This is a genomic window from Enterobacter sp. 198, assembly GCF_009025585.1.
Lineage (GTDB): Bacteria > Pseudomonadota > Gammaproteobacteria > Enterobacterales > Enterobacteriaceae > Enterobacter > Enterobacter ludwigii.
Map to the genome: position 1 here is coordinate 57,111 of NZ_WCIM01000017.1, position 57,671 is coordinate 114,781.

Consider the following 57,671-nt stretch of genomic DNA (forward strand, 5'->3'; position numbering starts at 1 on the left):
CTGTTGATGGTATATTTTTTTCCATTCTATATGTGTCTATGGCGAAAGGTATTTGCCCAACGGCATCAGTCCAGTATGGAATTTTATTTATCATTACGAGGAGATAGCTGGCACCACCCACACTATTATTTTTCCAGTCGCCCTCACCTTTTGGACGAAAAGCCAAAGGCGTTCTATCGATAACTGAAAATTCTGCAATATCATCCCAAGTGAATATTTTGTAAGCTTCTTTTGCGTAATCAGCTTCGTTAACATACAACAATTTCCGATAGTTATCTGCCAATGGTTCAAACCATTGATACTGGAATTTATCATACAACTCTTGAGCTGTCATGATTTTAAAAGAATCCTTTTCACCCCCTCTCAAAACGAACAAAACATCAGCGTTTTTTCTTGTGATTATCAAAATGTTTGGCACTTCAATTTTATGGACTTCTTTATCTTTTTCAGGCGTGGTATTACCTTTTACTCCTAATTCCGTTTTTTCATTTTTTGTAACGATAAAATAGGGTGTACCATCGACTTCAATATTTATTTTTTTCATTGAATTATTACTCAGCTTAAAAATACCCAATACTCAGATTCACTGTCTTTCTTGTCGATATATCCATCTGCGCCAGAGCCTGAAGTATTTCCTCTCCCTCCATTGTTTCAACACGATAATTGACATTTGAAGAGAAATTTAACTTTCTGTCGTAATACTGAGTGATCATTACCATCTGCTTCAATGACTCAATTGGTAGATTGGTTGCACCAGCAAACATCGTCCGCTTCACCTTCCGCAAATAAGACGCCGTCGTACCATACTCGACCTTCCCGGCCTCAAGTCGCAGATAGCTTCCGCCGCCGATCAGCGTGATACGTTTTTTTCCGGCCAGGGAGATGTCATTCGCCGAGCTCAGCGTCAGCTTCTTCTCTGCAAACAACCGCAGGCTGGCGTTTTGCGCCTGGATATCTATTGGCCCTTCTCCGGATTTGACGCTCAGTTGGCCGGTGCGGGCAAAGAGCCCCAGTTTTTCTCCGGCCAGCGCGGTCAGATTGCCCATTGTTCCGATGCTGATATCACCCCCGGCGTTGAGGGCCACGTTTCGTGCTGCGGCCAGTTGCATATCTTCACCACTGGTCAGGGCCATGCCTTCCGGGGCTGTGAAATGCACAGCTTCATTGAGCGGTTTCAGCCGCTGCTCAAACATCTGTATCTGGCTGTCGACATCCGCCTTCAGCGCCTGCGCCTGTTCTGCCGCCATTTCCAGCTGCTGCAGTTGCTGGTTAAGCCGGTCCATTTCCTGGAGGGCGGCGCTCATGTCCAGTACCTCGCCCTGCGCCTTCGCCTGCGCATCGGCACTGACAAACAGCCCCTTTCCGGCGCGGATAACCCCGTGTTCATCAGTGCGCAGTTCGCTACCGGTGCCGCGGGATTTGCCCTGATTGTCCACCAGGTGCCCGCTGTTGAGCTGCGTCTTGCCGTACCAAGGCCGACCAGCCCCAGCAGACACTGTGATATGGCATCGCGGCCACCTGCCTCAAAGGTCGCCGGATACACGCGGCATAACCAGACCGATATAGCGGGAATCATCCGTCTCGCGGAAGGATTTCCACTTGATGTACTCAGCGCGGTCAAAGTAATTACCGATATCTTTAATGGCCGCCACGTCCTCCATATTGTCTTTCAGGAAGAATTTCGGGCCGGCAGAACCGATAAACGGCATATGTGCAGCAGCAGACACTTTAGAGATGTTGCGCAGCAGGGCTACATCCTGCGCAGACGCATCAAATTCGTAAGCAGAAATCAGCGCAGCAATCGGCTCGCCACCCGGGGTATCATACTCATCAATATATGTATGTTTATACAGCCCACTTTGGACGATTTCCGGGCAGTCTTCAAAGTCCTGACGCAGGTCTTCTTTAGACATATCCAGGAGTTCAACTTTCACGTTCTGGCGAAAATCGGTTTTGTCGACAAGAGATTTCACACCGCGCCACAGACTTTCTATCGCCTGAAAGTCTTCATGATGCATAACAGCATCAAGCTGACGGCTGATCTGGTAATCCAGTTCCGCGATATGGTGGTCAATCAGGTTTTTGTCGAGTTTCTCAACTTTTGAGCCCGCTTTTGTCAGACATTCCAGGAACACCTTCATGCCGGCAGTTAAACGTTCGTCTGCTGTTGCATCCGACATCGCCTGTGCATCCTGCCAGATATCAAGCGCACTTAGCTCAGAGACAGGGTTAAGATTGATTTTTTCAAACAGGGACGCATATACCCCGCCTGCTGCAGGACGTTCAAGCACTACACTCTCGTTACCCGCGGCATTCTCATTTTTTACAGACATCAACATATTCCTTATTAATCCGTTAAAAGCATATGGCCGTTATGGCTGTTTCGGAGCCAGGGCTGAGAGTTCGGCTCTAAGTTCTGCACTTAATGCAGGATCGAGAAGAATTTTTTCCAGCTCTTTCCGGAAAGCCTGGTTATCAAGCAGGTTTGCTTTTAAATCGCGAAGCAAATTGCGCATGGAGAGCATGGCCTTCAGCTGAGGTATTTGCCGCGAAACCTGCTCCGGAGAGAAATCATTAATACTCTGGAATGTCAGATTGATGTTGTCTTCACTGCCATCACCAGCAAGCGTGTTTTTAACGGTAATATTTACGATTGGGGAATATTCGGAAAGTACAGAGTCAAAGTTGTTTTTATTCAGATTAACTTTTTTGCGCTCCGATAGTGGTGCAGTCTCCTGACCATTACTGAAGTCTCCCGCCACCAGTAATTTCAGGGGGAGCTCAGTTTTCTTGCTCGCTCCGCCCGTATGCAAATCAAGCTTTAAATTAATACGTGCCTTGGGTATTTCGGACTGAAAAGAAGAGTTAGACATGGCTATCCCTGTTTTATGGAGTTATAAAAACGGTCAATGCCAGTGAGAAATTAATAAGAAAGGCAAACCCAGCCAGAACAACTTCCAGGCTCACGTCATCGGACGAAAATCAAAACCCCGGAATTAAAAGCGGGCACATTCCATTCACCAGCATATCGACATTGTGTTTTTGAGTATTTGTCTGAAATGAAAAAATTTCGGATAAGACCCAATGGCCGGAGTGTAGGAACGTTCCCCACCCGATCGGAAATCAAAAAATGTAACAAAATGCTTCCAATAGAAATCCTGACAGCCAAAGATCATCTTTCTGATTTATAAGAATTTTCTTGCATACCCCTTTAACCCTTATGAAATAAGGGTGTACAGTAAGTGATCAATTTAATTTAGGGACAACTTTGTATAAAATCTCATCAATAACATGAAATATCTGATTTTGTACTTTTATCAAAAAATGAAAGGCAGAACGTGCCTGCCTGTATGAAAAATTGGCGACATTTACTGGCCTGCACCATTTTTATTATTTATTTAAATGGGTCTTATTATTTTCATCAGAAAAACAAATATCACAGGGGATTTTTGCATGCCTCGCCCCAGTACTCGTGATATGTACATCTCAGGTATCGTTCGAGGTCTGGGTACGACCTTGAACAACAACCTGTTCTGTGTAGTTTGAAAAAATTCGGAAGGGTGTCGATCGTTCCGTAAGTTATATGCATAAGGGCGTACCTGTGAAGCTGATTCCCTTAGATCGTGTGGCTACATCCGATAACCATGAAAATGTAACCAGACGACTGAATGCTCTCATTGATGAAAACAGGCACTGCAATCGTGATGAAGATGAGATGTTTGCTATTAACTATTTTGAGAAGGGAACGACTCACGTCATTAAACGACCAGAACGGGTGGATAACCCCAATGACATCATCGCTGGCATTATCCTGGAACACCAGGAGCAAGATGTAACAGATGCCGGTTACTAATCCGTCCGATGAATTCTTAGCCCCACCGATACAAGCCAGACGGCAATGGCATACTGAAAACCGACAAAAACAAAAAACCCAGGTCGCATAACGACCTGGGTTTCAAATTTGGCGGAAGCGTAGAGATTCGAACTCTAGAACCCTTTCGGGTCGCCGGTTTTCAAGACCGGTGCCTTCAACCGCTCGGCCACGCTTCCAAAGTGAGGCGCACTATAAACATCTATTAGCGCCTTGTAAAGCAGGAATTTTTCTATTTTTTTCTGCGGGTGCTATCCATGCCCCTTAAAAGCAAAAAGCCCCGCGATATGACTATCGCAGGGCTTTTATGTCTGGCGGAAGCGCAGAGATTCGAACTCTGGAACCCTTTCGGGTCGCCGGTTTTCAAGACCGGTGCCTTCAACCGCTCGGCCACACTTCCTAAGTGAGGCGAACTATAAACACCTCTCCGCATGCTGTAAAGAGTGACCGCATTCGTTCGCTTTAAAAATAGCCAAAACGCGTTTAATCGGTTGAATAGACAACGTATCGGCCATTTTATCAGCACAAAATTCAGCGTTCATGCTCAGTGTTTTTTGATATACATGTCCCTGGTGAAATAATACCCCAGCTTGTCCGGCGTGAATCCTCCCACCCACGGTTTGACCAGGTGCGTGCGGACATAGTGATAAACCGGAATGGCAGGCACATCGCGGGCCAGCAAATCTTCCGCCTGCTGATAGAACTTACCGCGCTCTGCCGGTGTTTTGGCTTTCGCGGCGTTCACCAGCGCCTGGTCATACTCCGGATTGCTGTACTGGCTGGTGTTTTCGCTGTCACCGGTACGGAAGTTGTTCAGGAAAGTGGCAGCATCGTCGTAATCGGCAATCCAGGCGTAGCGCACTGCGTCAAAGTCGTGGGTATGCATCGTATCGAGCATCGTTTTCCATTCCTGATTTTGCAGCTTCGCCTCCACCCCAAGGTTTTTCTTCCACATCGAACTGGCGGCAATCGCGATGCGCTGGTGCGATTCAGAGGTGTTATAGAGCAGGTTAAAACGCAGCGGATGGCTGGCGTTAAAGCCGGCTTCGGCCAGCAGCTTTTTCGCTTCTTCGATACGTTTATCCATCGGCCAGTTGGCATAGTCCGGGTTCTGGAGCGTCACACCGCCAATATCTGGCTGGCTGATAAGCCACGCCGGACGCTGCCCCTGCCCTAATACCTTCCCGGCAATGATCTCTTTATCCAGCGCCATGTTCAGCGCCTTACGTACACGCGCGTCGTTGAACGGCGGCCGGGTGGTGTTGAATTCATAGTAATAGGTGGCAAGCTGCGGGGAAACATCCAGCTGGCTACCCAGGGTTTTCTTGAGCTGGGCAAACTGGTTGATTGGCACCGTATAAACAATATCGATTTCACCTGCTTTAAAACGGTTTACATCCGAGGCCTCGGAGGTGATCGGCAGATAGGTCACCTTATTGATAACGGTATGTGCGTTATCCCAGTAGCGCGGGTTACGCTCCGCCACGATGCGCTCGTTAACCACCCACTGCGACAGTTTATACGCTCCGCTGGTGACGATATGCTCGGGTTTGGTCCACTTATCACCAAACCGGCCAATCAGCACCTTATCCACCGGCACCAGCGACGGGTGGGCCAGCATGGCAAGGAATGCGGCATTAGGTTGAGTCAGCGTGACCTCAAGCGTGGTATCGTTAATGGCTTTTACACCCAGCATATCCGGTGCTTTTTTCCCCTGAGCGATATCAGCGGCGTTAACAATATGCATGTTGCCCGGATAGCTGGCATACGGCGAGGCGGTTTTGGGGTCTGTCAGACGCTGCCAGCTCCAGACCACATCCTGCGCGGTAATCGCGGTGCCGTCACTCCATGTGATGCCTGGACGCAGATGAAAAGTCCAGACGGTGTTGTCTTTGTTCTCCCATTTTTCTGCCAGCCGTGGCTGTATTTCACCAGTTGGAGAAACGCTAACCAGCCCTTCGAAGATATCGCTGATAATATTGAATTCGACATCGCTTTCGACTTTATGCGGGTCAAGTGAGGCCGGTTCATTACCGTTGTTTCTGACCAGTTCCTGTTTATCGGCCAGCTGTGTTCCTGCTGGCACGTTAGCCGCCCAGGTCGCCGTGCTGGCGCACAGGATCCCTGCCGTTAACAAAGAGAGTGTAAAGCGCGTGCGTGCTTGTGGTTTCATTTCCTTCGCCTTATTGTCTGTTTTTTGACGATCCGGAAATAACACTTAGCGCTCAAAGTGTAATAACGCAATATTTTTCAGTAACCTATAAGAGCTTGATCTGAATAAATGAAGCAAACCGTTGTTCATTCTGCTGAAAAGGTTTTCTGAAGAATAAACAACCAGCAGTAACGCTAACGTCCTGAGTAAAGATGGGTAAAACCACTTTGAGACTGGCGCGCCGTTTCCTATTCTTTCCGCTAATTACATCTGTCATAAGAGAGTGACTCATGGATCGTATAATTACTTCTTCACGCGACCGCACATCGCTACTCAGTACCCACAAGGTGCTGCGCAATACCTATTTCATGCTCAGCCTGACGCTGGCATTCTCGGCGATGACCGCAACGGCCAGCACCGTGCTGATGCTGCCGTCACCGGGTCTGATCCTGACGCTGGTGGGGATGTATGGTCTGATGTTCCTGACCTACAAAACTGCTGACAAACCGGTGGGTATTCTGTCCGCGTTCGCCTTTACGGGTTTCCTGGGCTATATCCTGGGGCCCATCCTTAACGCCTATCTGTCCGCCGGTATGGGCGACGTGATTGGAATGGCGCTGGGCGGTACCGCGCTGGTGTTCTTCTGCTGTTCGGCCTACGTGCTGACCACCCGTAAGGACATGTCCTTCCTCGGCGGTATGCTGATGGCAGGTATTGTGGTGGTGCTGGTAGGTATGGTGGCAAACATCTTCCTGCAGCTGCCTGCCCTGCACCTGGCGATCAGCGCCGTGTTTATTCTGATTTCTTCTGGCGCAATCCTGTATGAAACCAGCAACATCATTCACGGCGGTGAGACGAACTATATCCGCGCCACCGTGAGCCTGTATGTATCGCTGTACAACATCTTTGTCAGCCTGTTGAGCATCCTGGGCTTCGCCAGCCGCGATTAATCAACAATGCTGTGAACCAGAGCCCCGCTTATGCGGGGCTTTGTTTTTTGGTACACTGCTGCGGTTTTTGACTGACGCGTGAATGACTATGTTGAGTTTTGAAGGTAAAGAGATTGAAACTGATAACGACGGTTATCTGAAAGAGAGCAGCCAGTGGAGCGAGCCGCTGGCGGAAAAAATCGCCGAGAACGAAGGTATCGCCCTCTCCCCGGAACACTGGGAAGTGGTGCGTTTTGTGCGCGAATTCTATCTCGAATTCAACACCTCCCCGGCGATCCGCATGCTGGTCAAGGCGATGGCCAATAAATTCGGTGAAGAGAAAGGCAACAGCCGTTACCTGTATCGCCTGTTCCCGAAAGGCCCGGCAAAACAGGCCACCAAAATTGCCGGCCTGCCAAAACCGGTGAAATGCATTTAGTAGCGAATACCGAAGTTAACGTATTCCCGGCCAGGTTGATGGGGTTCGGTTAAAACCTTATCAACCCGCGCGCTGCGCGGCCCACCAGCTTTCAGCCATGCCACCAGCTTTTCAACCTGCTCCGCTTCACCACAGGCAACGACCTCAACGCTGCCATCATCCCTGTTTCGCGCGTATCCCGTGAGCCCCAGCTGCATAGCTTCGCGCTGCGTGCTGTAACGGAATCCGACGCCCTGAACCATGCCGTGTACCCAGGCAATTGTGCAGATTTTTGACATTTTTCTACTCCTTAACGTAGCGTTTTCGGCAAACAGCCATAATGTTGCCGGAAACGAGCAGTAAAACGAGAGCTGGAAAGATAACCACATTGTAATGCGATTTCGCCAATAGGTAACCGGGTTGACTGTAAGTGTGACAGCGCAACGGCCATCCTCACCTCCTCAACAATCTGGCGAAAACTCTGCGACTCTTCGCGTAACCGTCTGCGTAGTGTCGGCACGCTCAATGCCAGGCGGCTGGCAACATCCTGTGCAGTCCAGGCCCTGGCGGGCGACAGCATGATGAACTGCCGCACCTGCTCGGACAGGTGGCTATTACGCTCTATAAGCAACGGTCCTGCGACGCCGTCATGAAGCAATGCCAGCAAAAGGCCGAAAGCCTGATGCTTTTGTAACGCCTCCGGTAAATCCTGACGCACGGCATGCAGCAGGCTACTCCACATAAATGCCAGCCCCTCACTCAGGGGAGCACAGAGGGAATGTAATTCTGTGCGCGGCCAGGATTTCAGGTAATGCGTTTTAAACTCCGCCAGAAGCTCCGGTGACAACATCAATAAGTCAGAACGAAAGAGACCATTCGCGGGTTGATTTATGATCTCCAGCGGCGTATTGGCGGGAATAATGATCAGCGACGCTTTCGTCGCTACCAGGCGGTTATCGTCCTGAACAATCACTTTACTGCCGTGAGTGATATGGCAAATGGCAGGAAGAAAGAGTTTAACCTGGTGCAGGTGATGCATTTTACTGGCGCTCACTTCACCGGCCGTCAAATGTTTATGTTGAAACTGGACTCCCTGCACCATGCCATCCTTATCTGCTGTAGGTAACGGTTAAGCTGGCCTTCGCCAGGACGTGACTGTTAAGCATAAAACCCACCAGCGCGCCGCTGGCATTCCTGTCGACAGGCAATTTATCCACATCCAGCGCCCAGACGGTAAACTGATAACGGTGCGGCTTATCCCCTTTGGGCGGACATGCGCCGCCGAAACCAGAATAACCGAAATCATTACGCCCCTGCACAACCCCGGCCGGTAATGTCTCACCCTTCGGGTTTCCGGCATCGGCGGGAAGCGTCAGCGTCTGGAGGGGAATATTGACCACCGTCCAGTGCCACCATCCACTTCCGGTAGGGGCATCAGGGTCAAATACCGTGACTGCGAAACTTTTCGTCCCGACAGGCGGATTTTTCCACGCCAGTTGTGGAGAGTGATTCCCACCGTGACACCCAAACCCATCAAACACCTGCTGTTGCGACAACGGCCGTTCACTGGCCAGATCCTGACTGCTGATGGTGAAAGACGATGCCGCTAAAACATGAAAACTGACCACCGCCAGGGTGGTTACTGCTATCGCACGGCGCTTTTTCATTTGTGTTTCCCTTTGCTATACCGGAAACCCTACTGTAAAGCCCACTGCAGCGCAGTACTGTGCCTAAGCGATTTGATTTTGTGCCGAAACGCTCAAAGGCATCCGCAGATGATTGCGACTTGCTGAATGTGCTACTCTACGCGCCATTTCCCTGGAATCGACAGAATAGCAAATTATGAGTGTACGTTTAGTGTTAGCCAAAGGGCGCGAGAAGTCATTATTGCGCCGCCATCCCTGGGTCTTTTCCGGTGCAGTAGCCCGTATGGAAGGCAAAGCCAGCCTCGGAGAGACCATCGATATCGTTGACCATCAGGGGAAATGGTTAGCGCGAGGCGCATATTCGCCAGCGTCCCAAATCCGCGCTCGCGTCTGGACCTTTGATAAAGATGAAACGATCGATATTGATTTCTTCGTTCGTCGTTTACAGCAGGCGCAGCAGTGGCGTGATTGGCTGGCAAAGCGTGACGGTCTGGACAGCTACCGTGTGATTGCCGGTGAGTCCGATGGTCTGCCTGGCGTGACGATCGACCGCTTCGGTAACTTCCTGGTACTGCAACTGTTAAGCGCAGGGGCTGAATATCAACGTGCCGCGCTGATCAGCGCGTTGCAATCGGTTTTCCCGGAATGCGCCATTTATGACCGCAGCGATGTGGCAGTGCGCAAAAAAGAGGGCATGGAGCTGACGCAAGGTCCGGTCACCGGTGAACTGCCGCCTGCCCTGCTGCCAATCGAAGAGCACGGTATGAAGCTGCTGGTGGATATCCAGGGCGGCCATAAAACGGGTTACTACCTGGACCAGCGTGACAGCCGCCTGGCCACTCGCCAGTATGTTGCCGACAAACGCGTACTGAACTGCTTCTCCTATACCGGTGGTTTCGCCGTCTCGGCGCTGATGGGCGGCTGTGCCCAGGTTGTCAGCGTTGATACCTCTCAGGAAGCGCTGGACGTGGCGAAACAAAACGTCGAGCTGAACAAGCTGGATCTGAGCAAAGCCGAGTTTGTTCGCGATGACGTCTTCAAGCTGCTGCGTAAGTATCGCGATCAGGGCGAGAAATTCGACGTCATCGTGATGGATCCACCGAAGTTTGTGGAGAACAAAAGTCAGCTGATGGGTGCCTGCCGCGGCTATAAGGATATCAACATGCTGGCCATCCAGCTGCTGAACCCGGGTGGAGTGCTTCTCACCTTCTCCTGCTCCGGCCTGATGACCACAGATTTATTTCAGAAAATCATCGCTGATGCCGCAATAGATGCTGGTCGTGATGTACAATTTATAGAACAGTTCCGTCAGGCAGCCGATCACCCGGTGATCGCTACCTACCCGGAAGGGCTGTATCTGAAAGGGTTTGCCTGTCGCGTCATGTAACTTGAAAAGAGAAATATTGCCCGCACATAACGTGTAAGTAGTGTTTCCCGGGAGGTGACTATGATTGCCAGCAAATTCGGTATCGGCCAGCAGGTCCGCCACACTTTGCTAGGGTATTTGGGTGTGGTCGTGGATATCGACCCGGAGTATTCCCTTGATGAACCGTCAGCGGATGAGCTGGCGGTTAATGCAGAGCTTCGCGCCGCGCCCTGGTATCATGTGGTGATGGAGGGGGATGATGGACAACCCGTTCACACCTACCTTGCTGAAGCGCAGCTGAGTAGCGAACTGCAGGATGAGCATCCAGAGCAACCCACGATGGATGAACTTGCTCAGACTATCCGCAAACAGTTACAGGCCCCGCGCCTGCGGAACTAAGCGTGTAAAAAAAGCCCGATAAACGGGCTTTTTTTTATGACTTCGCCAGCCCCAGACGGGGAATTTCAATCGCCGGACATCGGTCCATTACCACCGTCAGACCGGCTTCTCGCGCCAGCACCGCCGCCTGCTCGTTAATGACACCCAACTGCATCCACAGCGTTTTCGCGCCGATGGCGATGGCCTCTTGTGCCACTCCCCACGCTGCCTCGGAATTGCGGAAAACATCCACCATGTCGACTTTTTCAGGTACCTCGTTCAGCGTGGCGTATCCCTGCTGACCCAGTAAGGTTTTACCGGCCACTTTCGGCGACACAGGGATGACGTGATAGCCCTGATCGAGAAGGTACTTCATCACCCGGTAGCTTGGGCGATCCGGTTTATCGCTTGCCCCTACCAGTGCAATCGTGCGCGTCGATGTCAGAATCTCGGCAATTTCGTTCTCTTTCATGGTTTTCCTCCAGGCTTTTTTATGAGTGTACGTCAAAGCGCACATCTCAACCATGCATCCCATGCAGATGCATGAGGGCAAAACGGCAGAATATGTCTATATGTTAGTAAACGTGATTATCGAAATATTTGGATACATTACCGCGGCCGAGTCATTTCAACAGGAGCCCTCTATGAAAACCGGCATTGCCACTGCTGTGATTGCGTTAGTGATGCCAGTTTGCGTCTTTGCGACCACGCTACGGCTTTCAACCGATATTGATTTACTGGTGCTGGACGGAAAAAAAGTGTCCAGTTCCTTGTTGCGCGGTGCGGACAGCATCGAACTTGATAATGGGCCACACCAGCTGGTATTGCGGGTAGAAAAAACCATCGGCCTCGCTAATCATGAACAACGCATGTATATCTCTGCGCCGCTGATTGTCAGCTTTAATACCCAGCGGGTCAGTCAGGTGAACATTACCCTCCCGCGTCTTGAAACCGAAAAAGAGTCGGCGGCCTTTGACGCCTCTCCGCGCCTTGAACTGCTGGACGGGGATTCAATGCCGATTCCGGTAAAACTCGATATTCTGGCGTTAACCTCGTCCCCGAAAGGCACCGATTACGAGGCCGCGACCGAAATTTATAACAAGGCGGGCAAACGCGCTTCCCTTCCACAGTTTGCCACCAGGATGGCCGACGACAGTTCGCTGCTGTCCGGTGTCTCAGAGCTGGATGTTATTCCGCCACAGTCCCAGACGTTAACGGAACAGCGTCTTAAATTCTGGTTCCAGCAGGCCGATCCTGAGACCCGGGCCCGTTTTTTACAGTGGGTGAAGCAACAACCTTCATCATAAGCCACATTTTTTTCGCCTTTCTCTTGCAGCGTCAGGCGGTTCCCGTCATCGTGTAGTCAGTTAACCTGATGGATAAGATTATGGAACTGACAACACGCACGCTACCGGAACGCAAACACATTGCTCTGGTTGCGCACGATCACTGTAAACAAATGCTGCTTAACTGGGTTCGCCGCCATCAGCCATTGCTGGAAAAGCATGCTCTCTCAGCGACCGGGACAACCGGTAACCTGATCCACCGCGAAACGGGTCTGGAGGTCAATGCCATGCTGAGCGGCCCGATGGGCGGCGACCAGCAGGTCGGCGCTCAGATCTCTGAAGGGAAAATTGATGTACTGATTTTCTTCTGGGATCCGCTGAATGCGGTTCCGCACGACCCGGATGTCAAAGCCCTGCTGCGTCTGGCAACGGTATGGAATATTCCGGTGGCGACGAACCTGTCGACGGCAGATTTCATCATTGAATCACCACACTTCAACTCACCGGTTGAGATCCTGATCCCGGATTATCAGCGCTATCTTTCCGAAAGACTGAAGTAGTTTTTTGCCCGGTGGCGACATGCTTACCGGGCCTGCAATATTACCGCTCCGCTATCCCGTTAAGGCTTCCTCACCACTGGCACATCAATACTCTTCAGAATATCGACAAACACCGACGGCTCCTCTTTGTTGAACAGCAGCCACACGCGATGACGCGCGCGGGTCATCGCCACGTACAGCAAACGCCGCTCTTCGGCGTCCGGAAAATCTTCCGGGACCGGCAGTAATGCCTGTTCCATTACCGACTCTCGTGCCGGAGCCGGGAAACCATCGCTCCCCTCTTTAAGCCCCATCACTATCACATAGTCGGCCTGCTGTCCTTTGCTGGCGTGGATGGTCATAAAATCGAGCTGCAGCTTCGGCCAGCGGGTCGCGGCTTTTTCCAGCGCCGCAGGCTTAAGATGGTGATAGCGTGCCAGCACCAGAATACGTTCATCCGGCTTCGCATAGCCGCTCAGTTTGTCCAGCAGCGGCTCCAGCTGATCGTCCGCCAGCAGGGTAACGGCTTTTTTGTCCCCGGCCCGGAGGCTATTTAGCGGTTTTGCCAGCTGATGCGGGTTCTGCTGGATAAAGCGGTTAGCAACTTCACCAATCCGGGAATTAAAGCGGTAGGTGGTATCCAGATCGCTGCGATCGCCTTCGCCAAAATAGTGATGGAATGCAGTCGTCAGGGAGAGCTGTGCCCCGCTGAAGCGATAGATAGCCTGCCAGTCATCGCCCACCGCAAACAGCGAGGTATGTTTATTTTGCGCCCTTAACGCCGAGAGCAGCGCGGCACGTTGCGGCGAGATATCCTGGAATTCATCCACCAGGATATGCTTCCACGGGCTGACAAAACGGCCCTTCTCAAGAATGATAATGGCCTGATGGATCAAACCGGAGAAATCGACGGCATTTTCCTCTTTCAGCGCGGTTTTCCAGGCTTTCAGCATCGGGGCCATCAGCTTAACCCGCTTCGAAAACAGGGCGCGGATCGTCTCCGGCGCGCTTTCAATCATCTCGGCTTGCGATCCGCCGTGCATCCGCATCAGGCTAACCCAGCGGTCGAGGCGAGAGCCCAGGCGACGAGCCAGTTTTTCATCCTGCCAGAAATTGCCTTCCGGTACGTCCCAGTTGAGTTCTTCTTCCAGCCACTGACGCCACCCTTTAGCCTGCGCCTTTTTCTCACTGCACTGCTGACGCCACGTTTTAATGAACAACGCCTGACGCGCCTGCGTGTCGTTTTCCAGCTTGCTGATGGCAGGCACTTTTTTACTGCCCTGCTGAATGATATGCAGCGCCAGGGCATGGAAGGTTCTGGCGGTAATATCCCGGGTATGCAGGCGTTCCTGTATGCGTTCGTCCATCTCCTCGGCTGCCTTACGGCCAAACGCCAGCAACAGTATCTGGTCGGCAACAGCCTCACCCGTTGTCAGTAGCCAACCCGCACGGGCCACCAGCACCGACGTTTTGCCGCTTCCGGCACCCGCCAGCACCAGCAGGGAGTGCTCGCCGTTAACCACGGCGCGCGCCTGTGCAGGGTTAAGCGGTGAAGATTCAACCGTGCTGAAAAAGTCGGCATAACGGGTCAGCATGGCATCTGTCCACGCCTGGTTGTGCGCCAGCCGGCTCTTGTCTGTATCGCCAAGCCAGGCCTGACACTGACGCCAGGCGTCACGGCAATTGTCGAACTCGTCAAGACGCGTCACGGATAACGGCAGTGCCGCCAGCGCCTGCCTGATCTTTTGCTGCAACCCGGCCGTCTGCTGGCGGGTGAGCCACGTTTGTTGCTCGTTACTTTGTGCAATATCGTTCAGTACCTGCTGCAGTACCTGAGCGGCAATCACGCTCATATCCTGGCTCCACTGCTGCCAGAGCATATTCAGGTGATGATGGAAGCGCTGGGTCTCAGCCCACTCGGTACCGTGAAGGCGCACGACTTTATCGTCAGGCAGGACAAACTCCAGTTCTCCCCAGACCAACCCGCGTTTACAGTGGATAGCCAGCAGTTGATTAAACGGAATGAGGTATTCGTGGCGTTCTCCGGAGACTTTCACTCCGGCATTAAGGAGGACAACCCTGTCGTAGGGGTGTTGCGCCAGGCGTTTGCCTAATGATGTTGCTTTCAGTTCCATGTCCAGCCGAATCCACGAAGAGATAATTTACCTGACAGTTTAACTGCCAGTTTTAAGGTGCTCCAGCCTAAAAAAACGTTACAATCACTGGGCGTTAATCATATCGAAAGGAACTGAGGGTTTATGCGTACTGTTCTGAATGTTTTGAATTTTGTGTTAGGCGGTTTTGCCACCACTCTTGCCTGGCTTTTTGCCACGCTGGTGAGCATCGTCCTTATTTTTACGCTCCCCCTGACCCGCTCCTGCTGGGAAATCACCAAACTCTCTTTCATCCCGTACGGGAATGAAGCCGTCCACGTTGACGAACTGAACCCGGAAAGCAAAAACGCACTGCTGAACACGGGAGGCACGGTTCTCAATATTCTGTGGCTGGTTTTCTTCGGCTGGTGGCTGTGTGTGATGCATATTTTTGCCGGTATTGCCCAGTGCATATCCATTATTGGTATTCCGGTGGGGATCGCGAACTTTAAGATTGCCGCCATCGCGCTTTGGCCAGTCGGGCGCAGGGTCGTTCCGGTAGAAGTGGCACAGGCGGCACGTGAAGCAAACGCGCGTCGTCGTTTTCAGTAAATAAGGACTGGCCGTGCTTATGCTAAGCCCACTGCTTCGCCGTTATACCTGGAACAGCATCTGGCTTTATAACGTCAGAATATTTATCGCACTGTGCGGCACGGTTGCTCTGCCGTGGTGGCTGAATGACGTAAAACTCACCATCCCGCTCACGCTGGGAGTGGTTGCGGGGGCGCTGGCGGATCTGGACGATCGCCTTGCCGGGCGCCTGCGTAATCTTGTGATTACGCTGGTCTGTTTTTTTATCGCGTCAGCCTCCGTGGAGTTGCTCTTCCCCTGGCCCTGGCTGTTTGCCATTGGCCTTACGCTCTCTACCAGCGGGTTTATTTTGCTTGGCGGCCTTGGGCAGCGCTATGCCACTATCGCCTTTGGTGCCCTGCTGATCGCCATTTACACCATGCTGGGTGTTTCCCTTTACGATCAATGGTACCAGCAACCCATACTGCTGTTGCTGGGGGCCGTCTGGTATAACCTGCTGACGTTAACCGGGCATCTTATTTTTCCGGTTCGCCCTCTTCAGGACAACCTTGCCCGCAGCTTTGAGCAACTGGCCCACTATCTTGAGCTAAAATCCCGGCTCTTCGATCCGGATATCGAGGAGGAGAGCCAGTCTCCGCTCTACGATTTGGCTCTGGCCAACGGTCAACTGGTCGCCACACTTAACCAGACGAAAGCCTCACTGCTTACCCGTCTGCGGGGCGATCGCGGTCAGCGCGGAACGCGAAGAACCTTGCACTACTATTTCGCGGCTCAGGATATACATGAGCGTGCCAGCTCCTCGCACGTTCAGTATGCTGCCCTGCGCGAGAAGTTCCGCTACAGCGACGTGATGTTCCGCTTCCAGCGCCTGCTGTCGATGCAGTCTCAGGCGTGCCAGCAGCTGGCACGCTCCATTTTGCTGCGTACGCCCTATCAACATGACCCGCGCTTCGAACGCGTATTTAGCCATCTTGATGCGGCGCTCGATCGCGTTCAGGCCAGTGGAACGTCGCCGGAACATATTAAAGCACTGGGATTTTTGCTGAATAACCTGCGGGCGATAGATGCTCAGCTGGCTACCATTGAATCCGAGCAGGCGATGGCGCTCCCCGATAAAGATGTGGAGAATCAGCTTGCTGATGACAGCGTGCATAGCCTCAGCGATATGTGGCTGCGACTGAGCCGCAACTTTACGCCGGAATCGGCACTGTTTCGCCATGCGGTGAGGATGTCACTGGTGCTGTGCGTGGGTTATGCCATCATTCAGATAACCGGGTTACATCACGGTTACTGGATCCTGCTGACCAGCCTGTTTGTTTGCCAGCCAAACTATAACGCCACCCGCCACCGCCTTGCGCTACGTATTATCGGTACGCTGGTGGGCGTCGCTATTGGGCTGCCGGTGCTCTATTTCGTGCCCTCTGTCGAAGGCCAGCTGATCCTGATCGTGATCACCGGTGTGTTGTTCTTCGCCTTCCGTAATGTGCAGTATGCGCATGCCACAATGTTCATCACGCTGCTGGTGCTACTCTGCTTTAACCTGCTGGGTGAAGGATTTGAAGTGGCCCTGCCCCGCGTGATAGATACGCTGATTGGCTGCGCTATCGCCTGGGCGGCGGTCAGTTTTATCTGGCCGGACTGGCGGTTCCGTAATTTACCGCGTGTGGTAGACAGGGCGATGAACGCGAACTGTCGATACCTTGATGCCATCCTTGAGCAGTATCATCAGGGTCGCGATAACCGTCTGGCTTATCGTATCGCGCGTCGCGATGCGCATAACTGTGATGCTGAACTGGCTTCGGTAGTCTCTAACATGTCCACGGAGCCTCGCGCCACGGCAGAAATTCGGGAAACGGCTTTCCGCCTGCTCTGTCTGAACCATACCTTCACCAGCTATATTTCGACGCTGGGTGCCCACCGTGAGAAATTGACTCACCCGGCCATCCTCGCCCTGCTGGATGATGCCGTATGCTATGTCGATGACGCGCTTCATCACCGACCAGCCGATGAGCCTCGCGTCCAACACGCGCTGGATGAACTGGCTCAGCGTATTAAGCATATTGACCCGGGAAGCGACAGCAAAGCACCGCTGGTTCTTCAGCAGATTGGCCTCCTTATCGCTCTGCTGCCAGAAATTTGCCGACTGCAACTGCAGATCGCTACCTGGAGGAGTGATTCTCCTGTGGCTCAGGCAGCGCATTAAACCACTCCGTTAACTCCCGGCGAATTCCCGCCGGGAGTGCCGCTTCATGAAGTCCGGCGATGGCCCCTTCCAACGCGAAGAGCACTTTAATGCTGAGCGCTTTATTCTTCGCCCGCATCTTCAGCCAGCTCGCACGGGCACCCAGCTCCCGCAGCGTCTCTTCATCAGTGATTCCGGCTTCAAAGAGCAGCACTTCAAGCTGAAAGGTGAGATTGGGCAAGTCCTTGAGGCGGTTTCGCCGATCACGCTGCGAACGCTCTTTTCGTGCCGCATTGAGCGCGAACGAGGAGAGCTGAAGCAGTCGTTCTCTGTCCTGCCACAGTCCGTCATCGACACGATAATAATTGAGCAGCACCGGACGACCCCGTTTCATCAGGGTTAAGAATGACGAGGCATTTTTTACACAGTATTTTGCACTTTCCTCACAGGCCCGGAGATACAGTTCCCCATCGGAGACCATAGCGAAGACGGCATCATCTACGGCCAGGGTATACCCCCCGAACAGCGCACGATGGTGGATTTCACCTAAGGGTGAAAGGTATTCCTGGGATTTATAAATCCGTTCATAAGATATCTTTTTCATGATATTTCCCTTCAAAATCATAAAGTAACAACGAAATTTCTTACTAGCGGATCCGTTAGCAGGAAAATAGGCAACTTATCGTCGTTGAGCAAGATGATTTTTCCAGGCGCATCAATAATGAATGAATTTTGCGAGTCGCTTTCCGAAAATGAGGTTGATCTTTATGCATACAGGGGTTACTGTATATCCATACAGTAACTACAGGGCTGGAATGAATATGTACACTTCAGGCTATGCAAATCGCTCAACCTCTCTCTCTTCTTCCGCTGGCAATGTCACGCAGAATTCCACCGGGCGTGTTTCGACAGGGCTTATCAGTGAAGTGGTTTATCGTGAAGACCAGCCCCTGCTCACTCAACTTCTGCTGTTGCCGTTATTACAACAGCTTGGTCAGCAGTCGCGCTGGCAGCTTTGGCTGACGCCTCAACAAAAACTGAGCCGTGAATGGGTGCAGTCCGCAGGCCTGCCGCTGACAAAGGTCATGCAAATTAACCAACTCTCTCCCTGCGATACTGTGGAATCGATGATCCGGGCGTTACGTACGGGGAATTACAGCGTGGTGATTGGATGGTTATCCGACGAATTGACCGATGAGGATCATTTTCGACTGACTGAAGCGGCTGAAGAAGGTAGTGCGATCGGGTTGATCATGCGTCCGGTTCGACCAGATTCTTATCGCAGAGGACAACTTTCTGGCCTAAAAATTCACTCAAATTTGTATCATTGAGGAAAATTAAGATTATTCCTGGAATTTTTTTTGACCACAAGATGCGATTTTAGTTCCAGGCGCCAAAACTGCGGCAAGGCTTGTCTGGTGCGGTTCTCCTTAATTTTATTGCACAAAACTCGTTCGAAAAATGTTAAATAATCGGTATACGGAACTTTTTTTTTCATATGCCTGACGGACTTCACACTTGTAAGTTTTCAGCTACGTTGTAGACTTTACATCGCCAGGGGTGCTCGGCCTAAGCCGAAGATATCGGTAGATTTATATTTGACCACGCCCCCCGGTGAAGGATTTAACCGTGAATCTCTATTGAGACCTTCATGGCGAATTTTGGATGATAACGAGGCGCAAAAAATGAAAAAGACAGCTATCGCGATTGCAGTGGCACTGGCTGGCTTCGCTACCGTAGCGCAGGCCGCTCCGAAAGATAATACCTGGTATGCAGGTGGTAAACTGGGCTGGTCTCAGTTCCATGACACCGGCTGGTACAACAGCAGCCTGAACAACGATGGCCCTACTCACGAGAGCCAGCTTGGTGCAGGTGCGTTCGGTGGCTATCAGGTTAACCCGTATGTTGGTTTTGAAATGGGTTACGACTGGTTAGGTCGTATGCCATACAAAGGCGACAACGTAAACGGCGCTTTTAAAGCTCAGGGCGTACAGCTGACCGCTAAACTGGGTTACCCAGTAACTGACGATCTGGACGTGTACACTCGTCTGGGCGGCATGGTATGGCGCGCTGACTCCAGCAACAGCATCGCTGGCGACGACCATGACACCGGTGTTTCCCCAGTATTCGCTGGTGGCGTTGAGTGGGCTATGACCCGTGATATCGCTACCCGTCTGGAATACCAGTGGGTTAACAACATCGGCGACGGCAACACCGTTGGTGTTCGTCCGGACAACGGCATGCTGAGCGTAGGTGTGTCCTACCGTTTCGGCCAGCAGGAAGATGCAGCGCCAATCGTTGCTCCAGCGCCGGCTCCAGCTCCAGAAGTACAGACCAAGCACTTCACTCTGAAGTCTGACGTTCTGTTCAACTTCAACAAAGCTACCCTGAAACCAGAAGGTCAGCAGGCACTGGATCAGCTGTACACCCAGCTGAGCAACCTGGATCCTAAAGACGGTTCTGTAGTGGTTCTGGGCTTCACCGACCGTATCGGTTCTGACGCTTACAACCAGAAACTGTCTGAGAAACGTGCTCAGTCTGTTGTTGATTACCTGATCTCTAAAGGTATCCCAGCTAACAAGATCTCCCCACGTGGTATGGGCGAAGCTAACCCAGTTACTGGCAACACCTGTGACAACGTTAAAGCTCGCGCTGCACTGATCGACTGCCTGGCTCCAGATCGTCGCGTAGAGATCGAAGTTAAAGGCATCAAAGACGTTGTAACTCAGCCAGCGGCATAAGTTATCGTCTTATAAAAAAACCCCGCACTGCGGGGTTTTTTATTATCTGAATCTCAAGTAAACAAAAATCTATTTCTTACCCAACAGAGCCTGAAGATCATTCTTCAGCGTCGACATCTGGTTGGCGTACTTCTCTTTATGCTCGGCATCTTCAATCAACTGCACTATCGTTTCTGACAGCGTTTTCCCACGCCGTTGCGCAAGCCCTGCCAGACGTTGCCAGACCATAAACTCAAGGTCGATGGATTTTTTGCGAGTGTGCTGATGCTCCGCATTAAAATGCCGCTTGCGACGCGCACGAATAGTTTGCTTCATCCGGTTTAACAACGCAGGATTAATGTGTTTCTCAATCCAGCCGTTAACCTGTACCGGTTCATTTTCGAGGGTCAGCAAAATATCCACGGCTTCTTGCGCTGCGCTGGCTTCGATGTAGCAGGTGATCAGCTCCCCTTCACGGTGCTTTTTGACCAGGTACTTCCATTTCCAGCCGCTTTCGAGATTTTCCAGTTGTTGATATTTCATTGCGATCTCAGTGTTACCACGTAACTCTGTTCAGAATATCAGTTTTTTGGCAATCTGCTGAAAAGAAATCATATCCTGTGAGTGAATGCAGCCAATCACCCTGCCGAAATGCCCAATCCTGCTTGGGTAGAGCCCCCCGCTTACGGTATACTCCACGCTTTTACATCTAACTAAAAAACATCAACTTTGACCATTACGAAACTTGCATGGCGTGACCTCGTTCCGGATACCGAGAGCTATCAGGAACTGTTTGCACGACCCGATCTCGCAAAAGAACACGAATTCATCCTTAGCGATACGCAACCCCGTTTGCATTATGCGCTGGAGCAGGTGTTAAGCCCCTGGGCAACATCACCCTTCATGATGCTCAAGGCCCCGGAAGAAGCGGAATATCTGACGCTTCTGGGTGATGCCATGCGCCAGTTGCGACCGCAAGCGAACGCCGTCTTTGGCGGCCAATATCGTATCGCGGGACATGATGTCACATTCGAACCGGCAGAGCAGCCCGACGACCGCTTTGCTGCCAGGGGTGAAGTGATTACCGCTAACTGGGTCGAGGCTGAACAACTCTTTGGTTGTCTGCGCCAGTTTAACGGTGAGCTCTCGCTGCAACCTGGGCTGGTGCACCGCGCGAATGGCGGCGTACTGATCATCTCGTTGCGCACCCTCCTCTCACAACCTCTGCTGTGGATGCGCCTGAAAACGGTGGTTAGTCAGCAGCGTTTTGACTGGGTTGGCTACGACGAGTCTCGTCCCCTGCCCGTCTCAGTTCCTTCAATGCCGCTGTCGCTGACCGTGGTGCTGACGGGTGATCGTGAATCGCTGGCTGACTTCCAGGAGATGGAGCCCGAACTGGCTGAGCAGGCGGTCTACAGCGAATACGAAGATAACATCCAGATTACCGATGCCGATGATATGGCACAGTGGTGCCAGTGGGTGTTGAGCGTTGCGGAACGTTTCGCACTGCCAACGCCGGCCGCCGACGCCTGGCCTGGTTTGATCCGCGAAGCGGTTCGCTACACCGGTGACCAGGAGACGCTGCCGCTCTGCCCGCTCTGGATAGGCAAGCAACTACGTGAAGTGGGTGTCGTCAGCGGTAACGGCGCATTCACCGGTGAGCAGCTTACCCAGATGCTGGCGCAGCGTGAGTGGCGTGAAGGCTATCTTGCTGACCGTATGCAGGATGAAATTCTGCTGGAACAAATTCTGGTTGAGACCGAAGGCGAACGTATCGGGCAGATCAATGCCCTGTCGGTGATTGAATTCCCCGGCCACCCGCGCGCTTTCGGGGAGCCTTCCCGTATCAGCTGCGTTGTGCATGTCGGTGACGGTGAGTTCACTGATATTGAACGCAAAGCCGAGTTGGGCGGCAACATTCACGCTAAAGGCATGATGATCATGCAGGCGTTCCTGATGTCAGAGCTGCAGCTTGAGCAGCAAATCCCCTTCTCCGCCTCGCTGACGTTTGAGCAATCATACAGTGAAGTCGATGGTGATAGCGCCTCTATGGCGGAGCTGTGCGCCTTAATCAGCGCCCTGGCAGAAGTGCCAGTTAATCAGAACATCGCGATCACCGGCTCGGTCGATCAGTTTGGTCGTGCGCAGCCAGTGGGTGGTCTGAACGAAAAGATTGAAGGCTTCTTCTCGATTTGTCAGCAGCGTGGGTTAAACGGCAAACAGGGGGTGATTATTCCTGCCCCTAACGCGCGCCATTTGAGCCTCAGCCAGGACATTCTGGATGCCGTGGAACAGGAACAATTCACCATCTGGGCCATCGAAGGCATTGATGATGCACTACCCTTACTGACAAACCTGGTATGGGACGGCGAAGGGCAAACAACCCTGATGCAGACTATCCAGGAGCGCATTGCTCAGGCGACGCAGCAGGATGCTCGTCATCGTTATCCCTGGCCGTTACGCTGGTTAGGCTGGTTTAGTTCAAACTGATCGGACTTGTTCAGCGTACACGTGTTAGCTATCCTGCGTCCTTCACTAAAATAAGGCTTACTGAGAACATGGTAGATAAACGCGAATCCTATACAAAAGAAGACCTTCTTGCCTCTGGTCGCGGTGAACTGTTTGGCGCTAACGGCCCACAGTTACCGGCCCCGAACATGCTGATGATGGACCGTGTCGTGAAAATGACCGAAACCGGCGGCAACTTCGATAAGGGTTACGTAGAAGCAGAACTCGATATCAATCCGGACCTGTGGTTCTTCGGTTGCCACTTTATTGGCGATCCGGTAATGCCTGGGTGTCTGGGTCTGGATGCAATGTGGCAGCTGGTTGGCTTCTATCTGGGTTGGCTGGGTGGTGAAGGTAAAGGCCGTGCGCTGGGTGTGGGCGAAGTGAAATTTACCGGACAGGTTCTGCCTACTGCGAAGAAAGTGACCTATCGTATTCACTTCAAACGCATCGTTAACCGCCGCCTGATTATGGGCCTGGCAGATGGCGAAGTGCTGGTAGACGGTCGTCAGATTTATACCGCAAACGACCTGAAAGTGGGTCTGTTCCAGGACACTTCCGCGTTCTGATTTCGCGTTGAGCGACCCCATAAAGGCGAAACCTCCGCAGTGCGGAGGTTTCTTTTTTTGAAAGAGACGTTATCAGGCTATGAGTGCCCTGTCGCCGATGGCTTCTCGCCAGCCTCCAAGCCATTGTGACCTTTGATTTATCGTCTGATAAGGACACATTTCTTTAGATCGTCCAGCGATGCCGGCCTGATAACCACGTTGATGAGCCCGTTCCAGGCGATCTCGTTTCTGTCTCTTCATGCCTCGTTTCCCTCATTCTTTTGTCTGGTGGAAAGAAAACAGTGTCTGCACAAACTTGCGCAGGCACAGATAACGAATACCCCGAATTAGTCGCAGCGTCAATGTTCAAAATTCATACGGGTGTCATATTTGTGAGCTACCTGGAAGATCATTTGTACAAAAATTGTGACCCGGCACAAGTAACGGTCTGAAGTGAAACTGAAAAAAAAACCGCAATCAGCAACAGGCCGACTGCGGTTTTTACCGATGAATTTTACTTATGGCAGCCGGGAAATCTCCCTGGCGATGCTGGCCGACTCTTGCGCCCACCCCTGGGCCAGCACTTTCACCATTTCATCGTAGCCATCTTTCTGCTGTTTCAGCTCAAGATGGAAAGGACGCTTAATCATCTGGCCCTGATGGTTCAGCAACCACTCTCCGCTAATCACCACCGCACCGTCATAACGGCCATGGAAACCCGTAACCGTGACGTTCAGCGTATCCTGGTCGTTACCCAGCGGCTGCGACGCGACAACCCAACCCGGAAGCTGGCTGCCCAAATTGGCCACCAGCGTGTTGCGCAGCTGCTGATCCAGCGGGCTGGCCCACAGGTTGTTTGTCGCAATCACGTATTTTACGTCGCTGGTCTGGTAGACCACGCCGTTGCCTGCCAGATAATCCGGCACGGCAACCTGCTCAACCCACAGCAGACGGTTTCCCTGACTGGCGGTACTTTGTACCCCGTTTTGCGCTGCAAGAGGCAACTGATAGTAGCTCTTGTTCTCCACGCCTGAACTGCACGCCGTTAACAGCAGAGCGCCAACCATTAATAGCCATTTATTCATTCTTTTGCCCTCTTAGGCTCAGGATCCTTTTTATCTTTCGCTTCGAACACCAGCGCGTTGCTCTTCTCATTGAGCGTTTTCAGAACCGGCTGCAGTTCACGCAAGACCTGATCAAGACGTTGCATATCTGCCACCATCTTGTTGTACGCCGCCGAGCCAGGCTGGAAGCCCTGCATACTGCGGTTAAGCTCACGCAGCGTTTTCTGCATATCCTGCGGCAGCTGCTGCATACTCTGGCTTGCGGTGATCTTGTTGATGTTATCCAGCGTAGTTTGCAGACGACGCATCGTTGCCTGGCTTTCGCTGAGCGAACTGGTCGCGGCTTCAATCATCGGATTCAGTGGCAGATTGTTAATCTTATCCAGTGTCTCCATCAGACGCTGCTGGATCTGTGCCAGGCCGCTGCTCACCGTCGGGATGATCTTATAACCACCGAACTCCCGGATACCGGTAATCGGCGGGGCTTTTGGATAGAAGTCCATATCCACATACAGCGCACCGGTCACCAGGTTGCCCGTCTTCAGCGACCCACGCAGACCCCGGTTCATCAGTTCGGTAATATGCGTACCAATATCCTGATTCTCGCCAATCTGGTTGAGCAGACGTTCCGGCTCAATGCGAATCAGCACCGGAATGCGGTAATCGTCATCCAGTACCTGCTGCAGACCCGGTACAAAGAACGGAACTTGCCCCACCGTACCCAGGCGAATGCCGCGGAATTCAACAGGGGCGCCCGGCTGAAGGCCGCGGACGGAATCTTTAAAGAACATCAGGAAGTCGATGTGATCGGTATAGAGTGCGTCCTGAATGCTGCGTTGATCGTCAAAGAGCCTGAACGCCGTTTTCTCTGCAACCGGCTGTCCCAAATCTTGCCCTTCCGGCACATCAAAACTTACACCGCCACCAAACAGCGTGGTCAGGGAGCCCATCTCCACGCGCATTCCCGCTGACGTCAGATCAACCGCGATCCCGCTGTCCTTCCAGAAACGGACGTTGCTGGTGACCAGCCGATCGTTTGGCGCGTTGATGAACAGCTGATAGCTGATGGTGCGCTTTTGCGGATCAAAGGTACTTGTTTCAACCGATCCCACGCGATAACCGCGGAACAGCACGGGATCGCCCGCCGTTAACTGGCCCGCTTTTTTACTGTCCAGGATCACGCGGATGCCTTTCGCATCTGGCGGCGCAAGCGGTGGCGAGTCAAGAAGCTGGTATTGCGCCGGCTGGCTTCCTTTTTTACCCGGCTGCAGTTCAATGTAGGCACCGGAGAGCAGCGTACCTAAGCCGCTGATCCCTTCACGTCCTACCTGCGGCTTGACCACCCAGAAAGCAGAATCACCGTGCAGCAGTTTTTCCATGCCCGCGTTCAGGCGTGCCTTGATTTCCACATGGGTTAAATCGTCGGTCAGGGTTGCGCTTTCAACCACGCCCACATCGACGCTACGGCTTTTGATGGTCGTTTTACCGCCCTCAATCCCCTCGGCATTGGTGGTGATGAGCGTCACTTCCGGTCCCTGATGGCTGTAATGATAAAACAGGATCCATGCACCGATCAGCGCGGTCACGATGGGGAAAATCCACACCGGCGACCAGTTTTTGACCTTCTGCACTTTCGCCTCTCCACTCTTATTTTCCATGCTCTTACTGTTCCTCATGGCTTGATTCAGGCTCACGATCCCACGATAAACGAGGGTCGAAGGTCATGGCCGCAAACATGGTCATAATAACAACCAGCGCAAACATTAATGCCCCCATCGCGGGATAAATACTCATCAATCCGCCCATCCGCACCAGTGCAGAGAGAACGGCAATAACAAACACATCAATCATTGACCAGCGTCCAACAAACTCGACGACTTCATAAATCAGGTGCATGCGTTCGCTGTCGCGTTTGCCATGGCCTTTCGCATCCCAGCAGAGCCAGGCAATAGCGATCATTTTTAACGTGGGTACCATAATACTGGCAATAAAGATCACCCCCGCAACGGGATAGGAGCCTTCACCCCACAGCAGTATTACCCCGGCAAGGATTGTCGAGGGCATTTTGTCACCGAGCAAATCGGTGATCATAATCGGCAGGATATTGGCCGGCAGGTACAACATGATGGAAGTCACCAGCAGCGCCATTGTCCACTGCAGGCTATTTTTACGTCGCACATATCCTTTTGTTTCGCAACGCGGGCACACATCCAGTTCGGCTGGCAGCACAGCGGTGCAGCATGGGCAAGAACGAAGCCCCTGGCGGATGCCTGGCACCCCCACCTTTACCGTCTGCACCAGCCTCGGTGCCGGCGCGATATCGTCCCACGCCCAACGTCTGTCCACACACTGGAAGGCGCGCAGTTGCAGCACGCAATACAGACACCAGGGTACAAAACTGCTGCCGATACCCACATCGCCATACGCCATCAGTTTGACGAAACTGACCAGGATACCTGCCAGAAAGATTTCGGCCATGCCCCAGCTTTTTAACTGGAACAGGATACGCGCGAGCCAGATTTTAAGCGCGAGGGGCATCGCGACGCGGTTCACCAGCAACAGAATGACGATCAGACAAAAAGCCGGGACGATCTGTACGAACAGGAGGAAAAAGGTGCCGAGGCTGGCATAGTCTTCCGAGAACATAACCCCCGGAATTTCAAGCAAATCGACCTGGCTGGTCATCCCTCCCACCTTCATATAAATGAAGGGGAAGAGATTGGAAAGCAGCAGCATGAACAACGCCGCCAGCGCATAAGCAGTGGGACGCTGCCTTGGTGCGTCCCACTCGGTTGTCAACGTCGTACCGCAACGGGGACACAGGGCTTTATGTCCGTGACCAAGCTCTGGCAACGCCACGAGCATATCGCATTGAGAGCATAATATATGCCTGTCGGCATGGTGCTGGTCACACATATTGTATCCCTGTTTATGCGCCGTTCTTCAGAGACTCAAGGTACTCCCAGCGCTCAAATGCTTCTTCCAGGGCTTTTTCAGCCGCGGACAGTTCTGCCAGTACTTTTTGAGTATAGTCATGCGATTGGGTAAAGAATGACGCATCAGCGACCTGCGCCTGCAGATCTTCAAGTGCGGCTTCCAGCTCTTCAAGACGCTGAGGGAGTCCTTCCAGTTCGCGCTGCAGGTTATAGCTTAGTTTAACCGAGGTTTTCTTGACAGTTTCTGCTTTTGTTACAGCAGGTTCGGAACTGGTTCTGGATTTAGCCTGTTTTAGCGTCTGAGACTGCGACTGCTGTCCTTTCGCATCGTGATAGCCGCCCACATACTGTCCGATTCGCCCTTCACCTTCGAAGATCCAGCACTCGGTCACGGTGTTATCGACGAACTGACGGTCGTGGCTTACCAGCATCACGGTTCCCTGATAGCCGTCGATCAGCTCTTCCAGCAGTTCGAGCGTTTCCACGTCCAGGTCGTTTGTTGGTTCATCGAGGATCAGCAGGTTACTTGGCTTCAGGAACAGACGTGCCAGCAGCAGACGATTTCGCTCACCGCCTGACAACGCGCGTACCGGCGTCAGCGCACGTTTCGGATGGAACAGGAAGTCCTGCAGGTAGCCCAGCACATGGCGCGGCTTACCGTTAACCATCACCTCTTGTTTACCTTCCGCCAGGTTATCCATCACCGTTCTGTCCGGATCCAGCTCCGCACGGTGCTGGTCGAAGTAAGCCACTTCGAGCTTAGTCCCGCAGTGAATGCGGCCGCTGTCAGGCTTCAGCTGATCCAGCATCAGCTTCAACAGCGTGGTTTTACCGCAGCCATTCGGCCCGATCAGCGCGATTTTATCCCCACGCTGAACCTGTGCGGAGAAGTCTTTCACCAGCACTTTGCCATCAACCTGATAGTTGACGTTTTCCATTTCGAAGACAATTTTGCCGGAACGGGAGGCCTCTTCAACCTGCATTCTGGCGCTGCCCATCACTTCGCGGCGCTCGCTGCGTTCACGACGCATCGCTTTCAGCGCGCGAACGCGGCCTTCATTACGGGTACGACGAGCTTTGATGCCCTGACGGATCCAGACCTCTTCCTGCGCCAGCTTGCGGTCGAATTCAGCGTTCTGCAACTCTTCCACACGCAGGTTTTCTTCTTTCTCCAGCAGATAGGTATCGTAATCGCCAGGGTAGGTCACCAGCTTGCCGCGATCGAGATCGACAATACGCGTGGCCATATTGCGGATAAACGAACGGTCGTGGGAGATGAAGATAATGGTCCCGTTGAAGGTTTTGAGGAACCCTTCCAGCCAGTCTATCGCTTCGATATCCAGGTGGTTCGTCGGTTCATCCAGCAGCAGCACTTTCGGCCCGCTGACCAGCGCGCGGCCAAGCGCAGCCTTACGCAGCCAGCCGCCAGAAAGCGCCGACAGCTCCATGTCCGGTTCCAGTCCGAGCTGCGCCAGCACTTCATTGATGCGGTTTTCGAGCTGCCACAGACCGTGGTGATCGAGCATCTCCTGCACTTTCGCCAGTTCGTTAAGATTCTTGTCGCTCGGGTCGGTCATCACCAGGTGAGAAATCTCGTGATAACGCTTCAGGTATTCGGCCTGCTCAGAGATACCTTCGGCAACAAAATCGTAAACGCTGCCGGTCACGTGACGCGGCGGATCCTGCTGCAGGCGAGAGACGATAAGATCCTGCTCGTAAACAATACGCCCGTCGTCCAGGCCCTGTTCGCGGTTGAGGATTTTCATCAGCGTGGATTTACCCGCGCCGTTACGGCCGACCAGACAAACGCGCTCGTTGTCCTCGATGTGCAGTTCTGCATTGTCGAGAAGCGGCGAGTCGCTGAAAGAGAGCCACGCGCCGTGCATACTAATTAAAGACATGTATTATTCCTTTCAGACCGCGGAGATCAACCAGCAGTTATGGATCTGACGATTACGGGCAAAGTCCTGGGACAGCGTTTTTTGGCTAATTTCTTGTGCTTTCAGTCCCAGAGCAGCCAGCCCCTCATGATCCATGCGGAAGCCGCGTTTGTTATTCGAGAACATAATGGTACCGCCCTTACGCAGCAGGCGTTTCAGGTCGGTCATCAGGCGCAGGTGATCGCGTTGAACGTCAAAGCTATCTTCCATACGCTTGGAGTTAGAGAACGTTGGGGGATCGATGAAGATCAGATCAAATTGTTCGTCCGTTTCGCGTAGCCAGCCCAGCACGTCAGCCTGCATCAGACGATGCTGACGCCCGGTGAGACCGTTCAGGCGCAGGTTACGTTCTGCCCATTCCAGGTAAGTACGGGACATATCCACCGTGGTGGTACTGCGCGCGCCGCCAAGGCCAGCATGCACACTGGCGCTGCCGGTATAGGAGAACAGGTTCAGGAAGTCTTTACCCTTGCTCATCTGGCCCAGCATGCGGCGGGCGATACGGTGGTCAAGGAACAGACCGGTATCCAGATAATCGGTCAGGTTAACCCACAGGCGCGCGTTGTATTCGCCCACCTCGATAAAGTCACCCTTCTCACCCATTTTCTGATACTGATTTTTCCCTTTCTGACGCTCACGGGTTTTCAGCACCAGTTTGTTAGGCGCAATGCCCAGCACCGAAATCGTTGCCGCAATCACGTCCAGCATACGCTGACGCGCTTTTTGTGCATCAATCGTTTTTGGCGGCGCATATTCCTGCACCACAACCCAGTCAGCGTAACGGTCAACCGCCACGTTGTACTCCGGCAGATCGGCATCATACAGGCGATAACATTCGATACCTTCCTGTTTCGCCCATTTTTCGAATTTCTTCAGATTCTTACGCAGGCGGTTAGCGTAATCTTCCGCCACACCCGATGGTTTACTGTCCGCCGCTTTCTCGGCCAGATGGTAGTTTTTCTGCACGCAGTCCAGCGGGCCGTTTTTCGCCTTAAACTGGCGTTCGGCACGCAGTTGCAGACAGCTCAGCAGTTCTGGCGAGGCGCTAAACAGCGACAGGTTCCAGCCGCCAAAGTCATTTTTCATATTACGGCCCAGCAGGCTGTGCAGGGCAATCAGCGCCGGTTCGCTATCAAGACGCTCGCCGTAAGGCGGGTTGCTGATAACGGTACCGTATGGGCCTTTTGGCAGCGGATTGGTCAGGTTCGCGACGTCTTTCACCTCGAAGGTGACCAGCTCGCCGATACCGGCACGGCGGGCGTTGCTGCGCGCACGCTCAATGACGCGTGAGTCGCTGTCAGAGCCGTAGAAATGGGAGGTGTACTCCGCCAGACCTTTACGTGCACGGGTCTGCGCTTCGTCTTTGACTTCTTTCCACAGCGCCTCATCGTGCTGCGCCCAGCCACTGAAGCCCCAATGGCCGCGGTGCAGGCCCGGTGCGCGGTCGGTGGCCAGCATAGCGGCCTCAATCAGCAGCGTACCGGAGCCGCACATCGGATCGAGCAGCGGTGTGCCTGGCTGCCAGCCGGAACGCATCACGATGGCGGCGGCGAGAGTCTCTTTGATGGGCGCCATACCGGTACGATCGCGATAACCACGCAGGTGCAGACCCGCGCCGCTCAGATCCAGAGAGATACTGGCGGTGTCGCCGTTGAGCCAGACGTTGATCCGCAGATCGGGATTTTCACGATCGACGTTTGGGCGTTCCTTATTTTTACGCGTGAAGCAGTCCACAATGGCGTCTTTAACGCGCAGGGCACCGTACTGGCTGTTGCGGATCTCATCGTTCACGCCATTAAAGTGCACGGCAAAGGTGGCATTTGGGGAGAAGATCTCTGTCCAGTCGATCATCTGTACGCCGGTATAGAGGTCAAGGTCGCTGTAAACCTTGCACTCTTTCATCGGCAGCATGATGCGTGATGCCAGACGGCTCCACATCAGGCTCTGGTAAATAAGCCGTGTGTCGCCCTCAAAATGGACACCACCCTGAACCACCTGGCACTCTTGCGCACCCAGGGTTTCCAGTTCAGTTTTTAACAGCTCTTCCAGCCCACGGGCCGTACTGGCAAACAGAGAATTCATATCGTCACTTTTACTCTTAGAAAATTGTCGCGCATTATAGCTAATATGGCGTGTATGTCATAAAGTTGAAGGCTTATTTTCATTCGAGGGGCTGTGCAGTGGCGACGTTATCCAGGCTTTTTATTCATCCGGTGAAATCCATGCGCGGGATCGGCGTTTCACACGCGCTGGCCGACATGAGCGGATTTGCCTTCGATCGTATCTTTATGGTCACCGAACCTGACGGTACGTTCATTACCGCACGCCAGTTCCCACAAATGGTTCGCTTTACCCCTTCCCCGCTTTATGACGGTTTGCATCTCACCGCGCCGGATGGCTCCAGCGTGGTGATCCGCTTTGCTGATTTTGCGCCTGTCGAAGCGCCAACGGAAGTGTGGGGCAATCATTTTACCGCGCGCATCGCCCCGGATGACATTAACCGCTGGCTGAGCGGCTTCTTCTCCCGGGATGTGCAGCTGCGCTGGGTCGGCCCGGCGCTGACGCGGCGCGTTAAGCGCCACGAGGCGGTCCCGCTCTCTTTCGCGGACGGCTTCCCCTTCCTGTTGACTAACGACGCCTCCCTGCGCGACCTGCAGCGTCGCTGTAAAGCCAGCGTCCAGATGGAGCAGTTTCGTCCCAACCTGGTTGTTACAGGCGCTGACGCCTGGGAAGAGGATACCTGGAAGGTGATCCGTATCGGCAGCGTGGTATTTGATGTCGTGAAGCCCTGCAGCCGCTGTATCTTTACCACCGTCAGTCCCGAAAAAGGCCAGAAACACCCTTCCGGCGAGCCGTTAAAAACCCTGCAGTCATTCCGCACAGCGCAGGACAATGGCGATGTGGATTTCGGCCAGAACCTCATTCCGCGCTCAAGCGGCGTCATCCGCGTGGGTGACGAAGTCGAAATTCTCGCCCGTGGACCCGCAAGAGTGTATGGCGCAGGTCAGGAAGAAGAGTTCGTCGACGTTGAGACGCCAGCCAGCTCGCCCGTAGACATTCACTGGCAGGGCACCGTTATCCGCGGCAACAATCAGCAGGTTTTACTTGAACAGCTGGAACAAGCGGGGATCCGCGTACCTTACTCCTGCCGGGCAGGCATCTGTGGGTGCTGTCGAATCAAGCTGGTCGAAGGGGAAGTCAGCGCGCTGAAAAAATCCGCGATTGGCGATGATGGTACAATTCTGTGCTGCAGCTGTATTCCGAAAACGTCGGTACAGCTGGAAGCTTAAACGGCCTGCTCGAGGCTGAAAGCGTCTACGCGTTGCTGCGGTTTCAGCCTGTCATTCATTACCTTAATGGCATCCCCCAGTTGCATCGTCCGCCCGGCAATGGTCACTCCGGGCTGGGCCAGCAGACAGAGTGCGGCATTTTCGCCAGGCTCAACCACCAGCAGGCTCACCTCTTCAGCGGTATCGCTCAGGTTTACACTCGCCGCATCGCCGGTGGCGGGGGTCCAGTTCATGCTGTGCGGTAAAAAATGCCAGCTTTTCGGCATTTGCGGTTTCAGGAATCGAATGGCCACTAACGCGTTTAATACCAGTTCGGCGCGCTGCTCTTTAGAAAGCACCAGGTCGCGGCATTTTTCTTCAAAGGAGAAATAAAGCGCAGCGTCGTCAACACAAAAGCCTGACGGGGAGAAAGCGTCCGGGGTTAACATTCGGCGAGCAAAACGGGAACGAAACAACATACCATTGGCTAAATCGAGCATCATGCGATCATGCTCGTCACAAAAATACCAGCGCCAGTTATCGTCAGGTTTAATTCGCATGTTTCTCTCCCGTCCCCAAACTTCCTGTACTAAAAATGTCCTGTTCGCCGCTTCGTTTATAACACCATTAATAAAAGACTATAATGACTAAATAAGCAACAATGACGGAATATAAAACAACCAGGGCTGGAAATAAAGCCCTGGTTGTCTGATAAAGAGAAAAGATTAGATATGAGTAACGATTTCTTTAATCAGCTGCGGTCCTTTAAAAATAAAACCGGAATAGATTTGCACCAGTGAGGCACCCGCCGCCATCTTCTCGCGAGCCGCAATCACGGAGTCGATACCACCGACGCCAATAATCGGCAGTCGTCCTTTTAATTCTGCTGACAGGGCACGAATAATTTCTGTGCTTTTTAATTGTACCGGACGTCCACTTAACCCACCCGCTTCGTCACAGTTTTTCATTCCCTGAACGAGCGAGCGATCGAGTGTGGTATTGGTCGCAATCACTCCGTCAATATTATGGCGAACTAAACTGTCGGCAACCTGGATCAATTCTTCAGCAGAAAGATCCGGTGCGATCTTAACCGCGACCGGAACATATTTATGGTGGATCGCCTGGAGCTCATTTTGTTTATTTTTAATGGCACTCAGAAGATCGTCCAGTGCTTCGCCATATTGTAAAGAGCGCAGACCTGGGGTATTTGGTGAGGAAATATTCACCGCAATATACCCCGCGTAGGCATAGACTTTTTCCATACAAATCAGATAGTCATCTTTACCCTGCTCTACCGGCGTGTCTTTATTTTTGCCAATATTGATGCCTAATACACCATCAAAATGGGCTTTTTTTACGTTCTCAACAAGGTGATCAACGCCGAGGTTATTAAAGCCCATGCGGTTGATCAGCCCTTCGGCTTCGACCAGGCGGAACAGACGCGGCTTATCATTACCTGGCTGCGGACGCGGCGTGACGGTACCGATTTCGATGGAGCCAAAGCCCATCGCGCCCAGGGCATCAATGCACTCACCATTTTTATCCAGACCCGCCGCAAGACCCAGCGGATTTTTAAAGGTCAGGCCCATGCATTGCACAGGTTTTTCCGGCACGTTTTGACGCACCAGTGCGGCCAGCGGCGTTCCGGTAATACGACGTAACTGCTGGAATGTTAATTCATGAGCGCGCTCAGGGTCGAGCTGGAAAAGGGCTTTACGAACGAAGGGGTAGTACATGAACTCTCCTGGATTCCCGGTGTGCAAACCGGGAGGGGATTATGTGCGATCCGGCCCGGAAAGGGAATTGACCTGTGGCAAAAAAAACTCCGTTAGACGCAATCGTTTACCTCGCAGCCCCGTTCTTATGCGCTTTTTCGCATTTTAATTGCAGATAAATCATTTAGTGGAATAACCGGGCAGTGTCACACTCCTGAAAATTGTTATGAATGTTAGATAAAAGCAAACAATTAGTTATAAGGAGCATGCATGCGCGTCATAACCCTGGCCGGAAGTCCACGATTCCCCTCTCGCTCCAGCGCACTGCTGGAATATGCCCGTGAAAAGCTCAATGCTCTGGATGTGGAAGTATGCCACTGGAATCTGCATAACTTCGACCCCGAGGATCTGCTCTACGCCCGTTTTGACAGTCCGGCGCTGCAAACGCTGACTGAACAGCTTAAAGGGGCTGATGGCTTAATCGTGGCGACGCCTATCTATAAAGCTTCGTTTTCCGGGGCCCTGAAAACCCTGCTCGATCTGCTGCCTGAACGTGCGCTGGACGGCAAAGTAGTCCTGCCACTGGCAACGGGCGGCACGGTGGCCCATTTACTGGCGGTGGATTATGCCCTCAAGCCGGTACTCAATGCGCTAAAAGCGCAGGAGATCCTCCACGGCGTCTTTGCCGACGACTCGCAGGTTATCGATTATCAACACAAACCTCACTTCACGCCGAATCTGCAAACCCGTCTCGACAGCGCCCTGGAAACCTTCTGGCATGCCCTGCACCGCAGAGATATCCACGCCCCGGCGTTTAACCCGTCACAGGGAGTCGCCCATGTTTAAAAGATTAACCCGTCTCGGACTGGCCGGGCTGTTAGCGCTCACCTCGCCGGCCCACGCGGCAGAGACGGCGCCTGAACATTTACGCATCGGCTATCAGAAAGGCAGCGTCAGTATGGTGCTGGCTAAAAGCCATCAGCTTCTGGAAACACGCTTCCCGAAGACCACATTCTCCTGGATTGAGTTCCCTGCGGGCCCGCAAATGCTGGAAGCCCTGAATGTCGGAAGCATCGACCTCGGCAGCACCGGGGATATTCCGCCAATATTCGCGCAGGCGGCGGGGGCCGACCTGGTTTATGTCGGCGTTGAGCCGGCCAAGCCGAAGGCTGAGGTCATTCTGGTCCCTGAAAATAGCATCATTAAGACGGTCGCCGATCTCAAAGGCCACAAGGTTGCATTCCAGAAAGGCTCAAGCTCGCATAACCTGCTGCTGCGGGCCCTGCAGGAGGCGGGGCTTAAATTCACCGACATTCAACCCGTCTATTTGACGCCGGCTGATGCTCGCGCCGCTTTCCAGCAGGGCAATGTCGACGCGTGGGCTATCTGGGATCCCTACTACTCCGCAGCTTTACTGCAGGGTGGCGTGCGGGTATTAAAAGATGGCACCACGCTGAAACAAACCGGCTCGTTCTACCTCGCCGCGCGCCCGTATGCGGAAAAGAATGGCGCTTTTATTCAGGATGTTCTTAACACCTTTACTCAGGCGGATGCGCTAACGCAAAGCCAACGTCAGGAAAGCATTACCCTGCTGGCGAAAACCATGGGCTTACCTGAGCCGGTGATCGCGAGCTATCTCGATCACCGTCCACAGACCACCATTACCCCGGTGGACGCACACGTCGCTGCGCTGCAGCAGCAAACCGCAGATCTCTTCTATCAAAATCGCCTTGTTCCAAAACAGGTGAATATTCGCGAACGCATCTGGCAACCCGCAGGCAAAGAAGGAACCAAATCATGAGTCTGAATCTTTTCTGGTTTTTACCCACCCACGGTGATGGACACTATCTTGGCACAGAAGAGGGTTCACGCCCGGTTGACCACGGCTATCTGCAGCAGATTGCGCAGGCAGCCGACCGAATCGGTTTTACCGGCGTACTGATCCCCACCGGACGCTCGTGCGAGGATGCGTGGCTGGTAGCCGCATCGATGATCCCCGTGACCCAACGCCTGAAGTTCCTCGTGGCACTGCGTCCGAGCGTGGTCTCCCCGACCGTCGCGGCGCGCCAGGCGGCAACGCTCGACAGGCTCTCTAACGGCCGGGCCCTGTTTAACCTGGTCACCGGAAGCGATCCGCAGGAGCTGGCGGGTGACGGCGTGTTCCTCGATCACACCGAACGCTATGAAGCGTCCGCCGAGTTCACCCGCGTCTGGCGACGTCTGCTGGAGGGGGAAACCGTCACCTTCGAAGGTAAACATATTCACGTTCGCGACGCCAGGCTCTACTTCCCGCCGGTGCAGCAGCCGCGCCCTCCTCTTTACTTCGGCGGCTCATCAGATGTGGCGCAGGATCTGGCGGCTGAACAGGTTGATCTCTACCTCACCTGGGGTGAGCCGCCCGAGCTGGTCAAAGAGAAAATTGCCCAGGTGCGCGCCAAAGCGGCAGCGCATGGTCGCAAGGTGCGCTTTGGTATTCGCCTGCATGTGATTGTGCGTGAAACCAATGAAGAAGCCTGGCAGGCGGCCGACCGGCTGATCGCGCATCTCGATGATGAGACTATCGCTAAAGCTCAGGCGGCGTTTGCGAAAACCGACTCCGTCGGCCAGCACAGAATGGCGTCATTGCACAACGGTAAGCGCGAGAGTCTGGAGATCAGCCCGAACCTGTGGGCGGGCGTCGGCCTGGTGCGCGGCGGTGCGGGTACCGCGCTGGTCGGCGACGGTCCAACGGTGGCTGCGCGGATCAATGAATACGCGGACCTGGGTATCGACAGTTTTATCCTCTCCGGTTATCCGCACCTGGAAGAGGCCTACAAAGTGGGCGAGCTGTTATTCCCGCATCTGGATGTCGCCATCCCGGACGTACCCCAGCCCCGCCAGCTCCAGCTTCAGGGTGAAGCCGTGGCTAACGAGTTTATCCCGCGAAGAGCCGCACAAAGCTAAGGAGTTGCCATGATTGCCCCCTCACAAAAATGGTTGCTACGTGCCGCCCCATGGTTTTTACCCGTTGGCATTGTGCTTGTCTGGCAACTCGCGTCTTCTGCCGGCTGGCTGTCGAGCCGTATTCTGCCCTCTCCGGAGGGCGTAATAGAGGCATTCTGGTCGCTGAGCGTCAGCGGCGAACTCTGGCAGCATTTGGCCATCAGCTCATGGCGCGCGGTAATTGGTTTTTCGATTGGCGGAAGCATCGGCCTGGTACTGGGTCTGATCAGCGGGCTTTCTCGCTGGGGCGAGCGGCTGCTCGATACCTCCATTCAGATGCTGCGTAACGTGCCGCATCTGGCGCTGATCCCACTGGTCATTTTATGGTTTGGTATTGATGAGAGCGCCAAAATTTTTCTCGTCGCGCTGGGTACGCTGTTCCCGATTTACATTAATACCTGGCATGGGATCCGCAACATCGATCGCGGACTGGTCGAAATGGCACGCAGTTACGGCCTGTCCGGTTTTGCCCTCTTTATGCATGTGATCCTGCCGGGCGCCCTGCCCTCCATAATGGTCGGCGTGCGCTTTGCGCTCGGCCTGATGTGGCTGACGCTGATTGTGGCAGAGACCATCTCTGCAAACTCAGGGATTGGCTATCTGGCGATGAACGCCCGCGAATTCCTGCAAACGGACGTGGTGGTGGTGGCCATTATCCTCTATGCCCTGCTCGGCAAACTTGCCGACGTCAGCGCCCAGTGGCTGGAACGCAGCTGGCTGCGCTGGAATCCAGCCTATATTTCACAGGAGGCTAAAGCATGAATACTGCCCGACTGACTCAGGGTACACCGCTGCTCCTTAACGGTGTCACGAAGCGCTATGGCGAAAACACGATTCTCAACGCGCTAGATCTGCATATTCCTGCCGGACAATTTGTCGCCATTGTGGGCCGCAGTGGCGGCGGCAAGAGTACGCTGTTACGCCTTTTAGCCGGGCTAGAATCCCCCAACGGCGGCGAAATTCTGGCAGGCGCGACACCGCTGGCCACTATTCAGGATGATACCCGCATGATGTTTCAGGACGCGCGCCTGCTGCCCTGGAAAACGGTGATTGATAATGTCGGACTGGGCCTCAACGGCAACTGGCGGGATGAAGCCCGCCAGGCGTTGGCCGCCGTAGGGCTGGAAAACCGTGCGGATGAATGGCCTGCTGCGCTCTCCGGCGGGCAGAAGCAACGCGTGGCGCTGGCGCGAGCGCTGATACATCGTCCGGGCTTGCTGCTGTTGGATGAGCCACTCGGCGCGCTCGACGCCCTGACGCGAATCGAAATGCAGGACCTGATTGCCGCGCTCTGGCAAAAGCATGGCTTTACGGTACTTCTGGTGACGCACGACGTGAGCGAAGCCGTCGCGATGGCAGACCGCGTGCTGCTAATAGAAGAAGGGAAAATCGGTCTTGATGTCACGGTCGATATTGCGCGTCCGCGCCGCGTAGGGTCGGCAAGACTGGCAGAGCTGGAGGCGGAAGTGCTGAATCGGGTGATGAAGCGCGGGGTCAGCGAGCGAGCGTTAATGACGGCTCACGGCTGACATCCTCCCTCTCCCACCGGGAGAGGGAGGATGGGTCTTTCGATCAGGCCAGTGCCTTAGCGATCTTCTCGTACAGATCGCCAGACAGGTTTTCCAGCCCTTTCAGCTGCTCAAGCGCAGCACGCATTTTCGCCTGGCGCTGTGCATCATAGCGTTTCAGACGGATCAGCGGCTCAATCAGGCGTGACGCCACCTGTGGGTTACGGCTGTTCAGCTCGGTCAACATTTCCACCATAAACTGATAACCGCTGCCATCTTCCGCATGGAACGCCGCCGGGTTGCTGCTGGCAAACGCGCCAATCAGGGAACGCACGCGGTTTGGGTTGCTCATGGTGAAGGAGCGATGCTTCAGCAGACTGCGTACATTGCTGAGGGCATCGGCCGCCGGGCTGGTGGCCTGCAGGATGAACCACTTGTCCATGACCAGACCATCCTGATGCCACTTGTCATCGTACTCCTGCATCAGCGCATCACGGCATGGCAGTTCGGCGGCAACACTTGCAGCCAGGGCTGCCAGCGCGTCGGTCATGTTGTCTGCTTCGTGATACTGCTTGCTCACCAGCGTGTTTGCCAGCTCGCGCTCACCAAAGGCCAGATAACGCAGGCAGGTGTTACGCAGGGAACGTTTACCGATGTCAGCATGTTCCACACGATAAGCGTCAAGCTTATTGGCGTTGTAGATTGCGAGGAATTCGTCCGCAAGCTCGTTCGCCAGCGTACGGGTCAGCGCTTCACGCACCGCCACAATGGCAATCGGATCGATGATGTCGAACAGTTCGGCGATTTCGCCTGCGGATGGCAACGTCAGAATTTCAGCCGCCAGCGCCGGGTCAATCTTCTCATCCAGCAGGACTGCGCGGAATGCGTCCGCAACGTGAACCGGCAGCGACAGCGGCTGGCCCTGCTGATGACGATTAACGTTCAGCTTGATGTAGGTCGCCAGCAGGCTTTGCGCCGCATCCCAGCGTGAGAAGTCATTGCGCGCATGGCGCATCAGGAACGTCAGTTGCTGGTCGCTCCACTTATATTCCAGTTTCACGGGCGCAGAGAATTCACACAGCAGCGCGGGAACCGGCTGGAAATAGACGTTATCAAAGATAAAGGTCTGTTCCGCCTGGGTCACGTTCAGGACGTGGTGGACCGGATGACCGCCCTTCTGCAGCGGGATCACGTTACCCTCGTTGTCATACAGTTCAATACTGAACGGAATGTGCAGCGGGTGTTTTTCTTCCTGCTCTGCCGTTGGCGGCGTGCGCTGGCTGATGGTCAGGGTGTACTGCTCGGTTTCCGGGTTGTAGTCGTCTTTGACGGTGACAATCGGCGTGCCGGCCTGGCTGTACCAGCGGCGGAAATGGGAAAGATCGACATTAGACGCATCCTCCATCGCCTGCACAAAATCGTCGCAGGTGGCTGCGCTGCCGTCATGACGCTCGAAGTAGAGCTGCATCCCTTTCTGGAAGTTCTCTTCACCCAGCAGGGTATGGATCATGCGGATAATTTCCGCCCCTTTTTCGTACACCGTCAGGGTGTAGAAGTTATTCATCTCGATGACTTTATCGGGACGGATAGGGTGTGCCATTGGGCTGGCATCTTCCGCAAACTGCAGGCCACGCATGGTGCGCACGTTGTTAATGCGGTTCACCGCACGGGAACCCAGATCGGAACTGAACTCCTGGTCACGGAAGACGGTCAGGCCCTCTTTCAGGCTCAGCTGGAACCAGTCACGACAGGTGATGCGGTTTCCGGTCCAGTTATGGAAATACTCGTGTCCGATGACGCGTTCAATATCCAGGTAATCTTTATCGGTTGCGGTATCGGTACGTGCCAGCACGTATTTGGAGTTAAAGACGTTAAGACCTTTATTCTCCATCGCGCCCATGTTGAAGAAGTCGACAGCAACGATCATATAGATGTCGAGGTCATACTCGAGGCCAAAGCGCTCTTCATCCCACTTCATGGAGTTGATAAGCGAGGTCATCGCCCATGGCGCGCGGTCCAGGTTGCCGCGGTCGACGAACAACTCCAGCGCGACGTCGCGGCCTGAACGGGTTTTGAACGTATCACGCAGCACGTCGAAATCACCCGCCACCAGCGCAAACAGGTAACACGGTTTCGGGAACGGATCCTGCCACTGTACCCAGTGGCGACCGTTTTCCAGCTCGCCTTCACCTACGCGGTTGCCGTTGGAAAGCAGGAACGGATAGAGGGTTTTATCGGCGATGATTTTCGTTGTAAAGCGTGCCAGCACGTCCGGGCGGTCAAGATACCAGGTAATGTGGCGGAAACCTTCGGCCTCACACTGGGTGCACAGGGCGACGCCAGACTGGTAAAGCCCTTCCAGCGCCGTGTTGGCAGCCGGGCTGATTTCATTCACGATGCGCAGCGTAAAGCGTTCCGGCAGGTTGTCGATAACCAGCTGGTTGCCTTCTATTTTATAGTCAGACCATGCTTGATCATTGATCTGCACGGAGACCAGCGTCAGGTCTTCACCATCCAGACGCAGCGGCACAGCCGTCGCGCTCTGGCGCGTGAGCTGGCTTACCGCCGTGACAACGGTTTTAGTGGCATCCAGGTCAAAAGTCAGATCGATATCGCTAATCAGGTAATCCGGCGCACGGTAGTCGTGGCGGTATTTGGCTTGTGGCTGTTGTGTCATAGAAAACCTTATGCATCGTTTGTCGAATAACGAATCCAGTCTATTCCTGTTGTGTAAAACGCGCTATGCAGAATGTTCATCTTTTCAGGTACAAACACCTTTTTCGCTACATTTGTATAACACGGGGCACAAAATGCCCTCGACCATAAAGAGCGCTTATGTTGTGATCGGGGTTCAATAAATCACTAAACAAGGTATACTCCGGAGTTGTTTATTGTACTAAACGCTCCTGTGAGAGGATGCTACTGCGCACCTATGACTCAATTCGCTTCTCCTGTTCTGCATACATTGCTGGATACCGACGCGTATAAACTGCATATGCAGCAAGCCGTTTTCCACCATTACTATGACGTCCATGTCGCGGCGGAATTCCGCTGCCGTGGTGACGACTTGCTCGGTATCTACGCAGACTCCATTCGTGAACAGGTCGATGCTATGCAGCATCTGACGCTGCAGGACGACGAATATCAGTGGCTCTCTGGCCTGCCCTTCTTTAAAGCTGACTACCTGAACTGGCTGCGCGACTTCCGCTATAAGCCGGAGCAGGTGACCGTGGTCAATGATAACGGCAAGCTGGATATTCGTCTTGAAGGCCCGTGGCGTGAAGTGATCATGTGGGAAGTTCCGCTTCTCGCGGTGATCAGTGAACTGGCCCACCGCTACCGTTCCCCGGAAACCGGCGTTGAGCAGGCGGTCGCGTCGCTGGAAAATAAACTGGCCGCATTCTCAACGCTGACCGAAGGGCTGGATATGTCCCGCTTCCGCCTGATGGATTTTGGCACGCGTCGCCGTTTCTCTCGCGAAGTGCAGCAGGCTATTGTGAAGCGTCTGCAGCAGGAGTCGTGGTTCGTGGGCACCAGCAACTACGATCTGGCACGTCGTCTGGATCTGACCCCAATGGGTACCCAGGCGCATGAGTGGTTCCAGGCGCATCAGCAGATAAGCCCGGACCTGGCAAACAGCCAGCGTGCCGCACTGGCCGCGTGGCTGGAAGAATATCCCAATCAACTGGGCATCGCGCTTACCGACTGTATTACGATGGACGCGTTCCTGCGTGATTTTGGCCCTGAATTTGCCGAACGTTATCAGGGATTACGCCATGATTCCGGGGATCCGGTTGAATGGGGTGAAAAGGCCATTGCCCATTACGAAAAACTGGGCATTGACCCAATGACCAAGGTGCTGGTCTTCTCTGATAACCTCGATCTGGCGAAAGCGGTCGATCTCTATCGTCATTTCACCTCCAGAATTAACCTGAGCTTTGGGATTGGCACCCGTCTGACCTGCGACATCCCTCAGGTAAAACCTCTGAACATCGTGATAAAACTGGTGGAATGTAACGGTAAGCCGGTAGCGAAGCTCTCCGATAGCCCCGGTAAAACCATCTGCCATGACAAAGCCTTTGTGCGCGCATTACGCAAAGCATTCGATCTGCCGCAGATCAAAAAAGCCAGTTAACCGCTTTCGGGAGCCTTTCAGGCTCCCCTCTCCTCAATTTATTTCTTAATTCTTCTCTTTTGACTGCGAAATCTGCTTGTCTGATGGCGGATGCCAGGTAACATAGATATCCCCCCCAGTAAGGGTGGACAAGTGTTTATTTTTTCCGACTATTAACAGAGAGAATATTATGAGCGTTGTGCCTGTAGCCGACGTACTCCAGGGCCGTGTCGCCGTTGACCAAGAAGTCACCGTGCGCGGATGGGTGCGTACTCGCCGAGATTCTAAAGCTGGCATCTCCTTCCTTGCCGTCTATGACGGTTCCTGCTTTGATCCTGTACAGGCCGTCATTAATAATTCTCTGCCCAATTACAATGATGACGTTCTGCGCCTGACAACGGGTTGTTCCGTTATCGTAACCGGTGTTGTTGTGGCATCACCTGGTCAGGGTCAGAGTTTCGAAATTCAGGCCTCAGCCATTGAAGTCACTGGCTGGGTTGAAGATCCCGACACCTACCCAATGGCGGCAAAACGTCACAGCATCGAATATCTTCGTGAAGTGGCGCACCTGCGTCCACGCACCAACCTGATTGGTGCGGTTGCCCGCGTGCGTCATACGCTGGCGCAGGCGCTGCATCGTTTCTTCGATGAGCAGGGTTATTTCTGGGTGTCTACTCCACTGATCACTGCGTCCGATACGGAAGGTGCGGGTGAAATGTTCCGCGTCTCTACGCTGGACATGGAAAACCTGCCGCGTACGCCAGAAGGTAAAGTGGACTATGACAAAGACTTCTTCGGTAAAGAGGCCTTCCTGACGGTTTCTGGTCAGCTCAACGGTGAAACTTACGCCTGCGCGCTGTCCAAAATCTACACCTTTGGTCCTACCTTCCGTGCAGAAAACTCCAACACCAGCCGTCACCTGGCGGAATTCTGGATGCTGGAGCCTGAAGTGGCGTTCGCAGATCTGGATGATGTCGCGGGTCTGGCAGAAGCGATGCTGAAATATGTCTTCAAAGCGGTGCTGGAAGAGCGTCCTGACGACATGAAATTCTTCGCAGAGCGTGTCGACAGCGATGCAGTCGCACGTCTGGAGCGTTTCGTCTCAGCAGATTTCGCGCAGGTGGACTACACCGACGCGGTGGCCATCCTCGAGAAATGCGGTGAGAAGTTTGAGAACCCGGTTTACTGGGGCGTTGACCTGGCGTCTGAGCACGAGCGTTACCTGGCCGAGAAGCACTTCAAAGCACCGGTTGTGGTGAAAAACTACCCGAAAGACATTAAGGCCTTCTATATGCGCCTTAACGAAGACGGTAAAACCGTTGCGGCGATGGACGTCCTGGCACCGGGCATTGGTGAAATCATCGGTGGTTCTCAGCGTGAAGAGCGTCTTGACGTACTGGACGCACGCATGGAAGAGATGGGCCTTAATCCTGCGGATTACAGCTGGTATCGCGATTTACGCCGTTACGGTACCGTCCCGCATGCCGGTTTTGGTCTGGGCTTTGAGCGTCTGATCGCCTATGTCACCGGTGTTCAGAACGTCCGTGACGTTATTCCATTCCCACGCACACCGCGTAACGCCAGTTTCTAATCGACTGAATAACAAATGGCCAGCAATTGCTGGCCATTATTTTATTCTGCATTGTCAGTTTTCGTCAGCGCAAAGTCAGCATTTTTAAACCACAACCCCGTTACAACCACTACCTGTTACGTTTTGTTTCCACGAAACATCTGCGCACAAAAAATAAACCCTATTCTTATTGCGCTTATTGCAATCTGAAGCAATAGCACAAAATTCAACCAGCTTTACAGCCATCCAGAAGTCTTTTTCGGGTCATAAGAAAAAATGAGCCGTTTGGCTTCTGTTTATACGAATTGCCTTTATCTAAATTAATTATAAGCTTTTCATATAGATATCAAAGTATCTGCCGTTTAATTCGCCAGTGGACGCTGAAATTTGAGGTGGTTCACAAAGTTCCGAAAAATACACATTTAGTTACACATGATTTCTTTTTGTAACTTAATCTTGAGAATTGTAGCACTTTCAGGCTAGCGAAACGGTTCTATGAATGGAAAGATGCCTGTCAGATACATAAAGACACCTAACTCTCATCAATAGTTCCGGAAATATTTATTGACAGAATTTATTGACGGCAGTGGCGAGTGTCATAAAAAAACCAATGAGGGTAATAAATAATGATGAAGCGCAATATTCTGGCAGTGGTAATCCCTGCCCTGCTGGTAGCCGGTGCAGCTAACGCTGCAGAAATCTATAACAAAAGCGGCAACAAACTGGATCTGTACGGGAAAGTGGTTGGTGAGCACGACTTCGTTACCTCTGGTGACAACACTGACAGCAACGACGCTACTTATGCTCAGATCGGTTTCAAAGGCGAGACTCAAATTAACGACCAACTGACTGGTTTCGGTCAGTGGGAATACCGTGCTCTGGCAAGCCAGGCAGAAAGCAACCAGACTCAGCGTACCCGTCTGGCGTTCGCCGGTCTGAAAGCGGGTGATGCAGGTTCCATCGACTACGGCCGTAACTACGGTATCGTATACGACGTAGAATCTTACACCGATATGGCGCCATCTTTCTCAGGTATGACCTGGGCAAACTACTCTGACAACTTCATGACTGGCCGTAACTCTGGTCTCCTGACTTACCGCAACTCTGACTTCTTCGGTCTGGTTGACGGTCTGAGCCTGGGCCTGCAGTATCAGGGCAAAAACGAGCGTACTGACGTGAGAACCGCTAACGGTGACGGTTTCGGTACCTCTGTAGGTTATGAGTTCGGTGAAGGTTTCGGCCTGATCGGCGCATACAGCAACTCTGACCGTACTGACGGGCAATCCGCAGACGGCAAAGGCGAGAAAGCGGAAGCATGGGCTGTTGGTGCTAAATACGATGCGAACAACATCTACCTGGCAACCACCTATGCTGAAACGCGTAACATGACCCGTGAAGACGACGGTTCTTTCGCAAACAAAACGCAGAACTTCGAAGTTATCGCTCAGTACCAGTTCGACTTCGGTCTGCGCCCATCCGTGTCCTACGTGCAGTCTAAAGGTAAAAACCTTGCACAACGTGGCACCTTCGCTGGCGGCGATGCTGACCTGCAGAAATTCGTTGAACTGGGTGCAACTTACTACTTCAACAAAAACTTCAACATCTATGTTGATTACCAGTTGAACCTGATCGACGACACCGACTACTCTCGTAGCGTGGGTATCGTGAACGGTAAAGACGACCAGGTTGCAATGGCTGTGACCTACCAGTTCTAATCAGTACACCACTTTGTTATATGCTTAATGAACAGGGCTTCGGCCCTGTTTTTTTTATGTCTGATAGCAAAAAATGGCGACTTTTGAAAAGCCGCACGCTTTTTGTCGCAAACGGTTGGCATTTTGTAAATCTACCGTTAACCTGATAGCGGATTTCACTTCTGCAATCACAATGGAACTTCGTCATGTTTGAGAACATTACCGCCGCTCCTGCCGACCCTATTCTGGGCCTGGCCGATCTGTTTCGTGCCGACGACCGCCCTGGTAAAATCAACCTGGGTATTGGTGTATATAAAGATGAAACCGGCAAAACCCCGGTGCTGACCAGCGTTAAAAAAGCTGAGCAGTATCTGCTGGAAAATGAAACCACCAAAAATTACCTCGGTATTGATGGTATCCCTGAATTTGGTCGTTGCACTCAGGAACTGCTGTTCGGCAAAGGCAGTGCAATTGTGAGCGACAAGCGTGCGCGTACAGCACAGACCCCTGGCGGTACCGGCGCGCTGCGCGTCGCGGCGGATTTCCTTGCGAAAAACACCTCTGTTAAGCGTGTCTGGGTGAGCAACCCAAGCTGGCCAAACCACAAGAGCGTATTCAACTCTGCAGGCCTGGAAGTACGCGAATATGCTTACTACGACGCGGCTAACCACTCTCTGGACTTCGACGGTCTGCTGGCCAGCCTGAACGAGGCTCAGGCGGGTGATGTGGTGCTGTTCCACGGCTGCTGCCACAACCCAACCGGTATTGATCCAACGCTGGAACAGTGGGAACAGCTGGCGAAGCTCTCCGTAGAAAAAGGCTGGCTGCCGCTGTTTGACTTTGCATACCAGGGCTTCGCCCGTGGTCTGGAAGAAGACGCGGAAGGCCTGCGCGCTTTTGCTGCCGTGCATCAGGAACTGATCGTGGCAAGCTCTTACTCCAAGAACTTCGGTCTGTACAATGAGCGTGTCGGTGCCTGTACGCTGGTTGCGGCGAACACTGAAACCGTTGATCGTGCATTCAGCCAGATGAAATCCGTGATCCGCGCTAACTACTCTAACCCGCCTGCACACGGTGCCTCTGTCGTTGCGACTATCCTGAGCAACGATGCACTGCGTGCTATCTGGGAACAAGAGCTGAACGATATGCGTCAGCGTATTCAGCGCATGCGTCTGCTGTTTGTGAACACCCTTGCGGAGAAAGGCGCTGACCGTGACTTCAGCTTTATTATTAAGCAGAACGGTATGTTCTCTTTCAGCGGCCTGACCAAAGAACAGGTTCTGCGTCTGCGTGAAGAGTTTGGCGTCTACGCCGTGGCGTCTGGCCGCGTCAACGTTGCAGGCATGACCCCAGACAATATGGCGCCGCTGTGCGAAGCCATCGTCGCCGTGCTGTAAATTGCCCCCATAAAAAAAGCCTGCATAATGCAGGCTTTTTTTTATTCTGGTTACCAGACAGGCATTTCGTCCTGAAGGAACGGGTTATGGAGTCGTTCATAACCCAGCGTCGACATCGGACCGTGTCCAGGGATAAACGTCACATCATCGCCCAGCGGCAACAACTTCTGTTTAATCGACTGAATCAGCTGTCCGTGGTCGCCACGTGGAAAATCGCTGCGTCCTACGCCACCTTTGAAAATCACATCGCCGGAAATCAGCAGACGGGACTGGTCATCAAAGAAGACAATATGGCCTGGCGTATGCCCAGGACAATGCAACACCTGTAAAGTCACATTCCCTACGTTAACGCGCTCTCCTTCATTTAGCCAGCGATCGGGCGTCAGGGGCAGACACTCATCAAGGCCAAACATGCGGCTCTGGGCTGGTAAACCCTGCAGCCAGAACTCATCTTCTTTTTCCGGACCGATCACAGGCACACCGAAGTGCTGTGCCAGCTCCGCCGCCGCACCAACATGATCAAGATGACCATGCGTCAGTAAAATCTGCATCAGCGTGACACCGCTATCAGCGACTTCCTGCTTGATTTTCTCAGCGTCACCGCCGGGATCGACAAGCGCGGCCAGTTTGGTTTGCTCACACCAGATTAATGAACAATTCTGGGAGAATGCAGTAACCGGAATAATACGATAGTTCATACTGCTCCTGTGTTTCGTTATTACCAGTGCCGGACCGGACCGGTATCAATATGCACAAAGTTGCTACTTGGGTAATATCCTACACCACCTGCGCGCATAGATAACGCAGCTTTGCGAATATTGGCTAACGAAACGCCTTCAATATGGAAATCCATTGCCTGTCCCTTCGTGTGATAGCTTTTTTTCGCTACCCCACGGCTGTGGGCGCGCAGTTCATTATTGGTATCAACAGAGCGATAACCAGAAATAAGCTGCACTGGCTTGCTGGTACCCAGCAGGCCCTGAAGGCGGAATAACTGATCAAACAGTCCTGGGTCGATGGCTTTTATTTTATTCGCGCGGAAATCACGGAAAAAATGGTTAAGTCTTGCTAATTCATCCTGAATATAGCCTCTGCCATCGAAGAACTCCGCTTTTAACGACTCACCGGTGTGGAGATTGTTGAGCGTTAAAACTCGCGGACGAGGTGTCGAGAGGGTGGCAAATGCTGGCGTCGGCAAGATGGCCGCTGCGCCGAGCGCAACACCACCTAACGCCAGCAGTTTGCGGCGATTAGCGTCAAATTTGTCCATGATAATCAGGTCTACAGGTCAATGTTTATCGTAAATATGCTTAGCGCACGAAGGGCACCTTAACTGGCAAAGCCGACTACGTCAAGGCACCCAACCCCAGTAAATACGCGGCCTCCAGCCATATAGCCCCGTATTCACCATTACTTACGACAACCTATTTTCCCGAACTGCTTCATTTACCTGATTAATTGTTCAGCTTTTGGCAAAATTTGTGCGCCGGATCGCGCCGTGAGATCATAATTGTAAATATCTGTACGATACTGCGTCCGCCCGTCCTCACCCACAAACGCCGTCAGATAATAAAGATTGACCGGAATATTATGGCGAATATTAACGTAACGCGTATCCCCCTGCTTCAGGGCGTCAGAGATGCGCGTATCGTTCCAGCCTGCATCCTGCAACAGCATATTAGCCAGCTCCGAGGCTTTATTGACACGCACACAGCCTGAACTCAGCGCGCGGGTGTCTTTCTGGAACAGATTGTGGTTCGGCGTATCGTGCAGATAGATAGCATCTGAACTCGGCATATTGAACTTGTAGCGTCCGAGCGAGTTATGCGCACCGGGTGCCTGCTGGAACCGGAATGGCAGATTAGACGCGGTAATGGTTGACCAGTCGACCATATAGGGGTCTATCGCCTCTTTGCTGTTCCAGCCGCGCATTACCGTATAGCCATGGCGTTCCAGGTAGCCCGGATCGTTCCAGACCTTGGGCAGAATGTCTTTACGTGCCAGCGTCGGCGGTACGTTCCACGGCGGGTTAACCACCACGTTGTTCAGTGCACTGCTCATCATCGGCGTTTTGCGATCGGGACGTCCCACAATCACGCGTGACGCCAGCACTTCACTGCCGTTCTGGTAATAGACCAGCGAATACGCTGGAATATTCACCATGATGCCAGTAGAGAGGGTCCCTGGCAGCAAGCGTAAACGCTGGATATTGAGCGCCAGCACCCCTGCCCGCTGCGCAGGTGAGACGTTCAGCCAGTCGCGCGTTGACTGGCCAATCACGCCATCAGCACCCAGCCCCTGAGCAGCCTGAAACTGCTTAACCGCTGCAACCAGCTCCCGATCGTAGGCCGCGGGCTTATCACTCAGAACGGCGGCTTTTTTCTCTTTCACCGGGGCTGACGGGCTGACAACGACGCTTTGCGCATCGTCACCCGGCAGGGCAATTTTAGGCCCGCTATCCAGAATACCGGAGCGTTTGAGGATCTCACGCAGGGCAGGCACATCGCTGCTCCACTGTCCAGGACGCAGCGTCGCGGTACCACGCATCTGCGGCCATGGACGTGAATCCCCGACCAGTTCCAGAAGCGACTGATGCATGGTCGCGTATTGCGGATGTGCCGGCGCGAGGCTCGCAATAAAGCGCGGCAGATCGCCACTATCCAGTGCCAGTTGCCACTGGTTAATTACCGACAGTGCCGGAGTCGCCAGCTTGTAAGGCTTATCGCTGTACAACCAACGGTTACCATTGACCGGAATACCGGCCACAAACTGGAGATACCCCATCATGGCATCGGAAAGCACCACGTCCCGCGCCTGCCCGGTGACAGCAGGATCGGTTAAGAGCTCAACCCATTTTGTGAACTGCGGCTGGAACCCTGCAATGGCGACTTCTGCCAGCTGTTGCTGGAAGGCGCGCACCGCATCACGGTTTTCCCACATGGGTTTCATGTCACGCGCCGCATAGAGCAGCGTGAGCTGGCTGGTATAGACAGGCGTGTAGCCTGCTGGCAGCCCAGACAGCAGCTGCTGGCGAAGCGATTCCGCGTCGATGCCTTCTGGCAACGGTTTAATACCGGCCATGATGGCAGTCGCAGGAGACTGCTCCAGCGGTTGAGACAGCGACGTTGGCTGTGTGCCAGTCGTTGCTGTGCTGTCAGTCGGCACAATTTCAGGCTCGTCGGCCTGAGCGGTTAACAGTGGAGCAAACGTCACTGCCAGGCATAAACTTAGCGCAGACAGCTGACGACCACATTTTTTCTTTAGCAACATCCCTTGCCCCCTGTTTTCACGACATGCCCATCACGTTGGGGCTTTCTTTTATTATAGGGTGACGGCAAACCTGTTGCCTTACCTTATGTAAAGAAGTTTAAAGATAACGCAGCCTTAAACACAAGTTAAGCGAAAAAAAAAGCGGCGCTGGTGCGCCGCTCACGGTGAGAAAACGCCTCAGGACGCGTCTGCCGTTGTTTCCGGTAAGGATTCTGGCGGCTGTGGGGCAAAACCGCGTAACCCGACCACGTGAACGTGTTCGGTATTCTGGAATACCTTACGCACCAGTTTATACGTGGTGCCTTTCTCAGGACTGATGTTCTCCGGCGCAGCGATAATGAGCTGCATATCAAGACGCTCGCAGAGTTCAAACAGTGTGGCAATTGAGCGGGCGTCAAGACGCGCCGCTTCATCCAGGAACAGCAGTCGACATGGGGAGATATCTTTGCCGCGCAGACGACGTGCTTCATCTTCCCAGCTCTGGACCACCATCACCAGAATCGACATCCCGGTACCGATAGCTTCACCGGTAGAGAGTGCACCGGACTCTGCACGGAGCCAGCCGTCTGAACCACGGTTAACCTCCACTTCCATTTCCAGGTAGTTACGGTAATCCAGGAGCTCTTCACCAATGGTTTGCGGCGTGCGTTGCCCCATGTCAATCTGCGGATTAAGGCGTTGATACAGTTTCGCCAGCGCTTCGGAGAAGGTCAGACGGTTGCTGTTGAACAGATCCTGATGCTGTTCGTGCTGTTCAGACAACACTTCCAGCAGCGTCGAGTGCGCTTCACGCACGTTCACGTTCAGACGCACGCTGTTTACCTGACCAAACGATACGCTCTGCAAGCCCTGGTTCAGCTGGCGAATTCGGTTCTGCTCGCGCTGGATGGTTTTACGGATGATATTCGCCACACTGCGGGAACTGATAGCCAGCTTCTGCTCGCGGGAGGTCAACTCTTCCGTCAGGCGGCCCAGTTCGATTTCCATCTGCTCAATGGCTTCGACCGGATCATCGGTACGAATGATGTCCTGACGAATACGCTCACGCAGGTGCTGATAAACGGCCACGAAGAACTGGATCTTACGCTCAGGGCGTTTCGGATCTTCGGACATACGCAGCACATCGCGCAGGTGTTCGTTATCCGCCACCGCCAGACGCAAGGCACCCAGCGCCTTATCCGACATAGAGCGCAGTTCATCCGCAGAGAGATAGGCCAGCTCGCGACGATGCAGACGGCGTTCAACGTTATTGTCTTTCACCATCCGCATGACGGCGCACCAGCCCGCCTTCGCGGTCACGACCTGCTCACGCATTTCGTGATAATCACGCTCCAGCTTGCGCAGGCGACGAGTCAGGTTATCCATTTCCGCTTCACAGAAGGTCAGCGCTTTTTCCAGCTGATTACGACGTGCGCGGTTATTACTGAGCTGCGCATGCAGTTCATCACGGCGGATACGCGCCCGCTCTTCTGCTCCGCTGTCAGCACGGACGCCAATGTCCTGCAACTCTTTCTGAAGATCGTTTAACAGCTCTTTCTTGGTGTCGAAGGAGCTTTTCAGCGAGGCCAGGACCTGATTGTACTGGTTCAGCTGTGCCGAGTGGCTACGCATCGCGTCACGGGCGCGAGTACGTTCAGCTTCAGCCTGTTCAAGGCGCTGACGCAGCTTCTCATTGAGATCGCTGTTACCGCTCAGCATCTCCGCGGAATCGGAGTAGCCGAAGTGGGCCCGACGCTGCACCACTTCCGTCAGGGCAAACGCCTGCTGGCGCGCTTCGCGCTGCACCTGCTGCGACCAGGCGTAATCTTCTTTTAACTGCTCGAACTGCTCCGGATCGCTCTGCAACACGGAGACTATTGGTTCGAGCTTCGCCAGCTGATTACCGTACTGCTGAACAAAACGTGCCGCTTCCTGAGCTTCATCCAGACGTTCCTGAATCTCATCCACGCGGTCAGCCAGCGTGTCATCTGCCAGCAGATTCAGGCGAGGCAGGATGCGGTTAAGGGCCGCAACGCCCTCTTTCGCCTGTTCGAACTGAACGCGGCTTTGCTGGTTGTCATTTTCATGGTTTGAGATCGCACGCTCAAGCTCGCCACGACGGGTGTTGAGCTTGCGAATTTCGGCTTCCGGGTCAGCTTCAAACGCCACGCCCAGATGGCTGCCGATAAAGCGGCTGAACGCCTGATGAAGACGCTGGGTTTTCTGCACGTCAAACGACAGGGTCGCAAAACGTTCAGACAGCGTCTCACGCTCGGCGTGCAGACTTTCAATCCGGTTTTCACGCGCTGCGCGACCAAACAGCGGAAGCTCAGGGAAGCGAGAATAACGCCACTGACGATCGGCGATTTTGACGACAACCGCTTTTTCCAGCTCATCGACGCTGAATACGCTGTCATCGAACGACTGCGGATCCCCTTCGATTAAATAGAGGTCTTCCGGGCAATCTTCCAGTCCTGCCAGCTGGTCAGCAATCAGCGACAGATCCGGGACCACAATCGCATTACGTGATGGGCCATACAGGGCTGAGAAGTACGGCGCATCGTCCAGACCGACATCGTCATAGATTTCGGACAACAGCACGCCGCCAAAACGTTCAGCCAGGGCGTTCAGACGTGAATCTTCCGAACCACCAGGCTGGCTTAAGCGCTCAATCTCTTCATCGATCTCACGTTTACGGGCGCCGACTTCATCGCGCTCAACAATCGCCTCGCGCTCGCGCTCCAGCAGCTGTTGCAGATATTCGGTCACGTCCTGGCTGGACTCAAACTGTTCGCCGCACTGTTCACTGAGCTGATTCAGGCTGCTTTGGGCAGCCAGCCAGACTGGGGCACGCTGCAGCAGCACCTTAGAACGGGACTGCAGCTGTTCCATCTCCTGGCGCAGCGTCATGCGCTGTTCACTGGCGTTGGATACGAAATCGGAAAGCGCAGCAATACGCGCTTCGAGCTCCTGATGCAGAGCTTCAAGATCGTCGAAATCGTAATTTTTGCCCTGGCGCTTACAGAACTCCGCCAGCATACGCTCGGCTTCCTGTTGTTCGCGAAGACGCTGTTCCAGTTCGTTCAGGCGCATACGCAGCGGCTGAACCTGCTCGGCCAGATGGCGCTGGTTCACACCGTCGCGCAGCAGTTCACGGGCAACTTCCCACGCTTCGTTACGCGCAAGCGGTCCGTTAATTGCCACAACCAGCTGGTACGCTTGCTCAAACTGACTGTGCGCCGTTTGCGCGACGCTCATCTTCTGTTCAAGCGAGAGCAGTTTCTCGGTCGCTTCCTGCTCTTTGGCCTGGAAGGTATCCAGCCACTGGTCAGCGCTTTCCGGGGTGAGGTCAGGCAGATGACACAGCTCTTTTGCACGCTGTAACGCCTGAAGTGCCTGGGTATACTGAATTGCACGCGTCTGCTGCACGTCCAGCGCCTGCTGGTAATCGGCCAACTGATTTTTCAGCTCATCCACTTCCAGCTCGGCGGCCTCGGCACGTGCTTCGTTCTCTTCCTGCATGTCGGCAGCTTCCGCCACCACTTCATTTTGCTCTTCGAGACGAATTTGCAGCTCATCGAGATCCGCTTCGTAGCGCTCGATCTTCTCTTGCTGACGCAGGGCGGTCTGCACCAGGTTCAGGTGATCGCTGGCAGCCTGGTAATCGGCTTCCAGATCGCCTTCGGCACCGTTGTGCTCGCCCAGTTCACGCGCCATTTCGACGTGCTTATACTGCTCAGCCACCAGCTGTTTACGGGAGGTAAACAGCTCGCGGCGGTACTCTAACGCCTGATCGAGATGGACACGACGTTCATTGGCGTGACGCATATAGTCCGCCGCCACGTAGTTGGTGGCCTCGCTAATCAGGTGCTTAAACAGGTCACGGTCAGACTGCGTCACGCGAATGGCTTCGAGCGTCATGCGGTTTTCACGCAGCGCAGCTTCCATATCCTGGAAGGCCTTACGCACGCCGCTGTTTTCCGGTAACAGGTAGTCGCGCAGGGAGCGGGTAATGGCGCTGGAGATACCACCGTACAACGATGCTTCGATCAAACGGTAGTATTTGCTACGGTCAGACGCACTGCGCAGACGGCGCGCCACAACGCCCAGATCGAACATCAGGGAGTGGTAATCCGTAATGGAGTTGAACTGCTTGAACTGCACGCCTTCGATGGTTTCGAGCTTATCTTTCAGCTCCTGCAGCGTCAGCACGCGCGCCTGACGCTCATTCAGGGTTTCCGTCAGCAGCGCTGTGGGTTGCATGGAGGTTGGCAGACCCTGGATGGCAAACGGTTTAATGTCCACTTTACGGTCACGGCCTGCGACCTGCTGCAGACGTACCCCCACCACCACACGCTGATGTCGGGAGTTAATGACGTCCAGTACCGAATAACAGACGCCTGCTTTGAGTTTGCCGTGCAGGCCTTTATCGCGAGAGCCGCTGGTCGCCCCCGCTTCGGTGGTGTTACGGAAATGGAGCAGCGTCAGATCGGGGATCAGTGCCGTAACAAACGCCGCCATGGTGGTGGATTTACCCGCACCGTTACCACCGGAGAGCGTCGTAACCAGCTCATCCAGATCGAACGTCCGGGCAAAGAAGCCGTTCCAGTTAATCAGCGTTAGTGAGCGAAATTTACCGCGTTCAATCATTACTCTTCCTCCCCGCTATCCGGCAGATTCTCTTCATGCTCATCATCGAGCTGCAAATGGTTTTCCACCGGCATCGCTTCACCGTCGCGGATCATGCGAAGCTGCGCTTCACGCGCATCGTCGCCCGCACGCACATCGGCGCCGAAGCGGAAGACAGATTCCGTGATGCGGAATTTGCTGCTGTCATGGCCCATAAACCAGACCATGCCCAGACGACGCAGACGGTTAAGGGAAGAGCGAACTTTTTCCTGCAATTTCTGGCGGTCAAGATCCGAGCCGGTGGAGCGGTTGTTTACCAGCTTAAGCAGCTTGCTCTCATCCGCCAGCGCCAGCAGCTCGTCGTAAAGCTCCTGCTGGGTGAAGATGCCTTCATTTGCCAGACGCTCCGGGCTGAGATAGAGGTAGCAAAGAATTTTGCCGACCATCATATCCAGCTCAGAGAGCACGGAACGCGGAATCAGGGTTGTGGAACGTGGACGCAGGTAGAAAAACCCTTCCGGTGCGCGGATGAGCTCCACGTTATAGCGGGCGTAAAACTCTTCCAGGTACTCCTGGAAGTCCATCAAAAAGGCGTGATTGTCCAGCTCGTCTAAGCCAATGTGACGACCGGCACGCAGTTGGCTGTCCAGCGCCGGAAACAACGGATTCGCCAGCGCCTGTGCCAGCTTAACTGGCATCACTTGTTCAATATTTGTCAATGACATGCGCCTGTACCTTGGCTCCGTAATCGTTAATCGGCTGCCACTTCGGCGGCAGCCCGGTGAAATCTGCTTGCGCGACGCCCAGACGCACGGCCTGGTCTACCACAATGCGGGCGATGTCGAAGTGGCGCGCGCGAGGATATTGCGCCAGATAGTCGCGCACCACGAGCCCAAGATCCAGCGGCACTTGTCTGGTTTTGTAGACAGCGAGCTGTTCTTCGATCATCGCCGCAAGTTGCTCACGAATTTCGTTGAACTCTTCATATTCCAGATCCGGTGGCAGTTCACCGGTCACTTCTTCATCGCGCAGGGCCATCTCTTCGTCGCGCATATCCAGCAGACGATCGGCACTGGCGTAAGTCAGCGCCCATGGCGCATCGAAATAGGTCTGTACCGACTGGCGCAGACGCTGAGCAAAGACGCGGTTTTTATCCATATCGATCGCGGTACGGATAAATTTATGCACGTGACGGTCATAACCGATCCACAGGTCAATCGACTGCTGACCCCAGCTGATAATACGATCGAGTTTGCTCTGCAGATCGAACACCAGACGGTCAATAAAATGCAGATCGTCATGGGCCATGGTCGCATCCTGGATGCGCAGCAGGTTCGCCTGAAGCTTATCCCCTGCCGCTTCCAGCGTATCCTGCAGTTCACGCAGCGTACCCGAGGTTTCCGACAGCAACATTTCACAGCTGGAGATGGCCGCACGCCAGTCTTTATTCAGCAACTGCGCGATATCGTCTTTTACCTGTTGCTGCTGTTCATCCATCAGACGCTGGGTCAGATCGATGCTGTCGAAAATCTCTGCCACCGAATATTTCAGCGGCGCATAGACGTTACGGTGCCAGTGGAATTCGTCACCGTTTTCATCCGCTGCATCGGCGGCGCGCTTAAGTTCACCCGCCACAATCGAGAGCTGCATGGAAAGACGCAGCGTGGAAAATTCACGCTGGCGGATGTAGTAATCGGTGATGCCGATACCCAGTGGCGTCAGACGATAGATGGCGTTTCCTTCCGCCTGCTCGCTGGTAAAGCGGTTCAGCAGACGTTGACGCACCATATCGTTGATTGCGTTGTTGGCACGCACGCTAATGGTTTCGCTGGTTTGCTCAAACGCATCACTGACATGGCGGAACGCATCCACCAGTTCACCCTCGCTCATTTCGCCATCCAGCCGTTCGCCGTTCAGCGTGGCAACCGCCAGCAGGAAAGAGAGTCTGTCTACCGGCAGCGAGATGGAGAAATCGTTTTTCCTGGCCCAGGCAACCAGTTCGGGGACTGTCTGCGAAAATTCACTCATAGGTTATCCTTGCATCTGCGGCTTGTGCGCGGTGACGTGAATATAGCGGCCAAGACTGACAAAAGGTTCCTGACGGCAATACCGCGTTTCTAATTCTGTTAAGGTGTCAAAACAGTCACGCTGTTTGTGTTTTTCACGCAGATAATCATGAAACACCCTGACGCCCGTTTTCCCGGTTATCTGCCAGCCAATCTCTTCCAGCCAGCCATACACCTGCTGCGGATCGCGCGGATAATCCGGGGAAAGCGTGCGTTTTTTCTTTTTTGGCATCCCGACCTGAACATAGTCGAAGTTACCCGCAACCATGTTGTGCATCAGGAAGCCGTTAGCATTGTAGAACATCAGTGAC

At 53.6% G+C, this 57,671-nt stretch carries 49 protein-coding genes, 2 tRNA genes and 3 pseudogenes (2 of these 54 cut by a window edge); 23 read left to right on the top strand and 31 right to left on the bottom strand.

Annotation, left to right across the window (positions count from 1 at the left end; translation table 11 throughout):
- The 5 genes and pseudogenes from F8561_RS09580 to tssB form a co-directional block, all read right to left on the bottom strand.
- Positions 1–544: the 5' portion of a hypothetical protein gene (locus tag F8561_RS09580; protein WP_151887373.1), read on the bottom strand. Its footprint begins 251 nt before the window's first position; 544 of the gene's 795 nt are visible here — the first part of the coding sequence; the start codon lies at positions 542–544; its stop codon lies off the left edge, out of view.
- 16 nt (positions 545–560) lie between these two features.
- Positions 561–1,469: pseudogene (locus F8561_RS09585) on the bottom strand (DUF2345 domain-containing protein); the annotation flags it as partial.
- Positions 1,469–1,546 (bottom strand): annotated as a pseudogene (locus F8561_RS24615) (type VI secretion system baseplate subunit TssG); the annotation flags it as partial. The pseudogenes F8561_RS09585 and F8561_RS24615, both read right to left, overlap by 1 nt.
- Positions 1,527–2,339: pseudogene (gene tssC / locus F8561_RS09595) on the bottom strand (type VI secretion system contractile sheath large subunit); the annotation flags it as partial. The pseudogenes F8561_RS24615 and tssC, both read right to left, overlap by 20 nt.
- Before the next feature lie 33 nt (positions 2,340–2,372).
- Positions 2,373–2,873 (bottom strand): type VI secretion system contractile sheath small subunit, encoded by a 501-nt coding sequence (tssB, locus tag F8561_RS09600; RefSeq protein WP_025204527.1) that lies wholly within the window; start codon positions 2,871–2,873, stop codon positions 2,373–2,375.
- A gap of 728 nt (positions 2,874–3,601) precedes the next feature.
- Between tssB and F8561_RS09605 the strand changes: the two genes are divergently transcribed.
- A complete protein-coding gene (locus tag F8561_RS09605; protein ID WP_305963117.1) occupies positions 3,602–3,853 on the top strand; it encodes a DUF4942 domain-containing protein in 252 nt (83 codons plus the stop codon).
- Between the two features lie 109 nt (positions 3,854–3,962).
- Here F8561_RS09605 and F8561_RS09610 read toward each other — a convergent pair.
- From F8561_RS09610 to F8561_RS09620, 3 genes are all read right to left on the bottom strand, one after another.
- Positions 3,963–4,050, bottom strand: a tRNA-Ser gene (locus F8561_RS09610).
- Positions 4,051–4,183: 133 nt separating this feature from the next.
- A tRNA-Ser gene (locus F8561_RS09615) sits at positions 4,184–4,271 on the bottom strand.
- A gap of 144 nt (positions 4,272–4,415) precedes the next feature.
- Entirely contained in the window at positions 4,416–6,044 is a 1,629-nt protein-coding gene (locus F8561_RS09620) for an ABC transporter substrate-binding protein (RefSeq protein ID WP_151887374.1), read from the bottom strand.
- Positions 6,045–6,313: 269 nt separating this feature from the next.
- On the opposite strand from F8561_RS09620, the gene yccA reads away from it, so the two are divergent.
- Both yccA and tusE read left to right on the top strand, forming a co-directional pair.
- Complete coding sequence (gene yccA / locus F8561_RS09630; protein WP_014169445.1) at positions 6,314–6,973, top strand: FtsH protease modulator YccA; 660 nt, start codon at positions 6,314–6,316, stop codon at positions 6,971–6,973.
- Positions 6,974–7,061: 88 nt separating this feature from the next.
- On the top strand, positions 7,062–7,391 hold the full coding sequence (gene tusE, locus F8561_RS09635; RefSeq protein ID WP_020884782.1) for a sulfurtransferase TusE: 330 nt from the start codon (positions 7,062–7,064) through the stop codon (positions 7,389–7,391).
- On the opposite strand, the gene yccX is transcribed toward tusE, so the two are convergent.
- From yccX to F8561_RS09650, 3 genes are read right to left on the bottom strand one after another with little or no spacing between them, the layout of a single operon-like run.
- On the bottom strand, positions 7,388–7,669 hold the full coding sequence (gene yccX / locus F8561_RS09640) for an acylphosphatase (RefSeq protein ID WP_047357175.1): 282 nt from the start codon (positions 7,667–7,669) through the stop codon (positions 7,388–7,390). The two genes, tusE and yccX, sit on opposite strands and share 4 nt — an antisense overlap.
- 11 nt (positions 7,670–7,680) lie before the next feature.
- A complete protein-coding gene (locus F8561_RS09645) occupies positions 7,681–8,472 on the bottom strand; it encodes a helix-turn-helix transcriptional regulator (RefSeq protein WP_063156184.1) in 792 nt (263 codons plus the stop codon).
- Positions 8,473–8,479: 7 nt separating this feature from the next.
- Positions 8,480–9,037 carry a kinase inhibitor gene (locus F8561_RS09650; protein ID WP_025204530.1) on the bottom strand — a complete coding sequence of 186 codons (558 nt, stop codon included), beginning with the start codon at positions 9,035–9,037 and terminating at the stop codon, positions 8,480–8,482.
- A gap of 175 nt (positions 9,038–9,212) precedes the next feature.
- Between F8561_RS09650 and rlmI the strand changes: the two genes are divergently transcribed.
- Together rlmI and hspQ are read left to right on the top strand one after the other, a co-directional pair.
- Positions 9,213–10,403 (top strand): 23S rRNA (cytosine(1962)-C(5))-methyltransferase RlmI, encoded by a 1,191-nt coding sequence (rlmI, locus tag F8561_RS09655; protein WP_040017081.1) that lies wholly within the window; start codon positions 9,213–9,215, stop codon positions 10,401–10,403.
- Positions 10,404–10,463: 60 nt separating this feature from the next.
- Positions 10,464–10,781: a heat shock protein HspQ gene (gene hspQ / locus F8561_RS09660; protein ID WP_013097248.1), complete on the top strand. Its 318-nt coding sequence runs from the start codon at positions 10,464–10,466 to the stop codon at positions 10,779–10,781.
- 34 nt (positions 10,782–10,815) lie between these two features.
- Here the strand turns inward: hspQ and F8561_RS09665 are convergent, their stop codons facing one another.
- Entirely contained in the window at positions 10,816–11,232 is a 417-nt protein-coding gene (locus tag F8561_RS09665) for a CoA-binding protein (protein ID WP_025204532.1), read from the bottom strand.
- Between the two features lie 172 nt (positions 11,233–11,404).
- Here F8561_RS09665 and csgI point away from each other — a divergent pair, with 172 nt between their 5' ends.
- Positions 11,405–12,067, top strand: coding sequence for a curli synthesis inhibitor (gene csgI, locus F8561_RS09670; RefSeq protein WP_151887375.1), 663 nt, complete (start codon positions 11,405–11,407; stop codon positions 12,065–12,067).
- Positions 12,068–12,147: 80 nt separating this feature from the next.
- Positions 12,148–12,606 carry a methylglyoxal synthase gene (gene mgsA, locus F8561_RS09675; RefSeq protein ID WP_020884788.1) on the top strand — a complete coding sequence of 153 codons (459 nt, stop codon included), beginning with the start codon at positions 12,148–12,150 and terminating at the stop codon, positions 12,604–12,606.
- A 59-nt stretch (positions 12,607–12,665) separates the two neighbouring features.
- Here mgsA and helD read toward each other — a convergent pair whose 3' ends face one another.
- Positions 12,666–14,720: a DNA helicase IV gene (helD, locus tag F8561_RS09680; protein ID WP_151887376.1), complete on the bottom strand. Its 2,055-nt coding sequence runs from the start codon at positions 14,718–14,720 to the stop codon at positions 12,666–12,668.
- Positions 14,721–14,843: 123 nt separating this feature from the next.
- Between helD and F8561_RS09685 the strand changes: the two genes are divergently transcribed.
- A complete protein-coding gene (locus F8561_RS09685; RefSeq protein WP_025204535.1) occupies positions 14,844–15,290 on the top strand; it encodes a YccF domain-containing protein in 447 nt (148 codons plus the stop codon).
- Positions 15,291–15,309: 19 nt separating this feature from the next.
- On the top strand, positions 15,310–17,472 hold the full coding sequence (yccS, locus tag F8561_RS09690) for a YccS family putative transporter (protein WP_151887377.1): 2,163 nt from the start codon (positions 15,310–15,312) through the stop codon (positions 17,470–17,472).
- Here yccS and F8561_RS09695 read toward each other — a convergent pair.
- Complete coding sequence (locus F8561_RS09695) at positions 17,429–18,055, bottom strand: TfoX/Sxy family DNA transformation protein (protein WP_020884792.1); 627 nt, start codon at positions 18,053–18,055, stop codon at positions 17,429–17,431. The two genes, yccS and F8561_RS09695, sit on opposite strands and share 44 nt — an antisense overlap.
- Before the next feature lie 217 nt (positions 18,056–18,272).
- On the opposite strand from F8561_RS09695, the gene sulA reads away from it, so the two are divergent.
- The gene (sulA, locus tag F8561_RS09700; protein WP_025204536.1) at positions 18,273–18,782 is read left to right on the top strand and encodes an SOS-induced cell division inhibitor SulA; all 510 of its coding nucleotides are present in this window, start codon (positions 18,273–18,275) and stop codon (positions 18,780–18,782) included.
- A gap of 354 nt (positions 18,783–19,136) precedes the next feature.
- Positions 19,137–20,192 (top strand): porin OmpA, encoded by a 1,056-nt coding sequence (ompA, locus tag F8561_RS09705; protein ID WP_020884794.1) that lies wholly within the window; start codon positions 19,137–19,139, stop codon positions 20,190–20,192.
- 69 nt (positions 20,193–20,261) lie between these two features.
- On the opposite strand, the gene matP is transcribed toward ompA, so the two are convergent.
- The gene (gene matP / locus F8561_RS09710) at positions 20,262–20,714 is read right to left on the bottom strand and encodes a macrodomain Ter protein MatP (protein ID WP_014169429.1); all 453 of its coding nucleotides are present in this window, start codon (positions 20,712–20,714) and stop codon (positions 20,262–20,264) included.
- A gap of 186 nt (positions 20,715–20,900) precedes the next feature.
- On the opposite strand from matP, the gene F8561_RS09715 reads away from it, so the two are divergent.
- Both F8561_RS09715 and fabA read left to right on the top strand, forming a co-directional pair.
- Entirely contained in the window at positions 20,901–22,661 is a 1,761-nt protein-coding gene (locus F8561_RS09715; RefSeq protein ID WP_047955309.1) for an AAA family ATPase, read from the top strand.
- A gap of 68 nt (positions 22,662–22,729) precedes the next feature.
- Entirely contained in the window at positions 22,730–23,248 is a 519-nt protein-coding gene (gene fabA / locus F8561_RS09720; RefSeq protein ID WP_014169427.1) for a bifunctional 3-hydroxydecanoyl-ACP dehydratase/trans-2-decenoyl-ACP isomerase, read from the top strand.
- Between the two features lie 72 nt (positions 23,249–23,320).
- Here fabA and rmf read toward each other — a convergent pair whose 3' ends face one another.
- The 6 genes from rmf to rlmKL form a co-directional block, all read right to left on the bottom strand.
- Positions 23,321–23,488: a ribosome modulation factor gene (gene rmf / locus F8561_RS09725; RefSeq protein ID WP_013097261.1), complete on the bottom strand. Its 168-nt coding sequence runs from the start codon at positions 23,486–23,488 to the stop codon at positions 23,321–23,323.
- A 257-nt stretch (positions 23,489–23,745) separates the two neighbouring features.
- Positions 23,746–24,312, bottom strand: coding sequence for a membrane integrity-associated transporter subunit PqiC (gene pqiC, locus F8561_RS09730; RefSeq protein ID WP_025204538.1), 567 nt, complete (start codon positions 24,310–24,312; stop codon positions 23,746–23,748).
- Positions 24,309–25,949 carry an intermembrane transport protein PqiB gene (gene pqiB, locus F8561_RS09735; RefSeq protein ID WP_020884796.1) on the bottom strand — a complete coding sequence of 547 codons (1,641 nt, stop codon included), beginning with the start codon at positions 25,947–25,949 and terminating at the stop codon, positions 24,309–24,311. The genes pqiC and pqiB overlap by 4 nt, the downstream gene beginning before the upstream one ends.
- A gap of 4 nt (positions 25,950–25,953) precedes the next feature.
- Positions 25,954–27,207, bottom strand: coding sequence for a membrane integrity-associated transporter subunit PqiA (gene pqiA, locus F8561_RS09740; RefSeq protein WP_151887378.1), 1,254 nt, complete (start codon positions 27,205–27,207; stop codon positions 25,954–25,956).
- A 13-nt stretch (positions 27,208–27,220) separates the two neighbouring features.
- A complete protein-coding gene (locus F8561_RS09745; protein ID WP_151887379.1) occupies positions 27,221–29,128 on the bottom strand; it encodes an ABC transporter ATP-binding protein in 1,908 nt (635 codons plus the stop codon).
- A 12-nt stretch (positions 29,129–29,140) separates the two neighbouring features.
- Complete coding sequence (gene rlmKL / locus F8561_RS09750) at positions 29,141–31,249, bottom strand: bifunctional 23S rRNA (guanine(2069)-N(7))-methyltransferase RlmK/23S rRNA (guanine(2445)-N(2))-methyltransferase RlmL (RefSeq protein WP_014169422.1); 2,109 nt, start codon at positions 31,247–31,249, stop codon at positions 29,141–29,143.
- Positions 31,250–31,347: 98 nt separating this feature from the next.
- On the opposite strand from rlmKL, the gene F8561_RS09755 reads away from it, so the two are divergent.
- Complete coding sequence (locus F8561_RS09755) at positions 31,348–32,457, top strand: YcbX family protein (protein ID WP_025204540.1); 1,110 nt, start codon at positions 31,348–31,350, stop codon at positions 32,455–32,457.
- Here the strand turns inward: F8561_RS09755 and zapC are convergent.
- Both zapC and pyrD read right to left on the bottom strand, forming a co-directional pair.
- Positions 32,454–32,996: a cell division protein ZapC gene (gene zapC, locus F8561_RS09760; RefSeq protein WP_025204541.1), complete on the bottom strand. Its 543-nt coding sequence runs from the start codon at positions 32,994–32,996 to the stop codon at positions 32,454–32,456. The genes F8561_RS09755 and zapC overlap by 4 nt on opposite strands.
- A gap of 165 nt (positions 32,997–33,161) precedes the next feature.
- Positions 33,162–34,172, bottom strand: coding sequence for a quinone-dependent dihydroorotate dehydrogenase (gene pyrD, locus F8561_RS09765; protein WP_151887380.1), 1,011 nt, complete (start codon positions 34,170–34,172; stop codon positions 33,162–33,164).
- Positions 34,173–34,421: 249 nt separating this feature from the next.
- Between pyrD and ssuE the strand changes: the two genes are divergently transcribed.
- The 5 genes from ssuE to ssuB are packed head-to-tail and all read left to right on the top strand — an operon-like array spanning position 34,422 to position 38,662.
- Positions 34,422–34,997 (top strand): NADPH-dependent FMN reductase, encoded by a 576-nt coding sequence (gene ssuE, locus F8561_RS09770; RefSeq protein ID WP_032681324.1) that lies wholly within the window; start codon positions 34,422–34,424, stop codon positions 34,995–34,997.
- Positions 34,990–35,952, top strand: a complete 963-nt coding sequence (locus F8561_RS09775; protein WP_151887381.1) for a sulfonate ABC transporter substrate-binding protein — start codon at positions 34,990–34,992, stop codon at positions 35,950–35,952. Before ssuE ends, F8561_RS09775 begins: the two co-directional genes overlap by 8 nt.
- Positions 35,949–37,094 (top strand): FMNH2-dependent alkanesulfonate monooxygenase, encoded by a 1,146-nt coding sequence (gene ssuD / locus F8561_RS09780; protein ID WP_047357170.1) that lies wholly within the window; start codon positions 35,949–35,951, stop codon positions 37,092–37,094. Before F8561_RS09775 ends, ssuD begins: the two co-directional genes overlap by 4 nt.
- Before the next feature lie 9 nt (positions 37,095–37,103).
- On the top strand, positions 37,104–37,895 hold the full coding sequence (gene ssuC / locus F8561_RS09785; RefSeq protein ID WP_025204543.1) for an aliphatic sulfonate ABC transporter permease SsuC: 792 nt from the start codon (positions 37,104–37,106) through the stop codon (positions 37,893–37,895).
- Positions 37,892–38,662 (top strand): aliphatic sulfonates ABC transporter ATP-binding protein, encoded by a 771-nt coding sequence (gene ssuB / locus F8561_RS09790; protein ID WP_032681326.1) that lies wholly within the window; start codon positions 37,892–37,894, stop codon positions 38,660–38,662. The genes ssuC and ssuB overlap by 4 nt, the downstream gene beginning before the upstream one ends.
- 43 nt (positions 38,663–38,705) lie before the next feature.
- Here ssuB and pepN read toward each other — a convergent pair whose 3' ends face one another.
- Positions 38,706–41,318, bottom strand: a complete 2,613-nt coding sequence (gene pepN, locus F8561_RS09795) for an aminopeptidase N (protein WP_151887382.1) — start codon at positions 41,316–41,318, stop codon at positions 38,706–38,708.
- Positions 41,319–41,573: 255 nt separating this feature from the next.
- On the opposite strand from pepN, the gene pncB reads away from it, so the two are divergent.
- The 4 genes from pncB to aspC all read left to right on the top strand — a co-directional run bounded on the left by pncB (position 41,574) and on the right by aspC (position 47,416).
- Positions 41,574–42,776 carry a nicotinate phosphoribosyltransferase gene (gene pncB / locus F8561_RS09800; RefSeq protein WP_151887383.1) on the top strand — a complete coding sequence of 401 codons (1,203 nt, stop codon included), beginning with the start codon at positions 41,574–41,576 and terminating at the stop codon, positions 42,774–42,776.
- Between the two features lie 169 nt (positions 42,777–42,945).
- Complete coding sequence (asnS, locus tag F8561_RS09805) at positions 42,946–44,346, top strand: asparagine--tRNA ligase (protein ID WP_032677806.1); 1,401 nt, start codon at positions 42,946–42,948, stop codon at positions 44,344–44,346.
- 605 nt (positions 44,347–44,951) lie between these two features.
- On the top strand, positions 44,952–46,040 hold the full coding sequence (locus F8561_RS09810) for a porin (protein ID WP_020884808.1): 1,089 nt from the start codon (positions 44,952–44,954) through the stop codon (positions 46,038–46,040).
- Between the two features lie 185 nt (positions 46,041–46,225).
- The gene (aspC, locus tag F8561_RS09815; protein ID WP_020884809.1) at positions 46,226–47,416 is read left to right on the top strand and encodes an aspartate transaminase; all 1,191 of its coding nucleotides are present in this window, start codon (positions 46,226–46,228) and stop codon (positions 47,414–47,416) included.
- 50 nt (positions 47,417–47,466) lie between these two features.
- On the opposite strand, the gene F8561_RS09820 is transcribed toward aspC, so the two are convergent.
- The 7 genes from F8561_RS09820 to cmoM all read right to left on the bottom strand — a co-directional run.
- Positions 47,467–48,114: an MBL fold metallo-hydrolase gene (locus tag F8561_RS09820; protein ID WP_020884810.1), complete on the bottom strand. Its 648-nt coding sequence runs from the start codon at positions 48,112–48,114 to the stop codon at positions 47,467–47,469.
- 20 nt (positions 48,115–48,134) lie between these two features.
- Positions 48,135–48,686, bottom strand: coding sequence for a YcbK family protein (locus tag F8561_RS09825; protein WP_014169403.1), 552 nt, complete (start codon positions 48,684–48,686; stop codon positions 48,135–48,137).
- Between the two features lie 176 nt (positions 48,687–48,862).
- The gene (gene ldtD, locus F8561_RS09830; protein WP_014169402.1) at positions 48,863–50,686 is read right to left on the bottom strand and encodes a L,D-transpeptidase; all 1,824 of its coding nucleotides are present in this window, start codon (positions 50,684–50,686) and stop codon (positions 48,863–48,865) included.
- 177 nt (positions 50,687–50,863) lie between these two features.
- Positions 50,864–55,315 carry a chromosome partition protein MukB gene (gene mukB / locus F8561_RS09835; protein ID WP_151887384.1) on the bottom strand — a complete coding sequence of 1,484 codons (4,452 nt, stop codon included), beginning with the start codon at positions 55,313–55,315 and terminating at the stop codon, positions 50,864–50,866.
- Entirely contained in the window at positions 55,315–56,019 is a 705-nt protein-coding gene (gene mukE / locus F8561_RS09840) for a chromosome partition protein MukE (RefSeq protein WP_014169400.1), read from the bottom strand. Before mukE ends, mukB begins: the two co-directional genes overlap by 1 nt.
- Positions 56,000–57,322 carry a chromosome partition protein MukF gene (mukF, locus tag F8561_RS09845; RefSeq protein ID WP_014169399.1) on the bottom strand — a complete coding sequence of 441 codons (1,323 nt, stop codon included), beginning with the start codon at positions 57,320–57,322 and terminating at the stop codon, positions 56,000–56,002. Before mukF ends, mukE begins: the two co-directional genes overlap by 20 nt.
- 3 nt (positions 57,323–57,325) lie before the next feature.
- A protein-coding gene (gene cmoM, locus F8561_RS09850) for a tRNA uridine 5-oxyacetic acid(34) methyltransferase CmoM (protein ID WP_032677804.1) crosses the window boundary here: on the bottom strand, positions 57,326–57,671 show its end. The gene runs 434 nt beyond the window's last position; 346 of the gene's 780 nt are visible here — the last part of the coding sequence; the start codon falls outside the window, past its right edge — the gene reads right to left on this strand; its stop codon occupies positions 57,326–57,328.

Excerpts from the sequence above, each read along its gene's own strand:
- tssB (WP_025204527.1), bottom strand. The coding sequence starts at position 2,873 with ATGTCTAACTCTTCTTTTCAGTCCGAAATACCCAAGGCACGTATTAAT.
- F8561_RS09620 (WP_151887374.1), bottom strand. The coding sequence starts at position 6,044 with ATGAAACCACAAGCACGCACGCGCTTTACACTCTCTTTGTTAACGGCA.
- yccA (WP_014169445.1), top strand. The coding sequence starts at position 6,314 with ATGGATCGTATAATTACTTCTTCACGCGACCGCACATCGCTACTCAGT.
- tusE (WP_020884782.1), top strand. The coding sequence starts at position 7,062 with ATGTTGAGTTTTGAAGGTAAAGAGATTGAAACTGATAACGACGGTTAT.
- yccX (WP_047357175.1), bottom strand. The coding sequence starts at position 7,669 with ATGTCAAAAATCTGCACAATTGCCTGGGTACACGGCATGGTTCAGGGC.
- F8561_RS09645 (WP_063156184.1), bottom strand. The coding sequence starts at position 8,472 with ATGGTGCAGGGAGTCCAGTTTCAACATAAACATTTGACGGCCGGTGAA.
- F8561_RS09650 (WP_025204530.1), bottom strand. The coding sequence starts at position 9,037 with ATGAAAAAGCGCCGTGCGATAGCAGTAACCACCCTGGCGGTGGTCAGT.
- rlmI (WP_040017081.1), top strand. The coding sequence starts at position 9,213 with ATGAGTGTACGTTTAGTGTTAGCCAAAGGGCGCGAGAAGTCATTATTG.
- hspQ (WP_013097248.1), top strand. The coding sequence starts at position 10,464 with ATGATTGCCAGCAAATTCGGTATCGGCCAGCAGGTCCGCCACACTTTG.
- F8561_RS09665 (WP_025204532.1), bottom strand. The coding sequence starts at position 11,232 with ATGAAAGAGAACGAAATTGCCGAGATTCTGACATCGACGCGCACGATT.
- csgI (WP_151887375.1), top strand. The coding sequence starts at position 11,405 with ATGAAAACCGGCATTGCCACTGCTGTGATTGCGTTAGTGATGCCAGTT.
- mgsA (WP_020884788.1), top strand. The coding sequence starts at position 12,148 with ATGGAACTGACAACACGCACGCTACCGGAACGCAAACACATTGCTCTG.
- helD (WP_151887376.1), bottom strand. The coding sequence starts at position 14,720 with ATGGAACTGAAAGCAACATCATTAGGCAAACGCCTGGCGCAACACCCC.
- F8561_RS09685 (WP_025204535.1), top strand. The coding sequence starts at position 14,844 with ATGCGTACTGTTCTGAATGTTTTGAATTTTGTGTTAGGCGGTTTTGCC.
- yccS (WP_151887377.1), top strand. The coding sequence starts at position 15,310 with ATGCTAAGCCCACTGCTTCGCCGTTATACCTGGAACAGCATCTGGCTT.
- F8561_RS09695 (WP_020884792.1), bottom strand. The coding sequence starts at position 18,055 with ATGAAAAAGATATCTTATGAACGGATTTATAAATCCCAGGAATACCTT.
- sulA (WP_025204536.1), top strand. The coding sequence starts at position 18,273 with ATGTACACTTCAGGCTATGCAAATCGCTCAACCTCTCTCTCTTCTTCC.
- ompA (WP_020884794.1), top strand. The coding sequence starts at position 19,137 with ATGAAAAAGACAGCTATCGCGATTGCAGTGGCACTGGCTGGCTTCGCT.
- matP (WP_014169429.1), bottom strand. The coding sequence starts at position 20,714 with ATGAAATATCAACAACTGGAAAATCTCGAAAGCGGCTGGAAATGGAAG.
- fabA (WP_014169427.1), top strand. The coding sequence starts at position 22,730 with ATGGTAGATAAACGCGAATCCTATACAAAAGAAGACCTTCTTGCCTCT.
- rmf (WP_013097261.1), bottom strand. The coding sequence starts at position 23,488 with ATGAAGAGACAGAAACGAGATCGCCTGGAACGGGCTCATCAACGTGGT.
- pqiC (WP_025204538.1), bottom strand. The coding sequence starts at position 24,312 with ATGAATAAATGGCTATTAATGGTTGGCGCTCTGCTGTTAACGGCGTGC.
- pqiB (WP_020884796.1), bottom strand. The coding sequence starts at position 25,949 with ATGGAAAATAAGAGTGGAGAGGCGAAAGTGCAGAAGGTCAAAAACTGG.
- pqiA (WP_151887378.1), bottom strand. The coding sequence starts at position 27,207 with ATGTGTGACCAGCACCATGCCGACAGGCATATATTATGCTCTCAATGC.
- F8561_RS09745 (WP_151887379.1), bottom strand. The coding sequence starts at position 29,128 with ATGTCTTTAATTAGTATGCACGGCGCGTGGCTCTCTTTCAGCGACTCG.
- rlmKL (WP_014169422.1), bottom strand. The coding sequence starts at position 31,249 with ATGAATTCTCTGTTTGCCAGTACGGCCCGTGGGCTGGAAGAGCTGTTA.
- zapC (WP_025204541.1), bottom strand. The coding sequence starts at position 32,996 with ATGCGAATTAAACCTGACGATAACTGGCGCTGGTATTTTTGTGACGAG.
- pyrD (WP_151887380.1), bottom strand. The coding sequence starts at position 34,172 with ATGTACTACCCCTTCGTTCGTAAAGCCCTTTTCCAGCTCGACCCTGAG.
- ssuE (WP_032681324.1), top strand. The coding sequence starts at position 34,422 with ATGCGCGTCATAACCCTGGCCGGAAGTCCACGATTCCCCTCTCGCTCC.
- F8561_RS09775 (WP_151887381.1), top strand. The coding sequence starts at position 34,990 with ATGTTTAAAAGATTAACCCGTCTCGGACTGGCCGGGCTGTTAGCGCTC.
- ssuD (WP_047357170.1), top strand. The coding sequence starts at position 35,949 with ATGAGTCTGAATCTTTTCTGGTTTTTACCCACCCACGGTGATGGACAC.
- ssuC (WP_025204543.1), top strand. The coding sequence starts at position 37,104 with ATGATTGCCCCCTCACAAAAATGGTTGCTACGTGCCGCCCCATGGTTT.
- ssuB (WP_032681326.1), top strand. The coding sequence starts at position 37,892 with ATGAATACTGCCCGACTGACTCAGGGTACACCGCTGCTCCTTAACGGT.
- pepN (WP_151887382.1), bottom strand. The coding sequence starts at position 41,318 with ATGACACAACAGCCACAAGCCAAATACCGCCACGACTACCGTGCGCCG.
- pncB (WP_151887383.1), top strand. The coding sequence starts at position 41,574 with ATGACTCAATTCGCTTCTCCTGTTCTGCATACATTGCTGGATACCGAC.
- asnS (WP_032677806.1), top strand. The coding sequence starts at position 42,946 with ATGAGCGTTGTGCCTGTAGCCGACGTACTCCAGGGCCGTGTCGCCGTT.
- F8561_RS09810 (WP_020884808.1), top strand. The coding sequence starts at position 44,952 with ATGATGAAGCGCAATATTCTGGCAGTGGTAATCCCTGCCCTGCTGGTA.
- aspC (WP_020884809.1), top strand. The coding sequence starts at position 46,226 with ATGTTTGAGAACATTACCGCCGCTCCTGCCGACCCTATTCTGGGCCTG.
- F8561_RS09820 (WP_020884810.1), bottom strand. The coding sequence starts at position 48,114 with ATGAACTATCGTATTATTCCGGTTACTGCATTCTCCCAGAATTGTTCA.
- F8561_RS09825 (WP_014169403.1), bottom strand. The coding sequence starts at position 48,686 with ATGGACAAATTTGACGCTAATCGCCGCAAACTGCTGGCGTTAGGTGGT.
- ldtD (WP_014169402.1), bottom strand. The coding sequence starts at position 50,686 with ATGTTGCTAAAGAAAAAATGTGGTCGTCAGCTGTCTGCGCTAAGTTTA.
- mukB (WP_151887384.1), bottom strand. The coding sequence starts at position 55,315 with ATGATTGAACGCGGTAAATTTCGCTCACTAACGCTGATTAACTGGAAC.
- mukE (WP_014169400.1), bottom strand. The coding sequence starts at position 56,019 with ATGTCATTGACAAATATTGAACAAGTGATGCCAGTTAAGCTGGCACAG.
- mukF (WP_014169399.1), bottom strand. The coding sequence starts at position 57,322 with ATGAGTGAATTTTCGCAGACAGTCCCCGAACTGGTTGCCTGGGCCAGG.